Genomic DNA, 49,377 nt, shown 5'->3' with positions numbered 1-49,377 from the left:
GAAAATCACCCGTCACGCCCCTCTCCGCAGCCACCCCCTGCGCCGCCCCCTTCCGCAGCGCGTCCCTCTCGCCTGGTGGGGAGGGGGTGGGTGGGTGGGTGGGTGGGGAGGGGTGCTGGGGGTGGGTGCGGGTGGGGGGTTTGGGGGTGTTGTGGGCGCGCGGGCTTTCGCCCTGCGCGCCCGCGGGGTGGTGGTCTGGCGTGGGTTGGGGGTATGGGCCTCTGTATGGGTCTTGACGAGATGGGTGTGCCGGCCACGGGTGCCGGGCGGGATGGGTTGCGGGCGATCCTGGCGGCGCCGGGGGATGCGGTGGTGGCCTTGGACTTCGATGGGACGTTGGCGCCGATCGTGGCGGATCCCTCGCGGGCGCGGGCGCATCCGGGGGTGGTGGGGGCGTTGCGGGGGCTGGCGTCCCGGGTGGGGGCCGTGGTTGTGGTGACGGGGCGGCCGGCGGGGTTGGCGGCGGAGTACGGGGGGTTTGCCGAGGTGCCGGGGCTGGTGGTGCTGGGGCACTACGGGGCCGAGCGGTGGGAGGGGGGTGTGGTGACGGCGCCGGAGGTGCATCCGGGGGTGGCGGGGGTGCGGGCGGCGTTGCCGGGGGTGTTGGAGCGGGTGGGGGCGCCCGAGGGGACGTGGGTGGAGGACAAGGGGCGCTCGGTGGCGGTGCACACCCGGCGGACGGGGGATCCGGAGCGGGCGCTGGAGTCGTTGCGGGCGCCGGTGGGGGAGTTGGCGGCCGAGTACGGGCTGGTGGTGGAGCCCGGGCGGCTGGTGCTGGAGCTGCGGCCGCCGGGGGTGGACAAGGGGGCGGCGCTGACCGGGTTCCTGCGGGAGCGCGGTGCCCGTTCGGTGCTGTACGCGGGGGACGACCTGGGGGACGTGGCGGCCTTCGCGGCGGTGGAGAAGCTGCGGGGGGAGGGGTTGGCCGGGCTGTTGGTGTGCGCCGGGGCGGTGGGGGACGCGCCGGTGCGCGAGCTCGCCGACCGGGCGGATCTGGTGGTCGACGGGCCCGAGGGCGTGGTGGAGTTGTTGACGGCCCTGGGGGAGGCGCTCGGCGCGGCCTGAGTCAGAGGGCGTTGAGCTGGTCGAGGAACCACTGCTGCGGGGGGAGCGCGGTGGCCGCCGCGGCGAGGCGCTTGGTGCGGTCGGCGCGCTCCTCCGGGCTCATGGTGAGGCCGGTGTGCAGGGCCTCGGCGGTGGCGATGACGTCGTAGGGATTGACGGTGAGGGCGTCGTCCTTGAGTTCGGCGTGGGCGCCGGCCTCGCGGGAGAGGACGAGGGCGCAGCCGTGGTCGGAGACGACGGGGACTTCCTTGGCGACCAGGTTCATGCCGTCCCGGATCGGGTTGACCAGGGCCACGTCGGCGAGGCGGTAGGCGGCGAGGGAGCGCGGGAAGTCGTCGTTGACGTGCAGGATCAGGGGTTGCCAGGTGGGGGTGGCGAACTCGGTGTCGATCTCGTCGGCGAGCCGCTGGACCGCGGCGGTGTAGTCGCGGTACTCGGCGAGGTCGGTGCGGGACGGGTAGGCGAAGGCGATGTGCACCACCCGGTCGTGCCATTCGGGGCGGGTGCAGAGCAGGTGCCGGTAGGCCTGGAGGCCGCGGACGATGTTCTTGCTCAGCTCGGTGCGGTCGACCCGGACGATGGTGCGGCGGTCGCCGACGGCCGTACGGAGGGCGGTGAGGCGTTCGTCCACGTCGGGGCGGTGGGCGCGGTCGCGCAGGAAGTCGGCGTCGGCGCCGAGGGCGTGGACGCCGAGGTGGGTGGTGCGGCCCTCGTGGGTGACGGTGAGTGCCTCGTGGTCGACGGTGGCGCCGAGCAGGTCGGCGCAGCAGGCGGCGAAGGCGCGGGCCCAGCGTTCGGTGAGGAAGCCGGCCCGGTCGGCGCCGAGGATGCCGGTCAGGACGGCCCGGGCGACGTCGTCGGGGAGCAGCCGGTAGTACTCGGGCGGGGCCCAGGGGGTGTGGGAGAAGTGGCCGATCCGCAGGTCGGGGCGGGCCGCGCGGAGCAGGGCCGGGGTGAGGGACAGGTGGTAGTCCTGCACCAGGACCGCGGCGTTCGGGGCGGCTTCGGTGGCGAGGGCGTCGGCGAAGGCGGTGTTGTACGCCTGGTAGGCGGCCCATTCGGTGCGGAAGCCGGCGTCGAAGGAGGGCGCGGTGGGGGTCGCGTAGAGCAGGTGGTGGACGAACCAGAGGGTGGAGTTGGCGACGCCGTTGTAGGCGTGGGCGAAGGTCTGGGGGTCGATGTCGAGCATCCGGACGGCCTGGCCGCCGACCTCGTGCCCGGCGAGGTCGAGGCGGCCGTCGGGGGCTTCCCGGGCGGCTCTGCGGTCGGCGTCGTTGAGTGCGGCGCAGACCCAGACGGCGGTGGGGTCGTCGATCGCGGACAGGCCGGAGACCAGGCCTCCGCCGCCGCGGCGCAGGGTCAGCGTGCCGTCGTCGGCGGTGCTGAAGGACACCGGTCCCCGGTTGGAGGCCACCAGAACGGGGGCGGTGCCGGTCGCACTCGAACGTTCGGTCGTGAGATCGCCCATGGTTGGGATGTTGCCGGGGGGTCGGGGTGGCAAACCCGTCTGGGGCCCGTCTTCGCACTCCCGTCGTTCGCCCGGAGGGCGGGCGGGGCGGTGTTGGGGTGCGTGCATCGCAAGGCGGAGGAGGGAGGCGATGCGGAGCATCGGGCGACCGACGACAACGCGGCGAGGTGCGTGCACCGGCGTCGGCCCGCAGGCGGGAGTGCGAAGACGGGCCCCTAGTGGCGGGTGGCGTATTCGGGGAGGGTGTGCATCGGGGGGCGTTCCAGGGCCGTGACGGGGTGGGTGTGGGGGACGAAGATGGGGGTCCCGCCGGCCGAAGGCTGGGGGAGGGATTCCGGGGCGCGGCTGAACTGGGTGAGGTGGGGGTGGACGAGGTCGGCGGAGGCCTTGAGGCGGTGGGTGCGGTCGAGGCGTTCGAGGGCGGTGCGGTAGATGGTGGCGGCCATCCGGCCGAGGGCCTGGCCGTCCTGGTGGCGGTGGTGCCGGACGCCGACGTCGACCTGGGCCAGGGCGTCCAGTCCGACCAGTTCCAACGCGTCGACCAGCAGGCCGAGTTCGACGCCGTAGCCGGTGGGGAAGGGCAGCCGTTCGAGGAGTGAGCGGCGGGCCGCGTACTCGCCGCCGAGCGGCTGGACGAAGCCGGCGAGTTCCGGCCAGTGGAGGTTGAGGAGGGGCCGGGCGACGAGTTCGGTGACGCGGCCGCCGCCGGCCGGGACGATCGCGCCGCTGTCGGTCTCCAGCGGGCGGTCGTACATGGCCTTGACCAGGTGGATGGACTCGTCGGTCAGCAGCGGGCCGACGATGCCGGAGACGAAGGCCGGGTCGAACTCGCGCAGGTCGGCGTCGATGAAGCAGACGATGTCGCCGCGGGTGACCAGCAGGGAGCGCCAGAGCACCTCGCCCTTGCCGGGGACGGCGGGCAGCCGGGGGAGGATCCGGTCGCGCTGCTCCACCCGGGCGCCCGCCGCTTCGGCGACGGCGGCGGTGGCGTCGGTGGAGCCGGAGTCCACCACGACGAGTTCGTCGACCAGCGGGACCCGTTCCATCAGCTCGCGGCGGACGGTGCGGACGATGTCGCCGACGGTGGCCTCCTCGTCGAGCGCCGGGAGGACGACGCTGACGGTGCGGCCGGTGCGCTGCTTGGCCTCCAGCAGGGTGTGCACCGGCCGCTCGGCCGCGCTCCACGAGCGGCGGCGGAGCCAGGACGCCGCCTGCGGGAGGAGTGCGGGGGTCGGTTCGGCGGGCACGGTGACTCTCCTCGGCGGGATCGGGTGGAACGGCTCATCTCGCGTGGCGGACGGTCCCGTTCAGGGTTGACGCCTTCGGATACAGTCTTCGTACAGCGGTCGGACCTTCGCACGCCGGGGTCGCCGCTGAACCATAACTTCACAAGCTCATCCAGAGGGACTGAGGGAACGGCCCGTTGACGTCCCGGCAACCTTCTCGCGCGGCTGTCGTCGACAGGCCCCGGCGGGACAGGTGCCAATTCCGGCCTGTGGTGCGTCCGCGCCACGGGGAAGATGAGGAGAGAGGCCTCCGCCATCATGGCTATCGACACTGCCGCACCCTCCCCCGGCCTTCGGCCGCAGGGATCCCAGCCCGTCGACCTCGGCCCCGCCGCCGCCCTGTCGTGTCGGGAGTGCGGAACCCGCTTCCCGCTCGGCCCCAGCTTCGCCTGCCTGGAGTGCTTCGGGCCGCTGGAGATCGCGTACGAGTTCGGCGGCGAGCGCGCCGAGGAGCTGCGCAAGCGGATCGAAGCCGGCCCCGCGTCCATCTGGCGTTACGCGCCGCTGCTGCCGGTGCCGGCCGATGTGGCGTCGAAGCCCAATCTGAACCCCGGCTGGACTCCGCTGGTGAAGGCGGACAACCTGGGCCGGGAGCTCGGGTTCACGGCGCAGCTGCACATCAAGGACGACTCCGGCAACCCGACCCACTCGTTCAAGGACCGGGTGGTCGCGTGTGCGATCGAGGCGGCCCGGGCGTTCGGGTACACCACGCTGTCCTGCTCCTCGACCGGCAACCTGGCCGGCGCGGTGGGCGCGGCGGCGGCCCGGGCCGGGTTCCGTTCCTGCGTGTTCATCCCGCACGACCTGGAGCAGGGCAAGGTCGTGATGGCCGGGGTGTACGGCGGTGAGCTGGTGGGCATCGAGGGCACCTACGACGATGTGAACCGCTTCTGCTCGGAGCTGATCGGGGATCCGGCCGGCGAGGGCTGGGGCTTCGTGAACGTCAACCTGCGGCCGTACTACGGCGAGGGTTCCAAGACGCTGGCGTACGAGATCTGTGAGCAGCTCGGCTGGCGGCTGCCGGAGCAGATCGTCATCCCGATCGCCTCGGGCTCCCAGCTGACGAAGATCGACAAGGGGCTGCAGGAGCTGATCAAGCTGGGTCTGGTGGAGGACCGGCCGTACCGGATCTTCGGTGCCCAGGCGGAGGGCTGCTCGCCGGTGTCGGCGGCGTTCAAGGCCGGGCGAGACGTGATCAAGCCGGTGAAGCCGGACACCATCGCCAAGTCGCTGGCGATCGGCAACCCGGCGGACGGCCCGTACGTGCTGGACATCGCCCGTCGCACGGGCGGCGCGGTCGAGGACGTCACGGACGCGGAGGTCGTGGCGGCGATCCGGCTGCTGGCCCGCACCGAGGGGATCTTCGCCGAGACCGCGGGCGGGGTGACCGTCGGCGTGCTGAAGAAGCTGGTCGAGACCGGTCAGCTGGATCCGGCCAAGGAGACCGTCGCGATCAACACGGGCGACGGCCTGAAGACGCTGGACGCCGTCTCCGAGGCGGGCATGACCGCCGTCATCCGGCCGACCCTGGACGCCTTCCACTCCGCCGGCCTCGCGTCCGCCTGAACCGCCTCCCACCCCGCAAGGAGAGTCATGAGCGCCAACGTCCGCATCCCCACCATCCTGCGCACCTACACCGGCGGCGCGGCCGAGGTGACCGCCGAGGGGGCCACCCTGGCCGAGGTCATCGCCGACCTGGAGCGCAACCACGCCGGCATCTCGGCCCGGATCCTGGACGACACCGGCAAGCTGCGCCGCTTCGTCAACGTGTACGTGAACGACGACGACGTGCGGTTCGCCGAGGGCCTGGCGACCGAGATCAAGGACGGCGCCGGCGTCTCGATCATTCCGGCGGTGGCCGGCGGCTGCTGAGCCGCGCGCCATTTCCGCGCCGCCCGTACGTACGGAATTCGACTCTCCGTATGTGCGGGCGGCTGCGTGCATTTCGGCGGGAATATTTCGGGGTCAAGTCGGAGTAGAGTGTGGCTCTGCTGGGAACAGGGTTTCGCTCCCGGCGGACGGGGTGCGTCGCCGGAGGTCGTCCGGCCGCTGGGGCCGGTCGTGGGACCGGCTGGGGAGACCGGGCCGGGGTCGGACCGGGAAACATGTCAGGCAGATGTCAGAATTCCTGCAGGCATTTGAGTAATTCGTCCGCTATGTCCGGCGCGTAATGCCGATTTCCTCCCGGTTTGTTCGCTCTTGTCCCTTGGTAGGGCAGCGGAATTCCCGGCGGCTGACCCTGTTGCAGAGGGCGTCGGTCCGGATACATTCAGCGGCGGTCGACGTAATCACCCGCTCACGGAAGCCGTCCCGGCGCCCCGTGCGGAGGGTTGCGGCGTGCACGGCTGCGCTCAGGGGGGGTTCCCCGGGCCGGCCTTCAAAACCAGACCCGGGCCCGCGACCTGCGGGCCCGTGAAGGGCCAGCACAGCACTAGGGGAGTTCGGAATGGCTCAGGGCACCGTCAAGTGGTTCAACGCGGAGAAGGGCTACGGCTTCATCGCGGTCGACGGTGGTGCGGACGTCTTCGTCCACTACAGCGCGATCCAGATGGACGGCTACCGCACCCTCGAGGAGGGCCAGCGGGTCGAGTTCGAGATCTCCCAGGGACAGAAGGGCCCGCAGGCGGACATGGTCCGCGCGGCGGTCTGACCCCTTCCGACTCCAGGAGCTCGGCGCGGCCCACCGCTGGTGGACCTCCTGCTTCTCGACGGGCCCGTGCGACACGCGTCGTACGGGCCCGTTCGCGTTCCCGCGCGGGCCCGGACGGCGGCTCGCGGGTTGGCGATTGGGCTTGCACTCGACCACCTGGAGTGCTAATCATTGGCGTTAGCACTCACAGTGTGAGAGTGACAGCGGACCGGGTCGGTGAGGCCCCCGGGAGCGGCAGGGGAATGGACCCTCCGCACACCAGGGCCGTCCGTCGCGGGCACCCCTTGGTCCGAGCAGTCGACCGTGTCCCGGAGGACCACTTCTGATGGCCAAGATCATCGCCTTTGATGAGGAAGCTCGCCGCGGCCTTGAGCGTGGCATGAACCAGCTCGCCGACGCGGTGAAGGTCACGCTCGGCCCCAAGGGCCGCAACGTCGTGCTGGAGAAGAAGTGGGGCGCCCCCACGATCACCAACGACGGTGTCTCCATCGCCAAGGAGATCGAGCTCGAGGACCCGTACGAGAAGATCGGTGCGGAGCTCGTCAAGGAGGTCGCCAAGAAGACGGACGACGTCGCGGGCGACGGCACCACCACCGCCACCGTGCTCGCCCAGGCCCTGGTGCGCGAGGGTCTGCGCAACGTCGCCGCCGGCGCCAACCCGATGGCCCTGAAGCGCGGCATCGAGAAGGCCGTCGCCGCCGTCTCGGACCAGCTGCTGGCCCAGGCCAAGGACGTGGAGACCAAGGAGCAGATCGCCTCCACCGCCTCCATCTCCGCCGCTGACACCCAGATCGGCGAGCTCATCGCCGAGGCCATGGACAAGGTCGGCAAGGAAGGCGTCATCACCGTCGAGGAGAGCAACACCTTCGGTCTGGAGCTCGAGCTCACCGAGGGCATGCGCTTCGACAAGGGCTACATCTCCGCCTACTTCGCCACCGACCTGGAGCGGATGGAGGCGACCTTCGAGGACCCGTACATCCTCATCGCCAACTCCAAGATCGGCTCGGTCAAGGACCTCCTCCCGCTGCTGGAGAAGGTCATGCAGAGCGGCAAGCCGCTCGTCATCATCGCCGAGGACGTCGAGGGCGAGGCCCTGTCGACCCTGGTCGTGAACAAGATCCGCGGCACCTTCAAGTCCGTCGCCGTCAAGGCCCCGGGCTTCGGCGACCGCCGCAAGGCCATGCTCGGCGACATCGCCATCCTCACCGGTGGCACCGTGATCTCCGAGGAGGTCGGCCTCAAGCTGGAGAACGCCGGCATCGACCTGCTGGGCACCGCCCGCAAGGTGGTCATCACCAAGGACGAGACCACCATCGTCGACGGTGGCGGCGACAGCGAGCAGGTCGCGGGCCGGGTGAACCAGATCCGCGCCGAGATCGAGAACAGCGACTCGGACTACGACCGCGAGAAGCTCCAGGAGCGCCTCGCCAAGCTGGCCGGCGGCGTGGCCGTCATCAAGGCCGGCGCGGCCACCGAGGTGGAGCTCAAGGAGCGCAAGCACCGCATCGAGGACGCCGTCCGCAACGCCAAGGCCGCCGTCGAGGAGGGCATCGTCGCCGGTGGTGGCGTCGCGCTGCTGCAGGCCGGTGTCGCCTTCGACAAGCTGGAGCTGGAGGGCGACGAGGCCACCGGTGCCAACATCGTCAAGGTCGCGCTGGAGGCCCCGATCAAGCAGATCGCGACCAACGCCGGCCTGGAGGGTGGCGTCGTGGTGGAGAAGGTGCGCAACCTCCCCGCCGGTCACGGCCTGAACGCCGCCACCAACGAGTACGTCGACCTGGTCGCCGCGGGCATCATCGACCCGGCCAAGGTCACCCGCTCCGCGCTGCAGAACGCCGCCTCCATCGCGGCGCTGTTCCTCACCACCGAGGCCGTCATCGCCGACAAGCCGGAGAAGGCCGCCGCGGCCGCCGGCGGCGGCATGCCGGGCGGTGACATGGACTTCTGATCCTGATCGGGTTCCGATCGGATCGGCTGATCCTCGTCCGCGTGGGCGGTTCCCTTCGGGGGGCCGCCCACGCGGCGTTTCCGGGTTTTTGACCCTGCGGCCGGTCCACGGAGAATGGACGGATGGCTTCCGACGACATCGAGACCGCCCTGCACAACGCCCGGGCGCTGATCCTGGCCGACCTCACCGCGCGGGACGTGGCGGACGCCGCCGTCGTCTCGCTGGTGGAGCAGGCCGTCACCCACCGCCGGTGGTGGCTGGAGCAGTGGCCGGACGGCACCGAGTACGTGCTCGGGCTGGTCGCCCAGGACGTCCAGGACGCGCTGCTGGAGGCGTACGGGCGGTGGCCGCTGTGCACCGTCTGCGCGGCCGACGGGGACCCGCACGCGCTGGGCGTGGAGCCCGAGTTGGGACCGGAGCCGCACTGGGTGTGCGGCAAGCAGGGCGCGGTGGTGGCGCCGGTGGGGGAGCTGGCTTAGCTCTCGACGCTCTCGACGCTCTCGCCGTTCTCGTCGCTCTCGCCGAGCCGCTGGAGTTCGGCCGTCAGGTTGGTGCGGGCCGCCGCGGTGAGGCGGTGGTGGGCGGCGGGGGTGCGGTAGAGGGCGGGGAGCGCCAGGATGCGGTGCAGGACGGCGGCCCGGCCGGTGCGGAAGTCCGGCTCGGGGACGAAGCCGTACTCCTCGCGGACGGCGGCCGTGTAGGCCGCGTAGGCCTCCGGGGTGCCGCCGAGGACGGCGAGGTCCGCGTCGCAGAGCACCTCGCCGTTGTGGTCGCCGGGGGCCGGGGCGTGGGTGGCGGTGAGCAGGACGAGCCGTTCGACCTCGGCGACGCGGTCGGCGGGCAGGCCGGCGGCGGTCAGCGCGCGGACGGCGAGGGCGGCGCTGCGCTCCTCGTTCTCGGTGCGGTCGGGCCGGTGGACGGCGTCGTGGAACCAGGCGGCGAGCCGGACGGCGTCCGGGTCGGCGGCGTGCCCGGCGAGGTCGTCGACGTGGCGCAGGATCGCGCGCAGGTGCTCGGTGGTGTGGTAGCGGCGCCAGGGCTCGGACCAGCGGCGCAGCAGCTCCCGGCCGTACGGTTCGGGGTCGTCGGTGGTGCCGCAGCGGTGCAGCAGGGCGATCCAGTCGATGAGCAGGTCCTCGGTCGGCATGGGGCACATTGTGGCGGACGGGCCCGGTACTGGACCTATAGGTAGGTTGACGATATATGTAGTCGCATGACAGAACGCTCCATGCAGGAGCCCACGCTGCTGCTGCTCACCGCCCTGGCCGATGCGCCGAGACACGGCTACGCGCTCATCCAGGAGGTCGCCGCGATCTCGGACGGCCGGGTCAAGATGCGCACCGGCACCCTCTACGGCGCCCTCGACCGGCTGCTGACCCAGGGCCTGATCGAGGTCGCCGCCGAGGAGGTGGTGGACGGCCGGGCCCGGCGCAGCTACGCGCTGACCGATGCCGGACGGGACGCGCTGGCCGCCGAGGCCGGGCGCCTGCGGGCGGTCGCCACCGAGGCCGAGCGCCGGCTGACGAAGATCCGGTCGATGCTGCCGGGGAAGAGCGGGTCGCAGGGGCGGCCTGCCGCGGGAGGACTCTCATGACCATGCCGGTGATCGGTCCCGCGCCCTCGGCGGTGCTGCGGGCCGCGTTGCAGCTCTACCCGGCGCAGTACCGCCGTGAGCGCGGTGAGGAGCTGGCCGAGGTGTTCGCCGACACGACGGCCGCCGGCGGTCGCGCGGCGGTCGCCCGGGAGGTGCTCGGCCTGGCGGTGTACGGGCTGCGGGTGCGGCTCGGGCTGACCGGCGCCTCGGCGGCCGGACGGCTGCTCGCGCTGGTGGCGCCGATGATCGCCGGTGCGGTGGTCGGGGCCACCATGGTGCCCTGGCTGGCCACCCTGGAACGGACCACCAGGTGGCTGGCCTGGGACGACTCGTTCGGCAACCACGTCCGGGCCTTCGGCCCGCCGGCGGCGGCGCTGCTGCTCGGGGTGGCGGCCCTGCTGGGGCGCTGGACGGCCGTTCGGGTCACCGCGCTGCTGCTGGGCGCCGTCGGGCTGTACGACCTGGGCGACGCCGCCTGGCGGACGTCCGGTCTCGACGTCTGGTGGGTCGGCTACGTCGGGATGGCTACGCTGCCGTTCGTGGTGGCCGGGCTGCTGCTGATCGCGGCGCCGACCGACCTGCTGCCGCGGCCCGGCCTGCGGACGGGTGGGCTGGTGCTGGCCTCGATGGCCGCGGGCGGTCTGCTGGAGGCGGTCCAGAACTGGGACGACACGACCTTCCCGCTGGACCTCCAGTGGTTCGTGGTGATGCTGATCGCCCCGATGCTGCTGACCTTCGCCGGCTTGCGCGGGCGGATGGGGCCGGCGGCGGTGGGGCTGGCGGTGCTGGTGCTGACCGGGCCCGGCAGCCTGTTCAACATCTGGCGGGAGTCCGGCGGGATCTCGCACCTGCTGCCGGTGGCGGTGCCGGTGGTGGCGCTGCTGGTGCTGGTGGCGGTGGCGGAGCGCCGGTTCGGCCGGCGGCAGACCTTCGGGATGGTGCCGGGGCGGGTGTGACGGGACGGGTGACGGGCGCCCCCGGGCCGGTGCGACCGGAACGGGGGCGCGGTCTCGCCGGGGGTAGGGGGATGTGGCAGGCTGTCTGATATGTCTAGACCAATTTTCGAAGTCATCGCGCTGACGCCCCAGGACGCCCAGGCTGCCGAGTCGGGCGGCGCCGACCGGCTCGAACTGGTCACCGACATGGCCGCCGACGGACTCACCCCCTCCGTCGAGGACTTCGCCCGGATCCGGGCCGCCGTCGGCATCCCGCTGCGGGTCATGCTCCGGATCCGGGACGGCTTCGCCCCCGGCGACCTGGACGAGCTGTGCGCCCGGGCCGCTGCGCTGCGGGCCGAGGGCGCCGAGGAGTTCGTCCTCGGCTTCCTCGACGCCGAGGGCGCCGTCGACCTGGCCGCCACCACGGCCGTCGCCGGGGCGATCGCCGGCTGCCGCTGGACCTTCCACCGGGCGATCGACCACAGCGCCGACCGGGCCGCCCTGCGCGCCGCCGTCGGCGCGCTGCCCGGACTGGACACCTTCCTCACCTCCGGCGCGGCCGCCGGGGTGGACGCCGGCCGCGCGGTGCTGGCCGCCGAGCTGGCCCGCAGTGGCGAGCCCGGCTACACCCAGCGGATCCTGATCGGCGGCGGCCTGCGGGCCGAGCACCTCAAGGAGCTGCGGGCGGAGGGCTTCGACGCCTTCCACGTCGGCGGCGCGGTGCGGGCGGACGGCTGGCGGACGCCGGTCGACGCGGCCAGGGTCGCCGAGTGGCGGGCGCTGATCGACGCGTGAACCCCGGTGGGGGCCGGTCCCGTGGGTGGGGCCGGCCCCCACCGCGTCAGCCGAGCTGCGCGGGCAGCGGCTCGCGGTGCAGCACCGTCAGCCCGGAGACGGCGCGGGTGAGCGCCACGTAGAGGCGGCGCAGGCCGGTCCGCTCGTCCGGCTCGCCGGCGACCACCGCGGCCGGCTCGTCCAGCACCACGTAGTCGTACTCCAGACCCTTGGCCAGCGAGGCCGGGACGAGGGTCAGCCGGGCGTCGGCGCTGGTCTCGGCGCCGGGGGAGAGGTACGGCAGTCCGGCCGCGGTGAGCAGTTCGCCGAGCTGCGGGATCCGGGCGTCGGCGGCGATCAGGCCGGTCGAGCCCTCGTGCTCCAGGGCCTCCCGGCAGGCCGCCAGGACGGCCTCCTCCCACTCGGTGACCGGGCGGATCTCCAGCGAGCCGGGCGCGTCGCGGACCGAGGTCGCCGGGGCCAGGCCCGGGGCGATCGCGGGCAGCAGCCGGGAGGCGTAGGCGATGACCTCCTCGGGCACCCGGAAGCCCTTGGTCAGCTCCTCGATGTGCGCCTCCGGCTTGCCCAGGTGGCGCAGGGCGTCCGGCCAACTGGCCGTCGCCCACGGGGTGGTGCCCTGGGCGAGGTCGCCGAGGACGGTCGCGGAGCCGGTGGTGCAGCGGCGGCCGACGGCCCGGTACTGCATCGGGGAGAGGTCCTGGGCCTCGTCCAGCACCACGTGCCCGAGCGAGGGCGTGCGCTGCACCAGGTCCGTCGCCTCGTCCACCAGGACGGCGTCGGCGGGCGTCCAGCGGGCGGTCTTCACCGAGCGGCCGGGCTTGGGCCACAGCACCGCCCGCTGCTCCTCGGCGGTCAGCACGCCCTCGGCGCACTCGGCCAGGAACTGCGGGTCGGAGAGCAGCCGCAGCACCAGCTTGGCCGGGTCGACGGCCGGCCAGCACTCCTTGACCAGCGCCTTGACCGCGCTGTTGCGGGCCACCGCGTCCTGCACCCGGTCGTCCGGGGCCTCGCCGCCCTGCTCCATCTTCAGCAGCACGGTGTGCGCGATGCGCTGCGGCAGGGCGTCCCGGGCGGCGCCGTAGCGGACCTCGCGGGCCTTCAACTCCTCGATGATCTCGACCAGTTCGTGCACCGGGACGCGCCAGCGGCGGGAGCCGCGGACCACCACGCAGGGCTCGGTGGGCAGGGTGACGCCGGCCCGTACGGCCCGGCGCAGCACCTCGGCCATCCGGGCGTCGCCCTTCAGCCGGGCCGCCTCCGGGTCGTCCTCGCCCTTCACCTCGACGTGGGCGACCAGCTGCTGCACGGTGGCCTGGCCGACCTCCAGCTCGCCGAGGGCCGGGAGGACCTGCTCGATGTAGGACAGGAAGGCGTTGTTCGGCCCGATCACCAGGGTGCCGGTGCGGGCCAGCCGCTCGCGGTGGGCGTACAGCAGGTACGCGACGCGGTGCAGGCCGACGGCCGTCTTCCCGGTGCCGGGCGCCCCCTGGACGCAGATGGTGCCCGTGACGTCGGAGCGGACGATCTCGTCCTGCTCGGGCTGGATGGTGGCGACGATGTCGCGCATCGGGCCGACGCGGGGCTTCTCGATCTCGGCGGCGAGCAGGGCGGAGGTGGTGGAGCCCCCGGCGGAGCCGGAAAATGTCTCTGTGGCCGGGTCGGTGAGGTGTTCGTCCTCGTAGGCGGTGAGTTCGCCGCCGGTGTAGCCGAAGCGGCGGCGGCGCTCGACGTCCATCGGGTCGGTGCGGCTGGCCCGGTAGAACGGCTGGGAGACCGGCGCGCGCCAGTCGATCACCATCGGGTCGCCGTCGGCGTCGTGGACGTGGCGGCGGCCGATGTAGAAGTTCTCTCCCCCGCCGCCCTCGGAGAGTTCCTCGCTGACCGCGTGCAGGTAGTCGAGCCGGCCGAAGAACAGCGGGGTGTCGGCGAGGTCGGCCAGGGCGGCGATCCTGGCCTCGATCTGGTTCTGGAGGATGACGGCGGTGACCCAGGAGCCGGTCACGTCGCGGATGTCGAGGGACTGGACGTCCTCGCGCATCGCCCGCAGTGCGGACCGGGACGCGGACAGGTGGTCGCGTTCGCGCTGGAGGGGGTCGGTGGTGGGGGTGGCGGGCACAGCGAACCTTCCCGGCTGCCCCGGTGGCGGGCGCAGCGGATCGATGGAGCTCACGGTGGGGTACAGCCGGCCGGTTGCCGTGCGGTCGGCGCCTCCCCCGGCTGCCTGCGGACGTCAGCAGGTACCACGGTGCGGGAGGGGGCAGGCGGACGATCTTAGACCCGTCCGCCTCGGGGTTCCAGCCCCGCAGGTCTCAGGGGGTGCCGGGGGGTGCCGTACACCCGGAGGACGAGGGGCGCCGAGGCGGGTACGGCCTTTGGAGTGATGCCCTGGGCCGGTCGGGTGCCTACCGTTGAAGCATGAGCACCGAAACCCCCACCCCCCGTACGGGCCCGGCCGGCGCGACCGCCGTCCAGGGCCGCCACCGCAACCCGCTGAGCACCGCGGTGCGCAACGTCGGCATCGTCCTGGACACCGCCGCGCGCGTGATCTTCCTCGGGCGCGACGGTGTCCGGTACTGAAGCCGGTGTCCGGTACTGAACCCGGCTAGAGCACGTCGTCCGCGTCGATGATGCGGTACGCGTAGCCCTGCTCGGCCAGGAAGCGCTGCCGGTGGGCGGCGAAGTCCTGGTCCACGGTGTCCCGGGCGACCACCGAGTAGAAGTGCGCCGAGTGGCCGTCCGCCTTGGGGCGCAGCACGCGGCCGAGGCGCTGGGCCTCCTCCTGGCGGGAGCCGAAGGTCCCGGAGACCTGGATGGCCACCGTCGCCTCGGGCAGGTCGATCGAGAAGTTCGCGACCTTGGAGACCACCAGGACGCCGATCTCCTTGTTGCGGAAGGCGTCGAAGAGCTTCTCCCGCTGGGCGTTGCTGGTCTCGCCCTTGATCACGGGCGCGTCCAGGACCTCCCCGAGCTCGTCCAGCTGGTCGATGTACTGGCCGATGATCAGCGTCTGGTCCTTCTCGTGCTTCTTGACCAGCGCCTCCACCACCCGCCGCTTGGTCGCGGTGGTCGCGCAGAAGCGGTAGCGCTCCTCCGGCTCGGCGGTCGCGTAGGAGAGCCGCTCGGAGTCGGTCAGGGTGACCCGCACCTCACAGCAGTCGGCGGGCGCGATGTAGCCCTGCGCCTCGATCTCCTTCCAGGGCGCGTCGAAGCGCTTGGGGCCGATCAGGCTGAACACGTCGCCCTCGCGGCCGTCCTCGCGGACCAGGGTGGCGGTCAGGCCGAGCCGGCGGCGGGCCTGGAGGTCGGCGGTGAACTTGAACACCGGCGCGGGCAGCAGGTGCACCTCGTCGTAGACCACCAGGCCCCAGTTGCGGGCGTCGAACAGTTCCAGGTGCGCGTACACGCCCTTCCGCTTGGTCGTCATCACCTGGTAGGTGGCGATGGTGACGGGGCGGATCTCCTTGCGCGTCCCGCTGTACTCGCCGATCTCGTCCTCGGTCAGCGAGGTGCGCTTGACCAGCTCGTGCTTCCACTGGCGGGCCGAGACGGTGTTGGTGACCAGGATCAGCGTGGTCGACTTGGCGTGCGCCATCGCGGCCGCGCCGACCAGCGTCTTGCCGGCGCCGCAGGGCAGCACGACCACGCCGGAACCGCCGTGCCAGAAGCCCTCGACGGCCTGCGCCTGGTACGGGCGCAGCTGCCAGCCGTCCTCGTGCAGGTCGATCGGGTGCGCCTCGCCGTCCACGTACCCGGCGAAGTCCTCGGCGGGCCAGCCGAGTTTGAGCAGCACCTGCTTGATCTGGCCGCGCTCGGAGGGGTGCACCACGACGGTGTCCGGGTCGATCCGGTCGCCGACCAGCGGCACGATCTTCTTGGAGCGCAGCACCTCCTCCAGCACCGGGCGGTCGGTGGTGGCCAGCACCAGCCCGTGGGTGGGGTGCTTGAGCAGCTGGAGCCGCCCGTAGCGGCCCATGGTGTCGGCCACGTCCACCAGCAGGGCGTGCGGCACCGGGTAGCGGGAGTACGTCACCAGGGCGTCGACCACCTGCTCGGCGTCGTGCCCGGCGGCCCGGGCGTTCCACAGCCCGAGCGGGGTCACCCGGTACGTGTGCACGTGCTCGGGCGCCCGCTCCAACTCGGCGAACGGGGCGATGGCGCGCCGGCAGTCGGCGGCCTTGGGATGGTCGATCTCCAGGAGGAGAGTCTTGTCGCTCTGGACGATGAGCGGTCCGTCGTTCACGCGGGGGAGCCCTCCACTGGCTGACAGGTCGGATTGACCCTGACTGACTGGGTCTGACGCAGACCCTCCAGTGTCGCTCATTCCGCGCGGAACGTGTCGGGCTGTTTCCGCGGGCTACCGGGCTACTCCCCCGCGTAGAACTTGCCACTGGACTTGCCGCCCGCGTCGGTGCCGAACCCGAGGACGCCGACGATGCCGTCGAGCTTGTCCTGGCCCTGCACTTCGCCGATCAGGTCGCCGAGCATGATGGGTGCCGTCGGGAACCCCCTGTTCCCGGAGTGCGCCCGGTGCGGCCGCTCGTCGATTCCTTCGAGTGACCACGGTCCGTACTCACTCGTTGAACCGGCCATGAAGAACTCGAAGCGCGTTCTCACCGCCCTCGCCCTGATGGGCACGGCCTTCGCCGCCACCGCCTCCTCGGCGGGCTCCGCCCACGCCCTCGCGGGCATCGGCGAGGGCCCCGGCGGCCTGCTGGCCGCCCCCGGTTTCCTGATCGCCGACCAGGTCGGCGGCGGTTCGCTGCCGGTCGGCCAGGGCGAGATCGGCAGCCTGGCGGACCAGGCCGTCAAGCAGAAGATGAAGGAGTCGCAGGGGCACTGACGCCCCGTCACTCGCTGTTATTCGTCCAGCTCCGCGACGCCGGTGATGCGGTGGAGGGCGAAGGTGCGCAGTTCGTCGGCGTGGTGGTCGAAGGCGGTGACGTAGCCGCCTTCGACCTTGACCGGGTCGATGATGCGCTGGCTGGCGATGCCCTCGGCGTTGAGGTAGCCGATCCACATGCGTTCGCCGAGGAGGACGGCGGTCTGGAGGGCGGCGAGGGTCTCGGCGGCGGCGGTGCGGGGGAGTTGGCGCGGGTCGGGGGTGGGTTCGCGGCGGGTGGCGGTGGCGGCGCGGTCGCCGGCCCGGATCACCTTGATGGCGGCGGCGAGGAGGGTGTCGTCGGGGGCGGGCGGGCCGTCGGGGACGGGGGTGGGGGCGGTGCGGGGCGGGGTGCGGTGGCTGTCCGGGCGGGTGATCAGGACGTCGCCCTCGGCGGACTCGGCGGCCGGGGCGTAGCCCATGGTGCGCAGGGCGGCGAGCAGGACGTCGGGGGCGGCCTGGGAGGCGAGGACGGTGGGGGCGAGCCGGCGCAGCCGCAGGTCGGCGGCGCGGCGGTCGGCGAGCACCTCGTTGAGCAGCGCGGGGTCGTCGCAGCGCAGGTAGGAGGAGGCGGCGCCGACCCGCAGGATGCCGTGCCGGCGGGCGACGTCGTCGATCAGGTACGCGAGCGGCTGGGGGACGGGCGTGCGGCTGTGCTGGGCCAGGAAGGCCTGCAGGTCGGCGGCGGTGCGGCCGGCGTCCAGGGCCCGGCGGACCGAGGTCGGGGTGAAGCGGTAGACGGTGGCGCCGCCCTTGGACTCGATGTCGGCGCACAGGGCGAGCGCCTGGGCGAGCGGGGTGAGCAGCGGGCCGGGGGCGATCGCGGTGAGGTCCGGCTGGAGGATGACGTGGTCCAGCGGCTGGGGCAGCAGCGGGGCGAGCACCTCGGCCGGGTCGGACTCGGCGGTGAGCAGGGCGCGGGCGGGGGCGGCGAGGGCGCCGCGGCCGGTGATGCCGAGCAGTTCGGCCTCGGCGAGGGTCCAGGTGGTGAGGTCGTCGCGCAGCTCGTGGCCGTCCGGGCCGGTGGGGCCGCCGCGCAGCGGGCGCTGCCAGCGCAGGGTGGGCAGCAGTTCGGCGGCGGTGGCGGGGGTGCCGGGCGGGAGTTCGGCGAGCAGCGCGAGGGCGGCGCGGCGTACGGACGGGGCGAGGGTGCGGTCGAGTTCGGGGCCGAGGGCGGCGCGCGGCTTGCCCTTGCCGTCGGGGGTGCCGGTGAGGGCGGGGACGCGGGTGGCGGCGAGCCAGGCGCGGGCCAGGACGGACCAGCGTTCGGCGGTGTCCAGTTGCAGCCAGCTGTCGTACCCGGGGGTCGGCGCCCAGCATTCGTCGGCTTCGCCGTCGGGGGCCAGCAGGCCTGACGTGTAGGCGAGTTCGAGCCAGAAGGCGGCCTGCTGCTCGGTGGTCTCCAGGGTCTGGGCGGCGCGCTTGAGGTCCCGTACGCCGAGGCCGCCGGCCCGCAGAGTGGGCGGCGGGGTGAGGCCCCAGGCCTCCAGGAGTTCTTCGACGGTCTTGACGGCGGTGTGCGCCTGGCCGGCCGCGGCGTTGTCCACAGCCTGTGGATCGCGCGGCGCGGCGGCGGGCGCGGGTTCGGGCTGGAGCGGTTCGACGGTGCGGTGGGTGCGGCCGCCGCGCAGGTGCAGGGCCAGCTCGCGGGGCAGGACGACGCTGCCGGGGCTGGTGGGCAGCAGCAGGCCGCGGGCGAGCAGCCATTCGACCGGGCTCTGGGCGTCCTCGGCGGTGACCGGGCGGGTGGCGTCCGGGACGGTGCCGGTGGGCGGCCCCCAGACCAGCCGGTCCAGCAGTCGCAGCGCGGCCTCGGGCGCGGTGTCGAGCAGGGCGGCGCAGCGGGTGCGGTCGGTGAGCTGGGCGGTCAGGGCGGCGACGGCGGTGACCGGGTCCGGGGTGGCGGGCTGTCCGGCGGAGGCGAGCAGTTGCTGGAGCCGGGCCGGGGACATGCCGGTGGTGGCCTCGGCGAGGGTCGGGCCGAGGCCGGTGCGGCCGGGGTTGGCGGCGGTCGGGGCGAGTGCTTCGCGGATGGCGAGCACCAGCCGCAGGGCGTTGTCGGGGCCCCAGAGCAGTGCCCGGTCGCGCAGGGCGGCGATGGCGCGGGGGAGGGCGGCGGCGACGGCGGAGCGGTCGGCCGGGGTGAGCGGGGTGGCGCCGGGGTGCGGCTTGACCTTGGCCGGGCCGGTCAGCAGGGTGCGGACGGTGGTCAGGGAGGTGCCGTCCGGGGCGGTCGCCAGGGCCTCGGCGACCTGCAGGGTGAACCGGTCGAGCCGTTCCAGGGCGCGCAGCGCGGAGGCGCGCGAGGACAGGCGGGCGGACAGCTGGGTGAGGTCGCCGGGGACGGGGTTCAGCAGGTCGGGGCGGGCGCGGAGCAGGGCGGCGAGGGCATCGTCGGGGCGGGCGCGCAGCTCCTCGGCGAGGGTGCGGGGGCCGACGGGCGTCCTGCTCTGGCGTTGAGGGCCCTGCTGTGTGGTCATTCGACCTAGGTTAGTCGGGAGCGCGGACGGCGGGTGCGCTCGTGGGGCGGGCCGCGGGCTGCGTACGCCGTCGGTTCGCCGGTGGTCGTGTTCGCCGGTGGTCGTGTTCGCTGGTGGTCGTGGCGGACTCGCGCGGGCGGGGCACGGTGGGTACCGTCACGGCCGAGGGCGGTTCGGTGGGCGGTCGCCGCGGTGCGGCGGGCGGCGTGGGCGAGGCGGGGTGTCGGTGATGACGGACGGCGAGTGGTGGCGCAAGAGCGGGCCGTGGAGCGAGCGGGCGCGGGCGGCGGCGCCGTCCGCGCCGTCCGCACCGCCTCCTCCGGCTGCTCCGCCGGCCGCCGGGCCGGCGGAGGACAGCGTGTACGGCCCGCCGGCGGGTGCCGCCGGGGCCGCGCTGACGGGTGGCATCCCGAACGTGTCGCTGGACCTGCCGGGCGTGACCTCGCCCGGGGGCGGCGGGGAGGTGATCCCGCCGCCGACGGTGCAGAGTTCGAGCCCGTGGACGATGACGATGCTGGACTTCTCGGACACGCCGCAGCCCGCGCCCAAGCCGGTCCCCGAGCAGCGCACGGCTGAGGAGGAGGCGGCGCGGCAGCAGGTGGACCAGGCCGGGGCGAAGCCGTCGAAGCGGCAGCGGAGGGCGAAGGCCGCGCCCGTCGCCACTGCGGGCAAAGGTGCGGGCAAGGGCGCGCGCAAGCCGTCCCCGCTGATCCTGCTGTCCTGCGGGCTGCTGGTCGGCGGCGCGGTGTCCGGGTTCTTCCCGGCCATGCTGGCGGGTTGGGGGCTGGGCTATCTGTCCCGTCAACTCTCGGATCTGACGCGCAAGTTCGTGATCCTGGGGATTCCGCTGGTGACGATGAGCGCGAGCACCCTGTTCGCGATGCAGCACGCCAAGCAGGCGGGTGCCGGCGGTGCCGGCGGGGGCGCCGGGGTGCAGGCCGGCTCCCCGCTGGGTCAGTTCAGCTGGTCGATGGCCCCGGGGGTGCTGCGCACCTCGGCGGTGTTGACGGCGGTGGTCCTGCTGTTGCTGAGTCTGCGCCGCCGTCCGCCGCAGCAGGGCTGAGTGCGGTGACCGGCCCGCCGCATCCGCGTGGGGGACGGTCGCGTCGGCGGCGGTTCGGCTAGGAGAGCGCCGTGAAGCCCGTGCAGAGCAGGTCGAGGCTCCGGGCGAACTTCTCGTCCTGCCCCAGGCGCGGGATCAACTCGCCCATGACCAGCGGGAACCGCTCGCAGAGTTCGGCGTAGAACTCGGCGCTGACGGTCGGCTGGGTGGCGGGCTGGTTCTGTTCCTGGAGCGCGAATCCGGTGACGTGGCTGAGCAGGATGTCGGCGGCGATGCCGCAGTGCTCGGCGGGCAGGCCGGCGTCGAGGAGGGTGCGCAGCAGGCGTTCCATCAGCGAGAGGGCGCCGGTGCTGAGCATGCCGGGGCTCTCGGCGAGGAGTTGGGCGCCGCCGGGGTGCTGCTTGATGCTCCGGCGCAGGGCGGTGGCCTGGGCCTCGACGCGGTCCTGCCAGGGCGCGTCGGCGGGGAGGGCGGCCAGGGCTTCGGTGCCGGCGTCGTAGGCCTGGCGGCACACCCGGTCGGCCATCAGGGCGAGCAGTTCGTCCTTGCCGCGCACGTGGTAGTAGAGGCTGCCCGCATGGGCGTCGAGGCGGTCGGCGACCTGGCGCATCGACAGGTTCTGGTAGCCGACCTCGGCGAAGACGGCCATGCCCGCGTCGACGATGCGGTCCTTGGTGAGCTTCATGCGATCCACCGTACAACATTTTCCAACACCGTTCGAAAACTGTGCTAGCTTTGCTCCATCAGGTTTTCGAACGGCGTTGGAAAGCGCCGGATCCGGGGAGGGGCAAGACCATGGGGGCGATCCTTTTCAACGTGACCACGGCCGCGCTGATGGTCATGATGGTCAACTGCGGGCTGGGCGTGGTCGGTCGCGACACCCTGCGCTCGCGGCCGCTGCCGTGGGCGGCGATCGCCCTGACCGCCGTCGCCGTCGGCGGCGTGCTGCTCCAGCTGGTGTGGTCCGGCGCCATGGACGCGCTGGACGCGGACCCGGCCAAGTCCGGCTGGTGGCGCGAGTTCACCTCGGTGTTCATGCAGAACGGCGGCCTCTTCGGCGACCTGTGGAACCTCGTCACCCTCGCCGCCGTCGCCGCGCTCGCCCAGTGGTACTGGGGCGGCCCGCTGACCCTCGGCTTCTTCCTGGCCGGCATCGTGCTGCCCGGCCGCATCGACGACCTGCTCGGCTTCGGCGACGGCCCCAGCACCGACCCCCGCAACTTCGCCGGCAGCTCCGGCGCCACCTACTTCCTCGGCGCCACCCTCGCCCTCGCCTTCCTCACCCGCACCCGCCTCCCCAAGGAGATCGCCCTGGCGGCCGGCGTCCCGGTGCTCGGCCTCGCGATGTGGCTCGCCCAGGACAACGGCCACGGGCTGGTCTCCGTCTACGGGTTCATCCTCGGCGGGGCGGCCTGGGCGGTCCGCCGCCAGGTGGCGCAGCGCCGGGAGGCGCGGGGCCAGGCGGCCCGACGGTAGCGTGGGCCCGCGGCCCGTCGTCCAACTCCCTTGTGGGAGGCGGCCGGCGGGCCCGTTCCCGTTCCGCGACCCGGAGGTTCCCCGTGGCCCGTCTGTACGTCCGTGCCGGCCTCGACCCGAGTGACCCGGACGCCCAGGTCGCCGTCCTCGTCGTCGACCCCGAGGGCACCCCCGGCGAACGGGCGCTGGACCGGCTCGGCTCGTACTGCTACGAGGGCGACGGCGCCTTCTTCCTGCTGCCGACCGACGGCTGGGCCGAGCGCACCCGGGTGGGCGACCGGCTGGCGGTGTCGATCGCCGTCTACCCGTACGCGCTGGAGCAGGTGGAGGCCGATCCGGCCGACTTCCCGGTCCGCTCGGCCGTCGATCCGGATGCCGCCGTCGTCCTGTCCGCCGAGGTGACCGTCCCGGTCCGGCTCGGCCGGTTCTCCGAGGCCACCGCCGTGTTCACCGGCCCGCCCGGCACCCCGCTGGACGTCCTGCTGGCCGCCGAGGACGACTGGCCGATGGTCCTCGCGGACGGGCCCGTCGCGGACGAGCTGGTCAACTGACCTGGGGCGATACCGTGGTGAGGATCCAGCCGAGGAGGGGCTGGTCAACTGGCCTGGGACGAGGCCATGGTGAGGATCCCGTCGAGGACGGCCGCCGGGTCGTCGGTGGTCAGCGAGTGCCCGGCGCCGGGGACGATCCCGACCCGGGCCGCCGGAACGAGCCGGTGCAGCCGCTCGGCGACGGCCCGGGCGTCGTGCAGGGCGCTGCGCTCGCCGAGCAGGAAGAGCGCGGGGGCGCTGAGCCGGGCCAGCTCCGGGTCGTCGAGGGGGGCGGCGAGCGGCAGGCGGCGGCGGAAGCCGGTCGAGGCGCGCATCAGGGTCATCAGTTCGGCCTCCAGGATGGCGCTGTTGCCGACCGCCCGGGCCAGCCGGGGGCGGAGCGCGCGCGGGGCCAGGGCGGCGAGGCCGCCGAGGATGATCCAGGTGTAGAAGCGCCGGCCGACGTCGGCGAGGCCCGCCGGGTCGACCAGGGTGAGGGTGGCGGTCCGGCCGGGGTGGCGGAGCTGGTGGTGGAGGGCGATCCAGCCGCCGTAGGAGCAGCCGACCAGGTGGGCGGTGGGGACGTCGAGGGCGGTGAGGAGTTCTTCCAGCCAGTCGGCGGCGTCCTGGCCGTCCTTGATGGGGGCGGTCTGCACGCTGGCGCCGGGTTCGCCGATGGTGTCCACGGCGATGACGGGGTGGTGGGCGGCGAGCCGCTCGATGTACGCGTGCCACATCAGGGCGTTGCCGCCGGAGCCGGGGAGCAGCACGATCGGCCGGCCGGGGGCGGGGCCGGTGCGCTGGACGCGGGTGGTCCCGAAGCCGGTGGGGACGTCGAGCGCGGTGCGCGGGCCGGGCCAGAGCTGGGTCAGGGCGCGCTCGTACGCGGTGCGGAAGCGGGCTTCGGCCTTGGCGTTCGTGAACTCGCTGATTCGCATGGTACATGTGTATCACAGGCATGATACGGGTGTACCAAGCGTGCGAGGGCGAACCATGGAGGCCACGTCATGACCGAGAAACCAGGAGCTGGGAAGGTGGACCACGAGGAGCGCCGCCGGCAGATCGCCGAGGCCCTGCTGCGGATCGCCGACACCCAGGGCCTCCAGTCGGCCAGCATGCGGGCGGTCGCGACCGAGGCCGGTGTCTCACTGCGCCTCGTCCAGTACTACTTCACGACCAAGCAGGGCCTGCTGCTGGACGCCCTCGCCCGGCTCGGCACCCAGCTCCAGGCCCGGATGGAACGCTGGATCGGCGAGGCCCGCGCCCCCCGCGAGGTGGTGACCGCGATCCTCTCCTGCATCCTGCCGACGGACGCCGAGAGCCGTCGGATCACCCGGACGTACGCGGCGTACTACACGCTGGTGCTCGGCGACCCCGAGGTGCTGGAGCAGCGGGCGGCGCAGCCGCCGGTCGTGCTGGAGGGCTTCCTGGTCAAGCAGTTGCGCGCCGCCCAGCAGGCGGGCGGGATCGCGCCGGAGCGGGACGTCGAGATGGCCGCCGCCGGGCTGCTGGCGATGGTCAACGGGCTGGGGTCGAGCGTGCTCGGTGGCCAGCGCACCGGTGAGCAGGCGCTGGCCGTGCTCACCCACCACCTGGACGAGCTGTTCCGGACACCGTGCGGTCAGTGACGGCCGGTGACGGTCAGTGGGGCAGGCTCTGGTACAACCCGTTCGCCCACTGCTCGGCGTACTCGCAGAGGTGGCTGCTGTCGTCGGCGTTGCTGGCCTGCACCACGGCGGACGCGAAGCCGCCGTTGGCGGTGGACCATTCGACGCGGCAGAGGGTCATGTGGGGGTCGTTGAACTTGTCGATGTACTCCTGCGCGGTGACGGCGTCCGCGACCCGCACCGGGTGCGAGCCCGGATGGGCGCTGTATCCGGTCCGGTAGGTCTGCGCGCTGGCGAAGTTGTACGGGAGTTGGGCGGACCCGTCCGTCCACCAGTCGCACCGGCGGCGCTCGGGTTTGACGTCCTCCTTGCCGTGGTTGGTGAGCCGGAGCTTGTCGACGGTGGCGGAGGGGATGTCGCAGGGCGTCGGGAGGTCCGGGAGGCCGGCTGACGGGCTCGGCGACGGGCCCCGCCAGGGGCTGCCCGACGGCGGCGCGGGGAAGGCGGCCCCGGCCCCGGTCGCGGGCTGCTTGGCCTTGCCGTCCCCGGGCCGCGAGGCCGCCAGCAGCCAGATCGCTCCGGTCAGGACGGCGACGACGGCGACCGCGACCGCGATCGTCAGGTAGGGCCGTGACGCCGGGGTCTCCGACGCCGACGTCACCCCAAGCTGATCCGCCCGGTCCTCGTCCTCGGCGGGCGCGGCCGGGAACGGGTGGTCGAGGGCGGTGGCCGGCGCCGGCAGCGGCTGGTCCAGGGCGGTGGGCCGGTCCGGCACGGACTGGTCGAGCATCGCCAACGCCTGCGCGGTGCCGGGCCGTTGCTCCGGGTCCTTGGCCAGCAGGGCGAGGATCAGCGGGGCCAGCCGGCCGGCGTTGCGGGGCGGCTCGGGCGGGTCGAACAGGACGGCGGTGAGCGAGGCGGTCGCCGACTCCCGGCGGAACGGCGAGACGCCCTCGACGGCCTGGTACAGGGTGACGCCGAGGGAGAACAGGTCGGAGGCGGCCTGCCCGTCCACGCCGCGCGCCCGCTCGGGGGCGATGTACTCGATCGAGCCGACGAACGCCCCGGTCACGGTGAGCGTCGAGTCGGCCTCGTGGACGGCGATCCCGAAGTCGGCGAGCAGGACGTCGCCGTCGTCGGCCAGCATGACGTTGGCGGGCTTGACGTCCCGGTGCACCACCCCGGCCGCGTGGGCGGCGCCGAGGGCCGTCAGCAGGGCGCGGGCGACCACGGCCGTCCGTTCGACCGGCAGCGGCCCGTGCGTGGCCAGCCGGTCGCCGAGCGAGCCGCCCGACACCAGCTGCATCACCATCCACGGCATGCCGTCCTCGACCAGCACGTCGTGGACGGCCACGATGTGCGGCCGGTCGCGCAGCCGGGCGGCGTTGCGCGCCTCGCGTTCGGCCCGGGCCAGCCGTTCGGCCCGCTCGCCTTCGGAGGTCGCGGGCGGCAGCCACAGCTGCTTGACGGCCACGTCGATGCCCAGGGTCTCGTCGTGGGCCTGCCAGACCCGCCCGAAGCCGCCCGCGCCCAGCTGCCGGAGGAGCCGGTAGCGCCGGCCGACCAGCCGTCCGGGTATCGCCTCTTCGGTCACGGCCCCGCCCCGCTCTCGATCGCCCCCGATGTCACCGCGTGCCGACAGTACGGGTACGGCTTCGGGTGGATCAACCGGAGGCCGCTCGCCCGGGGCCGGCAGTCCACATGCCGGACGACCTGCGGGCGCCATGGTGGTGCGGGGGTTAACACCCGTACGGGAGGGGTGCCTTCCCCGTTCTGCCGGCCCGCCCGGCGCAGCAGACTCGGGGCATGCCCACACAGCCCGTGACGATGAGCAAGGCCGCGCCGGCCCCCGCGGCCCCCACCGCCCTCGCGCCGCCCGCTCCGCAGCCGGAGGGCGGCGGCAGCGACTTCGCCCAGCTGAGCCGCCGGATCGCCGCCGAGGGCCTGCTCGACCGCCGCCCCGGCTACTACGCCGTGCGCATCGGACTGGTGCTCTTCGCCTTCCTCGACGGCTGGTGGGCGCTGTTCGAGATCGGCGACACCTGGTGGCAGCTCGTCCTGGCCGCCGTGATGGACGTGGTGTTCGCCCAGGTCGCCCTGCTCTCGCACGACCTCGCGCACCGCCAGGTGTTCAGCCGTCGCGGGCCGAGCGAGATCGGCGGGCGGATCGCCGCCAACCTGCTGATGGGCATGAGCTACGGCTGGTGGATGAACAAGCACACCCGCCACCACGCCAACCCCAACCACGAGGAGCGCGACCCGGACGTCTCGCCGGACCTCGTGGTGTGGTCGCAGCGGCAGGCCCGGCAGGCGAGCGGCCTCGCCCGGTTCATCGGCCGCCGACAGGCGTTCCTGTTCTTCCCGCTGCTGTTGCTGGAGGGCCTCAACCTGAGCTTCAACAGCTTCCGCGCGCTGCGCAGCCCCGCCGTGAAGCGTCCGGTGCTGGAGGGTGTGCTGCTGGTCGTGCACTTCGTGGCCTACTTCGGCCTGGTGTTCGCCGCGCTGCCGGCCGGCAAGGCGGTGGCCTTCATCGCCGTGCACCAGGCGCTGTTCGGCGTGTACCTGGGCTGCGTCTTCGCCCCGAACCACAAGGGCATGCTGATGGTGACCCCGGAGATGCGGCTGGACTTCCTGCGCCGCCAGGTGCTCACCTCGCGCAACGTCCGTGGCGGCCCGGTGCTGGACTCGGTGATGGGCGGCCTCAACTACCAGGTGGAGCACCACCTGTTCCCCAGCATGCCGACCCCCGCGCTCGGGCGGGCCGCCCGGATCACCCGGGAGTTCTGCGCGGAGAAGGACATCCCGTACTACGAGACCGGCCTACTGCGCTCGTACCGCGAGATCCTCGGCCACCTGCACCGGACGGGCGAGCCGATCCGCTCCGGCGGCTGAGGCGGGGCGGGCCCGGAGGTGCCGGTGTCCCCTCAAGGGCGCCGGTTGGAGCAGGAAGTCGGGCGGGCCGACGTCCTGCTCCGGACCCGCTAGGGGATGTCGGCGAGGGCGACGGTGGTGGTGCGGTCGTCGGCCTCGGCGAGGAGGGTGCCGTCCGGGGCCCAGAGGGCGGCGCCGCCGCAGCCGGTCCAGGGGCCGGAGGGGCCGACGTGGTTGGCCAGCACGACGTGCATGCCGGTGGACTCGGCGATGCCCGGGTAGATCGTGGCCCGCTCGTGGATGCCGTTGCCGGTGCCGTAGAGGGAGCTGGCGAGGTGGACGTCGCAACCGTCGGCCGCACCCCGGGCGGTGAGGTCGGGGAAGTGGTTGTCGAAGCAGGTGGCGAGGGCGAAGCGGAGGCCGCCGAGCTCGAAGCGGCCGTCCTGGTCGCCGGGGGTGAAGACGCCCTGCTCGTGCTCGTAGAGGTGCTGCTTGAGATAGCTCGTGATCAGCGCGCCGTCGGGCCCGTAGACGTACGTGCCGATGGCGGGCCGGGGGCCGTCGGTGGGGACGGCGCAGTTGACGACGGTGGCGATGCCGGTGGCCCGGAGGGCGTCGAGGCGGGAGTCGTCGGGGGCGGTCCAGAGGTGGGGGGCGGCGGCCAGGGCTTCGAGTTCGTAGCCGGTGAGCGCGAACTCGGGGAAGACGATCAGCTCGGCGCCCTGGGAGCGGGCCTGCTCGGCGAGGGCGGTGAGGTGCCGGACGTTGGCCGGGATGTCGGCGGGGGTGCAGGACAGCTGAGCTGCGGCGATCTTCATGGTGTCCAGCATCGCGCGTGGCCGGTGTGCGGCGCCGAAAAATCTTTCGGGCCGCGGCAACCTTTCCGGGACCGGCGACAACCAGGTGTCGTCCGGCCAGGCGGTCGGGTCAGAGGCAGCGGCTGAAAGAGAGCATCGACATGTCCCCTCGCCCCTCCATGTCGTCGGAGGCGTCTCCCGCCGGGGGCCGTGGCCGTCGGCGTCGCCCGTCGTCCGGTTCGGCCCTTGCCGAGGGACGGCAGTCGCACCGCCGCCGTCGGCTGTACCAGCGCCGGGGTTTCTGGGCGGCCGTCGGTCTCGCGGTCGTGGGCGGCTCGGTGGTCGTGGTCAACACGGCCTCGGCCGGAACCGTGGACGTGGACACGAAGCCCTGGTACATGCTGGTCAACCGCAACAGCGGCGAGGCGCTGGACGGCCTCAACTACGCCACCAATGACGGCGCGCCGGCGGTTCAGTGGGCCCGTCACGACGGAACCAACCAGCAGTGGCGGTTCATCGACGCGGGTGACGGCAACTACCGGCTGCAGAACCGCAACTCCGGCAAGGTCCTGGACGACTACGGCTGGTCGAAGACCGCCGGCTCCACCATGGTCCAGTGGCACGACCTGAACGGCGCCAACCAGCAGTTCCACCTGGAGAAGTCCTCGGACGGCTACGTGCGGCTGATCAACCGCCACAGCGGCATGGCCGTCGAGGTCCAGGACGGATCCAAGGCCGATGGCGGCCGCATCGCCCAGTACTGGGACTGGGGCGGCGCCAACCAGCAGTGGCAGCTCGTCCCGGTCGGCAGCGCCGGCGGCACCGGGGACGCGGGCGACCCCGGCGCCGGGACCGTGCCCACCGTTCCCGCCGTGCCCACCAGCCCCGCCAAGCCCACCACTGCGGGCCACCCCGTTCCCACCGGCCAGGCCCCGGGCGGCACCCACCCGTCATCGGCTCCGTCGTCGGCACCGTCGTCGGCACCTTCGTCGGTACCGGCACCGGCCGGCGGCGGCGGTGGCGGTGGCGGCAACGTGGCGACCCGCTTCATGGGCAGCAGCACGGTGCTCATCGGCGGCTCGATGAACGACGCTGCGGCGACCGCCGCGCCCTTCGACGTTCGGTACAACTACGTGCACAGCCAGCCCGCCCCCTCCTCCGACTACTACACGGCCTCGCGCTGCAAGGCCGAATGGTCGAGCTGGTGGGGCTGCTGGACCGGCGAGACCACCGCGCCCGGCTTCTACGTGACCTGGGGCGACCAACACGTGGCCCAGGCCACCTACCAGGGCAAGCCGCGCCCGCAGAAGTACTTCTGGACCTGGTACTCGCTGCGCGACCTGGGGGACATGGCGGGCCAGGGCGACGGCCCGGGCGAGGTCGTCGCCATCAACCGGGCCGACCTGCTCACCCGCTACCTGAACGACTACCGCTTCTTCCTCCAGAAGATCGGCACGTCGCAGGACATGATCGACATCGAGCCCGACTTCTGGGGCTACGTCCGTTCGCTCGGTGACCCGCACAAGGTCGGCGCGCAGGTCACGGCCTCGAACCCGGCGGACTGCGGATCGCAGGAGAACAGCGCCGCCGGCCTGGCCCAGTGCATGATCGCGATGGCCCACAAGTACGCGCCGAACGTGGGCGCCGGGTTCCACCTGACCTGCTGGGACTGGACGACCAACACGCAGGGATGCGTCAAGGACTACGCGGCACTGGGCGCGAAGAACGCCGACTTCCTGGTCTCCGACGTGGTGGACCGCGACGCGGGCTGGTACGCGAAGCCGGAGAACGGTGGCCGTGACACCTTCTGGAACGACCAGAAGGCCACTGCCGCGCTGACGTTCTACAAGACGATGGCCGAGTCGGTGGGCAAGCCGGTGGTCCTGTGGCAGATCCCGGTGGGGAACATGGCGCAGAACAACACCCTCAACCACTACAAGGACGACAAGGTCGACTGGCTCATGTCGCACCTGGACCAGGTGGCGAACGCGCACGTCGCAGCGCTGCTGTTCGGTGCGGGACAGCAGGAGCAGACCGCGGTCGAGACCGACGGCAACAACCTGATCAACAAGACCATCGCGTACCGCAACGCGGGCGGCACGCCGCTGAAGTAGGTACAGGTAGCCGGTCGGTACCGGCATGACGGCGGCGGCCGGGCCACGGCAATGTGGCCCGGCCGCCGTGGTGTCAGGCCGAGTGGTGGTCGAACTCGCCGGCCTTGATGCCGTGGAGGAGGGCGGAGAGGGCGGCGGGGGTGGTGCGGAGGATGAGGTGGCCTTCGTCGGACTCGCGGAGTTCCAGAGCACCGTCGGCCGCGCGGACCTCCACGCAGTTTTCAGTCGATCCGCTGAATGTGGACTTCTGCCACTTGGTGCCGGTCACAATGAGCCTTTCACAGGTTTCGTGCGATCTTGCGAATCAAGTCGCGGGAGCCACTTTCATTCAGTGCGAGTGCTTCAGTCTGTTCGAAGATGGCTCGATAGCTGGCAAGCTCGCTGGTCGCATCAAGGTGTTCGGAGTCGCGCGAAGACTCTCGCTCGACCGTATCGAGCTGTGGCACGGCGCCGAACGCGTAGGTCAGATTCTCGACGGCGCCAGGGAAGGTCTCGATGTCGAAGGGCACGACTCGAATGGACATCCATGGCAACTCGGAGTCTTCAAGTAGGGAGTCGAGTTGCTCCTTGAGGATCTGGGTTCCGCCGAACCGGGTCCACAGTACTGATTCGTAGATGAAGGCTGTCAGCGGCTTCGGATTGCGACGCAAGTCGGCCTTGCGTTGCATTCTGAATGCGGTTCGTGTCTCCATCTCGTGCCGAGGGAGTGGGGGGAAGATCCTCCCGAACACGGCCGAAGCGTAGTTGATGGTCTGGCAGGGGCCGGGCATGTGCGTCAGAACCCACAGCATGAGTTCTCGGGAGGTCTTCTCCAGCTCGGCGTTCTCAAGGAAGCCGTCCGGCACGGTGCCGCGGTGATCCTCCCACCAGCCCTTGGAGCGGTCCTGGACCATGGACTCAAGAGCATCGATCAAGGGCTCGTTCATGCACTTGCAGGCAGCGGCGAACGAGCGGAGACGTTCCGGGCTTACACCGACCTTGGCCGCTTCTATCTGGCTGACCTGAGTCCTGTCGATGCCGAGGTCTCTGCTGAGGGCGCCGGTCGACAGCCCGGCGGCCTCGCGCATCTTCCGAAGCTCGGTCCCGATACGGCGCTGGCGGAGCGTCGGGTTGAGTCGCGGCGGCATTGGTTCCTTCCTTGCCGAAGTGGCCCAAGTCTGCCGCGCTGCCGGGTGCAGGGTCCACTTGAGGGTGAACCTATCCGAATTTGGGATCACATGTGAGGTGACTGCTGTATGGTCGTTCTCACCTCGATCCGACGGATCGTCAGTAACGCTTGCTGGCAAGCGCCGCAGAGCAACCGTGCCCATCTGCACGGCCTGGCTCACGGCGACGTTTCCGCCGGTTCTCCACCCCACCTCACGCCGGGAGATCTCCCATGCGTCAGTGCAACACGCCCTCCCTCACCCTCGCCCGGCAGTCCCTCCAGGACGCCATGCTCCGCCTGGGCTGGCCGCCCTCGGGCACCTTCGACGCCGAACTCGCCCTCGGTGAGCTGATCGTGAACGCCTGGAACCACGCGAACACCCCCGCACCGGTCGTCCAGATCCTCTCCGTGACCACCCGCACCCTCCGGGTCGGTGTCTCCGACGAGAGCCCGGTCCTCCCCGAACTCCCGCCGCTCGACCTCCTCGCCGAGTCCGGCCGGGGCCTTCAGTTGGTCGCGGCCCTCACCAGTCGCTGGGGTGTCGACCCCCAGAAGCGCGGCAAGACCATCTGGTTCGAGTGCGAGCTGGACGGTGCCGCGTGAACCGCTACCCCATGCAGCCCACCGATCCCCGGATCCGGGCCTACACCGAGGACCACATCCTCACCCTCCTCGCCGAACTCCACGAGCGCGGCCGCAAGTTCGGCCTGATCTTCCCCTCCGCGACCACGGACCGGACCCTCGACGGCCGCATGCTCGTCTGCTTCAACACGGCCCCGGCCTCGACCTTGTTGAACCTCCTCACCCTGCTCCTCGACGCCGACCGCGACCGAGACCGCGAGCGCCCGTGCGGTTCCTGATCGCCGCCGCCTTCGCGACGCTCCTCGCCCTCGCGATCGCCACGGTCGCCCTGGGTGTGGTCACCGCCCTCCGGGCGACCCCGCCCCAGCCCGACGAGGACGCCTGAGCGCGAACAGCCCCCGCTGTTCTGCCCGCCCCCTCAGTGCTCCTCAGCCTTCTTCTCGAAGCCCGCCAGCAGTCCGCGCGGGTCGAAGGTCACCCGGATCCGGGCGATCTTCCCGTTCTCCACGTGCATCCAGTTCGCCGTCGGCGCCGGCGGCGCAATGCTGGTGTTCAGCTCGAACCAGGTGATGACCTCATCCCCCTCCGCCACCCGCACCTTCACGTCGATCTTCTCCAGCACCTGCCCGAGGCCCCGCAGCCCGCCGAGGGCCGCCTCGATCCCGGATGCCGTGCCCAGTGCTCCGACGAAGTCGACGTCCTCGGCCAGCAGGCCCCGGATGGTGTCGAAGTCGCCCGCCTCCCAGGCGGTGAAGTAGGTCTCGGCCAGCTCGCGTGCACTCTTCGTCGTCGTCATGCCTCCATCCTTTCGCCCCTCCATCCATCCGTCCAACAGATAGATCCGATGCCAGCTATCATCATCAGTTATGGAGATGCACCAGCTGCGCTACTTCGCCGCCGTCGTCGACGAGGGTTCCTTCACGGCGGCCGCTGCCCGCCTGCATGTCAGCCAGTCCGGCGTCAGCTCTCAAGTGGCGAAGCTGGAGCGCGAGTTGGGCCAGCAGCTGCTCGACCGCTCCGGTCGCAGGGTGTGCCTCACCCCGGTCGGGGAGGCGATCCTCCCGCTCGCCAAGAACGCCCTGGCCACGCTGGACGCCATTCAGCACACCGCCGCCGAGTTCGCCGACGCCGTCCGGGGCCGGGTCCGGCTCGGGATGATCATGGGCTGTTCGATCCCGCCGTTCCTGGACACCATCGCCGACCTCGGCCGTACTCACCCCGGCATCGAACTGAGCCTGCACGAGGGGCACTCCGACCTGCTCCAGTCCCAGGTCCTGGCCGGCGCCCTCGATCTCGCCCTGATCGGCTACGCGGGGGAGGTCCCGCAGGGGCTGGAGGTCGGGGTGGTCCTGGACGATCCGATCGCCGCCGTCGTCCCCGTCGGGCACTCCCTGGACCGGACCGGGCTGACCATCGCCGACCTGCGCGGCGAGAAGATCCTCTGCCTCTCCCCGGGCACCGGGCTCCGCGCCGCCTACGACCGCTCCTGCGCCCAGCTGGGCCTGGACCCCCGCGTGGACATCGAGGCCAGCTCCCCGGCGGCCCTGCTCCGGCTGGCCGAGCGCGGCGCCGGGGTCGCGGTGCTCAGCGCCTCCTCCCTGGAGGGCGCCGGCCTGCGGGCCGTCCCGCTGACCGACGCCCGTACGACTGCCCGCCTCGGGCTGGTGGCCCGCCGCGATCAGCACTCCCCGGCGGTCCGCCTGCTCCGGGCCAAGCTCACGGCGGCCATGCGGCCCGCCTGATCGTCATACGACTCACTCCCCAACCAGAAGTGGATCGTCCAGCGCGGCTACCTCAAGCTCGCGGACACCCTCGCTGACGCGACGCGACGCGATCCGACCCGCCCCGACGCACCAGCTCCTGAGCCTGCCCGCCGACGACGACGGCGGGCAGGCTCAGGCCTTCCAGCGCAGGTCCCGCCCCGAGGCGGCCAACGCGCACTCCCACGCCGAGGCGTCCTCCGGCTCCGCGACCGGCTCCGCGAACCCCCCGTACTGGCGGAACAGTTCGGCGTTCTCCGCCACGATCTCGCCCACCAGCAGCGCGAGTTCCCCGTCCACCGCGATCTCCCGGCCGACCGCCCGCGCCACGTCCCAGCCGTGCAGCAGCAGTTCCAGGATCAGCATCCGGGCGATCCCCACCGCCGGGAACGGCGAACCGCCCAGGTCGACGTCCCCCTCCCAGGCGGCCGGCGCGCCCCAGGCCGCGACCGCCCGCTCCAACTGCGCCGCGTACGCCGGGCGCCAGTCGGCCTCGGCCGTGAAGTCCCGCGCGACCAGCGCGGCGGGCAGTTCGAGGCGACGGGCCCGGTGCTCCAGGCCGTGCGAGGTGTAGAGCACCCAGTGGTTGATCAGCGCCCGGGTGTCGAACTCCCCGCAGGGCGTCGGCGCGGCCAAGTCCACCTCCGCGGGGACGGCGGCGGCGACCTCGGCGGCGGCAGCGGCGGCACGGGCCAGCAGGGGGTGCAGGGGGTGAGCGTTCATGCCGCCATCCTGCGCCGGGCCGCACCGCCCGGTCTTGAAGAAACGCGACGACTACCCTGGCCGCCATGGACGACCCCGGCCCCGCCCCCGGCAGCGACTCCGCCCCCGGCACCGACCTCTGCCGCGGCGTGCTCCACCCAGCCCGGGCGGCCGAGCGGATCAGCGTGGAGCGGCTCGCGCCCGCGCCCGCCGTGGCGCGCTTCGTGGAGTTCTACTGGCTGGTCCGCTGGGACCTCACCGGCCGCCCGCCGTACGAGCAGAAGGTGCTCGCCCACCCGAACGTCCACCTGGTGTTCGAGGCCCCGCGGGCCCGGGTCTACGGGGTGGACCGCTCGCTCTTCGTCCGCCGCCTGGAAGGGGCCGGGCACGTGCTGGGCGTGAAGTTCCGCCCCGGCGCCTTCCGCCCCCTCACCGGGCACCCGGTGAGCGCCCTGGCCGACCGCTCCGTGCCCGCCGCCGACTACTTCGGCCCCGAGGCGGACCGGTGCAACGCCCTGCTCCTGGCCGAGCCGGGCGCCGGGCCCGCCGACGCCTTCCTCCTGTCGCGGCTGCCCGCGCCCGACCCGGTCGCCGAGGAGGTCGCCGCGATGGTCGAGCGGATCACCGGCTCCCCGGACCTGTGCCGGGTGGACGACCTGGCCCGCGAGCTGGGCCTGACCGTCCGCCGCCTCCAGCGGCTGTTCGCCGAGTACGTCGGCGCCTCCCCGAAGTGGGTGCTGCGCCGCGCCCGGCTCCACGAGGCCGCCGAACGCGCCGCGGCGGGCGGGGGATTGGACCTCGCCGCGCTCGCCGTCGAACTCGGCTACGCCGACCAAGCCCACCTCACCCGGGACTTCACCGCCACGGTCGGCATCCCCCCGGCCCGCTACGCGAGTTCGACCTGAACCAGGCCGCAGCCGTAGCCGTAGCCGTAGTCGTAGCCGCGACCGATGCCGTTCGACCACGCCCCTCCGGACGGCTACGCGCCGAGGAAGCGCTGTAGCTGGTCCAGCATGAAGTTGGCGCCGGTGTACCCGATCCCCTGGAACCACAGCTGGTCGTCCACCGGGAACGCCCGGTGCGCCTTGACCGCACCGAGCGCCTGCCACCCCGGGCTCGCCAGCGTCGCACCGACGCCCGCCGTGACCGGATCGCCGTACGTCGCGTACAGCAGCAGGTCGCCGTCCGCCTTGCCGAGCTGGTCCGGGGGGATCTCGAAGTCCGACTGGTCGACGTTCTGCGCGTCCGGCCGCCCCACCCCGGCGTCGGCGACCACGATCCCGGGGAAGCTCTGCCGCCCGAACAGCCGGATCCCGCCGCCCGCCACGAAGCGCACCAGGCTCACCCTGCTGCCCGACAGCTTCGCCGCCGACAGCGCCCCCGCCACCTGCCCGGCGTGCTTCTGGTACGCGGTGACGAAGGCCGCCGCGGGCGCCACCCGGCTCAACGCCTGGGCGTGCAGCTGGAAGTCCGCCTTCCACGGCGCCCCGGTGGTCTGGGTGAGCACGGTCGGGGCGATCTCCCGCAGCTGCTCGTACCGGTCGCCGTCGCGGGCCTGGTTGGAGAGGATCAGGTCCGGCCGCAGCGCGCGGACGGAGCCGAGGTCGGGCGCGCCGGCCGGGCCGACCAGCCGGATGCCCGCTGTGCGGGAGGCCGGCCAGTACCCGGGGAAGCGGGTGTCGGAGGCCGGGAGCGCGGCGCCGACCGGGGTGACGCCCAGCGTCAGCGCGGAGTCCAGCACGTCGGTGTCCAGCACGACCACCCGCAGCGGCGCGCCCGGCACCTGCACCGGCCCGGTCGCGGCGTTCACCGTCACCGGCGGCAGCGGGGTGGGGGAGGGCGAGCCGCTCGCCTCGAAGCCGTCCGTGGTCGGCGGCCGAGCGGTGTTCGACCCCGAGCCGGTGCACGCCGTGAGCGCGGCCCCGCCGAGGCCGGCGAGGAACGTACGGCGGGCGATCCGGGGCATCGGCGGGTCCTCGGGCGGTGGGGCTGCGGGGGCCCGTCGATTATGTCCGAAATAGCGTTGGAAAGGCCGTTACGCGTCCACGGCCGCCGCGGTTTCCGCCGTCGCCGCCCACGGAGCCCCCGGCACGACCAGCGGAGTGCCCGTCACCGGGTCCGGCACCACCACCGAGTCCAGCCCGAAAACCTCCCGCACCAGCTCCGCCGTCACCACCTCGCCGGGCGGGCCCTCGGCGACCACCCGGCCGTCCCGCATCGCCACCAGGTGGTCCGCGTACCGGGCGGCCTGGTTGAGGTCGTGCAGCACCGCGACGACCGTCCGGCCGCGCTCGACGTTCAGCCGCCGGACCAGGTCCAGCACCTCCACCTGGTGCGCGATGTCCAGGTAGGTGGTCGGCTCGTCCAACAGCAGGATGTCCGTGCCCTGGGCGAGCGCCATCGCGATCCAGGCCCGCTGGCGCTGACCGCCCGACAGCTCGTCCACACTGCGCTCGGCCAGCTCCGCCGTGGAGGTGCGCTCCAGCGCCTCGGCCACGGCCGCCTCGTCCTCCGCCGACCACTGCTGCCACCAGCTCTGGTGCGGCTGACGGCCGCGCGCGACCAGGTCCGCCACCGAGATGCCCTCCGGCGCGGTCGGCGACTGCGGCAGCAGGCCGAGCCGCTGGGCGATCCGCTTGGTCGGGATCCGCGCCAGCTCCTCGCCGTCCAGCAGCACCGCGCCGCGCACCGGCTTCAGCAGCCGGCCCAGGGCCCGCAGCAGCGTCGACTTGCCGCAGGCGTTCGGGCCGACGATCACCGTCACCCGCCCGTCCGGGATGCCCACGTCCAGGCCCTCGACGACCGTGCGCGCCTCGTAGGCCAGGGTGAGGCCCCGGGCCTCCAAGCGGTGAGCGGTCATCGGGAGCCTCCACGGCGGGATCGGATCAACAGCCACATCAGGTACGGCGCGCCGACCATGCCGGTCACCACGCCCACCGGCAGCTCGGTCGGGGCGAGCAGACGCCGGGCGATCAGGTCGGCCAGGACGACCACCAGCGCGCCGGTCAGCGCCGAGCACAGCAGCGGCACCTGCGCCGAGCGGGCCAGCCGCAGCGCGATCTGCGGGGCCATCAGCGCCACGAAGTCCACCGGCCCGGCGGCGCCCGCCGCACAGGAGGCCAGCACGATGCCCAGCAGCGCCATGCCCAGCCGGATCCGGTCCAGCCGCAGCCCGAGGCCGACGGCCGTCGCGTCGTCGAAGGAGATCGACCGCTGAGCGCGCGCCGCCCACAGCGCCACCGGCAGGGCCGCCAGCAGCACCCACGCCAGCCGGTCGGCCTGGTCGAAGCCGGCGCCGTTCAGACTGCCGGTCATCCACACCTTCGCGGCCTGCGCCTGGAAGCCGTCCCCCTTGGTGAGGAACACCGAGGTCAGCGAGGACAGCGCCACGCTGACCCCGATCCCGATCAGCACGAAGCGCTGGGCGTGCAGCCCCCGCCGCCAGGCCAGCGCGTACACCAGCAGCCCGGCCGCCAGCCCGCCGCCGACCGCCGCGTACGGCGCCTGCCCGGTCGAGCCGACCACCCCGTACGCCATCAGCCCGACCACGGTCACGGTCGCGCCCCAGGTCACACCCACCACGTCGGGGCTGGCCAGCGGATTGCGGGCCACCGTCTGGACCAGCGCCCCGGCCAGCCCGAGCGCCGCCCCGACCATCAGCCCGACCACCACGCGCGGCAGCCGGAACTCCCCGACCACCAGCTCGTCCGGACTCGGCTGCCCCAGCACCACCTTGACGACCTCACCCGGCGAGACGGTCGACTCGCCCAGGCACAGCGAGGCCACTACCGTCGCCGCCAGCACCGCCACCAGCCCCAGGGCGGCGAGCGCCGAGCGCCGGTGCAGCAGGAACGAGGCCCGCCCGGCCCGCACCACGGAGTACCCCCGCAGGGACACCGAACTCATGCGCCCACCTCGCTACGCTCGGCGGGGGCATTCGCCCACGCGCACCTCTCGACGGTTCGCTCGCTGCGCTCGCTCACGCGCCCACCTCGCCGCGCTCGGCGGGGCCACTCGCCCACGCGCACCCCTCGACGGTTCGCTCGCTGCGCTCGCTCACGCGCCCACCTCGCTACGCTCGGCGGGGGCATTCGCCCACACGCACCCCTCGACGGTTCGCTCGCCGCGCTCGCTCACGCCGCGACCACCTTCCGCCGGCGCACCAGCACCACCAGCACCGGCACCCCCACCAGCGCCGTCATCACACCCGCCGGGACCTCCGACGGCGGGAACAGCACCCGCCCCAGGGTGTCGGCGAGCAGCAGCAGGGCCGGGCCGAGGACGGCCGAGAAGGCGAGCACCCAGCGGTGGTCGGCGCCGGCCACCGCGCGGGCGGCGTGCGGCACGGCGAGGCCGATGAAGGCGATCGGACCGGCCGCCGCGACCGCCGAGCCGGTCAGCACGGTGGCGCCGAGCGCGCCGACCGCCCGGACCAGGCCGGTCTTCGCGCCCAGCCCCTTCGCGGTGTCCTCGCCCAGCGCCAGCGCGTCCAGCCCGCGCGCCACCGCCACCACCAGCACGGTGCCGACGGCCAGGAACGGCAGCAGCTGCCAGGCCACGTCCGCCGTCCGGCCGGACAGCGAGCCGACGTGCCAGAACCGGAACTGGTCCATGGTGGCCGCGTCGGTGGTCAGCACCAGGGTGTTCAGCGAGGCGATGAACGCGGACATCGCCGAGCCGGCCAGCGCCAGCTTGATCGGCGTGGCCCCGCCCCGGCCGCGCCCGGCCAGGCCGTACACCAGCACGGTGGCGATCACGGCGCCCGCGAAGCCGAACCAGACGTACCCGGTGAGGGTGGAGACCCCGAAGCCGGAGAGGGCGACCACCACGCCCGCCGCCGCGCCCTGCGAGACGCCGAGGATGCCCGGGTCCGCGATCGGATTGCGGGTCAGGCCCTGCATGACGGCCCCGGCCAGCCCGAGCGCCGCGCCGACGGCCAGCCCGACGACCGTCCGCGGCAGCCGCAGCTCGCGGATCACCACCGCGTCGGCGGAGCCGCCGCCGTGCAGCAGCGCGTCGACCGTCGCGGACAGCGGCACGGTACGGCTGCCGACCGCGAGGCTCAGCAGCACCGCGACGGCCAGCACGGCCAGCGCGACGGCGAGCCACAGTGTTCGGTGACGGGGTGTCCGCCGCTTGCCCGGTGGTGCGGTGGTGTCGGTCATGAGCCCTCTCCGCGGAAAACTCAGGTAAACCTAAGTTCCGTCTCGGAGGCGGGGCAAATCGCCTCGTCCGCCCCGGGGCCCGTTGGGTAGCCTGGCGGCATGCCCGCCACCTCACCCGCCCCGCTCACCGTCGGCTTCGACCTCGACATGACGCTGCTGGACACCAGGCCCGGCATCCGGGCCACCTACCAGGCACTCTCCGCCGAGACCGGCACCTACGTCGACGCCGACCTGGTGGTCACCCGGCTCGGCCCGCCGCTGCTGGACGAGATCCGCAACTGGTTCCCGGCGGACGAGACGGAGCGGGCCGCCGACCGCTACCGCGAGCTCTACCGCGACCACGCCTTCGCCCCGACCGTGGCACTGCCCGGCGCCCGCGCCGCCGTCGAGGCGGTCCGCGCCCACGGCGGCCGGGTCGCCGTGATCACCGGCAAGTACGAGCCCAACGCCCGCCTCCACCTGGAGCACGCCGGGCTGACCGTGGACGTCCTCGTCGGCGACCTCTGGGCGGAGACCAAGGGCGAGGCGCTGCGCGCGCACGGCGCGAGCATCTACGTCGGCGACCACCTCGGCGACATCGTGGGCGCCCGGCACGCGGAGGCCGTCGCGGTCGCCGTGGCCACCGGCCCGTACGGCGCGGACGAGCTGAGCGCCGCCGGGGCGGACGTGGTGCTGCCCGACCTCACCGGCTTCCCGGAGTGGCTCGACCGGCACCTCGGCTCGCGCTAGGACCGCTGGGGCTCCGCCCGGTCGCGCTGGGCCCGGGCGTTCAGGAACAGCCCGGTCAGCGCGGCCAGGAACCCGGCCGGCATCAGCATGCTCAGCCAGTACATGGCCGTCGGCAGCGGCGTCAGGTGCAGGAACAGCGGCACGAAGGTGACCAGGGTGGCGAGCGCGCCGATGCCGAAGACCACCGTCCCGGCCTTGACGTACACGTCGCCGGGGTCGGCGCTCTGGCTGCTCACGTCCGCTCACTCCCTGGGGTCGCGCCGGGCCGCCCAGGTCGGGGCCCGGTCCGCGGCCCCCAGTCTGGCAGAACGCCCGCCACGGCGGCCCACCGGAGCGACTCGGTCACGTTGCGCAGTTTCCCGGCAGCGATGCGTTTTGATCCCTGCTGGGCGGGGGTATGCACGGGGTGCCGAGGGGCGCTACCAGTGCGTCCCGTGTCCTCAGACCCGGGGGTGTGAGCCGATGGACCGCGCAGAACCGCGCCCCGGCCGTGCCAGTACCGGGTCGTCCGTGACCGTGAGATCCCCGCGCTCCCGCCGGCCCGCCCGGGCCTCGGAGCGCGGATCCATCGCGGAACGCTGATGAGGCAGTGACGGACCGTTAGTCTGCTCCTGGCAACGCGCTGACCGTGAGCGCCCACGGGCGCCGAGCCGAGGTCGGCCGTCTGATGTCCCACCCCACCCAGTGATCTCCGGCCAGAGCCGGGATCCCTCACACCCATTCGAGGACTGTTCGAGATGCCCACCGGCCAGGTCAAGTGGTTCAACGAGACGAAGGGCTTCGGCTTCCTGTCGCGCGACGACGGTGGCGACGTCTTCGTCCACACCAAGGCGCTGCCCGCCGGTGTCACCGTGCTGAAGCCGGGCCAGCGGGTCGAGTTCGGCGTGGTCGCCGGCCATCGCGGGGATCAGGCGATGTCCGTGCAACTGCTGGAGGCGCTGCCGTCGGTGGCCGCCGCCCAGCGCCGGAGCGCCGACGACATGGCGCCGATCGTCCAGGACCTGATCACCACCCTGGACGCGGTGCTGCCCGGCCTCCAGCGCGGGCGCTACCCGGCCAAGCCGACCGGCCAGAAGCTGGCCGGCCTGCTGCGCGCGGTGGCCGACCAGTTCGACGTCTGATCCCCCGGACGGCTCCTAGAACGCGAGCGCACCCGGGTCGAGCGGGGGCACCAGCCCCTCCGCGGCGGCCCGGGTGAGCAGCGCGCGGACGGCTTCGTAGCCCTCCTCGCCGAGGTCGGCGGTGAACTCGTTGACGTACAGCCCGATGTGCTGGTCGGCGACGGCCGGGTCCATCTCCTGGGCGTGCGCCAGCACGTACTCCCGGCTGGCCGCCGGATCCGCCCAGGCCTGCCGGACGGAGGCACGGATCGCCTCGGCGAGCTCGCGCAGCCGCTCGGCGCCCAGCGAGCGCCTGGCGACGATCGCGCCCAGCGGGATCGGCAGGCCGGTCTCCCGCTCCCAGGCCTCGCCCATGTCGGCCAGGCTGTGCAGGCCGTACCGCTGGTAGGTGAAGCGGGCCTCGTGGATGACCAGACCGGCGTCCACCCGGCCGTCCCGGACGGCGGGCATGATCTCGTGGAACGGCAGGACGACGATCTCGCCGAAGCCGCCCGGCACCGCCCGCGCCGCCCAGAGCCGGAACAGCAGGTAGGCGGTGGAGCGCTCGGACGGCACCGCGACGGTCTTCCCGGCGAGGTCCGCGGGGGAGTCCACGCCCGGCAGGGTGAGCACCAGCGGGCCGCAGCCGCGCCCGAGCGCGCCGCCGCAGGGCAGCAGGGCGTACTCCTCCAGGACCCAGGGCAGCGCGCCGTAGCTGATCTTCAGCACGTCCAGCTCGCCGCGCTCGGCCAGGCCGTTGGTCACGTCGATGTCGGCGAAGGTCACCTCGGGGGCGTCCGCCCCGGGGACGTCACCGTGCGCCCAGGCGTGGAACACGAAGGTGTCGTTCGGGCAGGGCGAGTACGCGATGCTCAGCCGTTCAGCCACGGCCGGCCTCCTCGATCAGTTCTCGGACGGGCAGTGCGGCGAAGGCCCGCTCCAGGGCGGCCAGCGCCTCGCCGATCCGCCAGGCGGCCCGGTCGCGCGGGCCCACCGGGTTGGACACGGTCCGCAGCTCGAAGGCCGGCACGCCGAAGCGGGCGGCGGCCTCGGCGACGCCGAAGCCCTCCATCGCCTCGGCCGCGGCGCCCGGGTGACGGGCGGCCAGGACGGCGGCCCGCTCGGCGCTGCCGGTGACGGTGGAGACGGTCAGCACCGGGCCGGTCACGGCCTGGACGGCACGGGCCGCCAGGGCCCGTGCGGCCAGCGCGACGACGGCCGGGGGAGGGGTGTGCCGGGCGGTGCCGAAGCCCAGCTCGGTGACGTCGGCGAAGCCCTCCGGGGTCTCGGCGCCGAGGTCGGCGGCCACGATCGCCCCGGCCAGCACGGTGGCGCCGACCGCCGCCCGCGGGGCGAAGCCGCCGGCGATCCCGGCCGAGGCCACCAGGCCGTACGGGTGGGCCGCCAGGGCGGTGGCGGTGGCGGCCGCGGCGGCGGCCGGGCCGACCCCGGCGGCCAGCACGTCCACCGGCAGGCCCGCCGACCGGTGCAGCACCCCGCCGGGCAGCGGCAGGTCGGCGGCGCCGCCGGGCAGGCCGCGCAGCACCGCCTCGGCCTCGGCGGGCACCGCGACGACGACGAGCAGCCGGGCCCGTTCGGGGCCCGGCTGCCCGGGGTGCGCGTCGGCGACGTGCGCGCTCATCGCGGGAGCGTCAGCTGCCCTGGGTGTTCATCCGGAAGTACCAGACGGCGATCGGGCTCTCCGACTTCTTGTCGATCTCGACCACGGTGACCACGGTCTTGCCGCTGGAGTTCAGCACCGTGCTGGCCGGCTGGGAGCCGGAGAAGGTCGGGCCCTGGGCGTACGAGAACAGGCTGGTCTGCCCGCCCTGGGCGCTCGCGCCGCCGTTGGTGGAGGCCCACCAGCCGGTCTTGGCCACGTTCGGGCTGACGCCGACGCCGACCCGGTCGCTCGTCCGCACGTCGGACTGCGGCAGGTTGCCGTTGGCCAGGGCCTCGTTGGCCTTGGTCCGGCACTGGTCCTGCTGGTCGTCGGTGAGCGGGCTGCCGCCGTTCCAGCACAGCGGGTCCGCGGCGATCGACGTGGTGCCGACCTGCAGGGTGGCCCGGTGGGAGTTGTGCTCGGTCTGTCCGGCGGCGATGGCCACGGAGGTGCCCACCGTGGCGGCGCCGACCACGACGACGGCCCCGAGGGCGGCGATGACACGGGTATTGAGGCTCATGCGTCAGAATCTACCGAACCCGGCCGATCACGCTACGCGGGGGTCGGCCGCCGCGTGTTGCCGCGGCACCCGGACCGGGCCGGTTCGGGACGGTTCCAGCGGGTTCGGGCCGGTTCAGGCCACCCGGGGCGCGGCCGGGTGACGCCGTAGACCCAGCCGCAGCAGCGAGTGGACCGTCCACAGCAGCACCAGGCCGACCACCGCGGCCGCGATCGACAGGCCCAGCACCCCGTTCAGCGGCAGCACGATGCCGACCCCGCCGCCCGCCACCCAGGCCAGCTGCATCAGCGTCTCCGAACGGGCGAACGCCGACGTCCGCACCGCCTCCGGGACGTCCCGCTGGATCAGCGCGTCCAGCGCCAGCTTGCCCAGCGAGGCCGCCATCCCGGACACCCCGGCGACCAGAATCACCGTCACCACGCCGTACCAGAGCGCGGCCGCCGCCGTCGCACCCGTCGCCAGCAGCAGCATCGCGGTGACCGTCGCCTCCGGGCCGCGGGTGCGCAGCCAGGAGCCCAGCACCGAACCCAGCGCGTTGCCCGTCCCGGCCGCCAGCGCCACCAGGCCCAGCGCCAGGGTCGGCCGCAGGCCGCCGATCGGGTCGGTGCGCAGCAGGAACGCCAGGAAGAACACCAGGAAACCGACCAGCCAGCGCATCCCCGCCATCGCCCGCAACGCCAGCACCACCGAGGGGCCGACGGTGCGCAGCGAGGCCTTGACCTTCGGCGGCTTGTGGTGGATCAGGTGGGAACCCCCGCCCTCGCCGGCCAGCTCGGCGTGCAGCACGGCCCGCTGCTCGCCCTTCGCCGAGTCGACCGTGTGCGGCAGGTGGAAGGCCATCAGGGTGCCGATCACGAACACCAGGAAGGCGCCGCGCAGCGGCCAGCCCGGCCCGATCAGGTGCAGCAGCCCGCCCACCGCGGCCGCCACCCCGGTGGCCAGCAGCCCGGCCAGGGTGACCCGGGAGTTCGCCTTCACCAGGGACAGCCGGCTCGGCAGCAGCCGGGGCACCACCACACTGCGCACCACCCCGTACGCCTTGGACGCCACCAGCACGCCCAGCGCCTCCGGGTAGAGCGCGATCCCGCCGCCGGCGATCACCCCGGCCATCGTCCAGGCCAGCACGGCCCGGGCCAGCATCGACATCGCCATGGCCGCCCGGCGGCCGTGCGGCAGCCGGTCCAGCAGCGGGCCGATCACCGGGGCGAGCAGGGCGAACGGGGCCATCGTGATCAGCAGGTAGAGGGCGACCCGGCCGCGGGCCTCGCCGGTGGGGACGGAGAAGAAGATGGTGGAGGCCAGCGCGATGGTGATCAGCATGTCGCCGAAGGAGTTCAGCGCGTGCAGCTCGATCAGCTTCGCCAGGCCCGACTCGCCCGCGCCCTCGGCCGAGGTGGCGCGGCGGATCCGGCGGCCGGTGCCGTGCACCAGTTTGCCGGTGCGCAGGCCGGCCGCGGAGGCGGTGCGGACCAGGATGTTGCGGTGCGGCTCGGGGGCCTCGTCCGCGGGGGCCGGGTCCTCCGGCAGGTCGTTCTCGGGCAGGTCGTCGGGCAGGTCGTCCGGCGGGGCGTCCAGCGGGTCGTCCTCGGGCGGAACGGGCTTCTCCAGGCTGACCGGGGCGGTTGCGGACGCCCCGCCGTCGTCCGCCGGCTGCGGTTCGCCCGCAGCGGGGACAGGAGGCTGCTGTCGCGGCACGGCGTCCGCCTCGTCGGGGTTGCCGGCCTGCGAGGGGCGCAGTGCGTGATGCGACGGGTCGTCGTCCGCCACATGCTCATCCTGCCCCAGATTCGCCCGGGGTGACCCGGGAATCGGCAGGGCCCGGCGCGGCCTCGGAACGGTCGGCTCCGCCCCGGACTGTGCCGGGGCGCCGACCGGCGGGTAGCCTGCCCCAAGGTCCGTCCGCCGTGGCGCCGGGGCGCCGGCAGGCCGGACGAGCGGCGCGGCCGGTACCCGACGCGGCCCCGGGTCGCGCAGAATGGACGAGGGACTACCGAGCCGCGACGAGAAGGCAACACGCCGTGGGCGACAGAAGAACTGGGAGAGAATCGACGCCGTGAGTGCTGCGATGCGAAGCCGTACCCCCGACCGGCTCTGTGCCGAGGCCGTCGAACTCGCCCGCCAGGCAGCCGAGGAGGCCGTCGGGCCCGAGGCCGTCGGGCCGCACCTGGGTGTGCAGGCGGACGCCGACCGCGTCGTCACCCACAGTTTCGAGTGCCTGGATGCGGCCTACCGCGGCTGGCACTGGGCGATCACCGTCGCCCGCGCCCCGCGGGCGAAGAACGTGACGCTGGACGAGGTCGTGCTGCTGCCCGGCGAGGACGCCGTGCTGGCGCCCGAGTGGGTGCCGTGGAGCGAGCGGCTGCGCCCGGGCGACATGGGCCCCGGCGACCTGCTGCCCACCGGGGCCGACGACGAGCGGCTGGAGCCCGGCTGGAGCGGCGATGACGAGCCCGCGCCGAACTCCGCGGTCGCCCTGGCCGCCGAGGAGGACGTGGTCGTCACCGACCCGCACGTCCAGCCCGCCCCGGCCCGCGCCCAGATCAACGCGGTCGCCGACGAGCTGGGCCTGGGCCGCAGCCGGGTGCTCTCCCGGCTCGGTCTGCACCTGGCCGCCGACCGCTGGGAGAAGGCGCACGGCCCGCAGACCCCGATGGCGCAGGCCGCGCCCGCCGCGTGCGGCAGCTGCGGTTTCCTGATCCCGATCGGCGGCTCGCTCGGACAGGCCTTCGGCGTGTGCGGCAACGAGTTCGGCCCGGCCGACGGCCAGATCGTCTCCTTCGCGTACGGCTGCGGCGGGCACTCCGAGGCGGCCGTCATCCCGGCCCCGCCGGCGCCGTCCGAGCTGATCCTGGACGAGCTGGTGGTCGAGCCGCTGCAGCTCCACCCGGACCGCGCCTCCGGCTCGGTCGAGCCGGACGCCCCGGCGGAGGAGCTCGGCCACTCCTGAGCCGGCGTCGCCCGCGGCCCGTCCCATCTGAACCGGTGGGGCGGGCCGCGGCGTTCCTCCTGGTAGGGGCGCCCGTTCGCCGTGGTGCCCCGGCTGGCCTGCCGTCCGCGGGGACCCCCAAGCTCGCGGAGGGCGGCAGGGCGGGCCGTCGGCCCGGCAGTGGGGTGCCGGGTCGGCGGGCCCGTCACCCCGTCAGCCCCCCGCCGCCGCCCGTCGCCTCCCCGCCGTCGCCTCCGCCCGCCGCCGCAGGTGCCGCTGGTGCCCCTGGGGCCTTCGGGGCCTGAGTGCCGGACCGGGCGCTCCGCGGAACCGGCCGCTGACGGGCCTTCGCCTGCGGATTCCCCGGCCGGGGACGGTCCGTCGATGCCCACCGGAGCGGTCCGTGGTCGGGAGCAGTCGGTGGGGCAGGGAAGAATGCCCCTACGACGTACAGGGCGGCGGAAGGCGGCAGGTCCCGTGGAACCTCGGATCATCGGCAGTGGCACGGACGAGCACCTCGCGGACCCGTTCGGGAGCGCCGCGCTGCGCCGACGGGTGCTGGACGCCTGGGCCGCCTCGCCCGCCCGGTTCCGGGAGGACGCCAACGCCGAGGAGGAACTGGCCCTCGGCGGCTACCGCGACCGCCTGGTGGTCGAGTTGGCGCAGAACGCGGCCGACGCGGCCCTCCGGGCCGGGCACGGCCCCGGACGGCTGCGGCTGACCCTCGCCGACGGCGTCCTCGCCGCCGCCAACACCGGCGCCCCGCTGGACGCGGTGGGCGTCGAGTCGCTGTCCACCCTGCGCGCCTCCTCCAAGCGCGGAGAGCAGCCCGCCGTCGGCCGGTTCGGCGTCGGCTTCGCCGCCGTCCTCGCCGTCACCGACGAGCCCGCCGTGCTCGGCGCCGCCGGCGGGGTCCGCTGGTCGCTGGGCGAGGCCCGCTCGCTCGCCGAGGCGCAGCCCGCGCTCGTCGACGAACTGCGCCGCCGGGACGGCCACGTGCCGCTGCTGCGGCTGCCGTTCGCGGCCGAGGGCCCGGCCCCCGTGGGCTACGACACCGTGGTGGTGCTGCCGCTGCGGGACGCCGCCGCCGAGGACCTGACCAGGCGTCTGCTGGCCGGGATCGACGACGCCCTGCTGCTCACCCTGCCGGGCCTGGCCGAGGTCGTGGTGGAGACCCCGGAGGGCACCCGGACGCTCACCCGCGGCGCCGCCGAGCCGCGCCCGGACGGCGTCACCGAGGTCACCGTCACCGACGACGAGGGCGGGCGGCTGCGGCGCACCCTCTGGCAGACCGCCGGCGCCTCCGGCCGCCTGGACGCCGAACTGCTCGCCGACCGGCCCACCGAGGAGCGCGCCCGCCCGTACTGGACGGTCACCTGGGCCGTCCCGGTGGAGGAGGACGGCACCCCGCAGCGGCCCGCCATCGCGCCGGTGCTGCACGCCCCCACCCCCAGCGACGAGCCGATCGGACTGCCCGCGCTGCTGATCGCCTCCTACCCGCTGGACTCCACCCGCCGGCACATCGCCCCCGGCGCGCTCACCGACTTCCTCACCGAACGCGCCGCCGACAGCTACACCGACCTGCTGCGCGCCCGCGGCGCGGACCTCGGCTCGCTGGGCCTCGTCCCCGGGCCGCTCGGGCAGGGCGCGCTGGACAACGCGCTGCGCGCCGCGGTGCTCTCCCGGCTCCCCGGCACGCCGTTCCTGCCGCACCCCGGCGGCACCGAGGAGGGCACGCCCGCGCTGCGGCCCCGGGACGCGACCCTGCTGGAGGGCGCGGACGGCTCGGTGGTCGAGGCGCTCGCGCCGATCTTCCCCGGGCTGCTGCCGGCCGGCCTGGAGCGCCGCACCGAGCTGCGGGTGCTCAACGTGCGCCGGGTGCCGCTGGCCGAGGTGGTGGACCAACTCGGCGGTCTGGACCGGGACCCGGCCTGGTGGCGCAACCTGTACGCGGCGCTCGGCGCGGCCGACCCGGAGGCCCTCGGCGCGCTGCCCGTGCCGCTCGCCGACGGGCGGACCGTCACCGGGCCCCGGCGGGTCCTGCTGCCCTCCGAGGACGCCGACTGGGCGGCCTTCCCCGGCTACCCCGAGTCGCTCGCCGGGGCCCTGGCCGCGCTCGACCTGCGGCTCGCCCACCCCGAGGCCGCCCACCCGCTGCTGGCCAAGCTGGGCGCCGGCACCGCCACCCCGGCCGGGGTGCTGGACACCCCCGAGGTGCGAGCCGCCGTCGCCCGCTCCTACGAGCTGGCCGACGACGACCTGGACGCCGCGCTGGAGCTGGCCGACGCCGTCCTGGCCCTGGTGAAGGCCGCCGAACCGGGCGTCGGCGAACACCCCTGGCTGGCCCGGCTGGCGCTGCTGGACGACGAGGGCGAGCCCGCCCGCGCCGGCGAACTGGTGCTGCCCGGCAGCCCGTTCGCCGCGCTCGCGCGCGAGGAGGACGCCGGCTGGGTGGACGACGAGCTGCTGGAGCGCTGGGGCCCCGAGGTGCTCGCGGCCGTCGGCGTGCTCGCCGACTTCGTGCTGGTGCGCGCCGAGGACGTGGTGCTCGACCCGGACGACCTGGAGCGGCTCGACCCCACCGCCCCCGCCGACCGGGCGGCCGGCGGCCACCCCACCGGGCTGCTGGACGAGGCGCCCGACGGGCTCGCCGAATGGGCCGAGGACGCCCTGGAGGCACTGAACGCCGACGAGGTCATCGGCGTGCCGCCGGTGGCCGCCGAACTGCTGGCCGTCCGGGACCTCGACCTGGTCGACGACGACGCCTGGCCCCAGGCGCTCGCCGCGCTCGCCCGCCCGCCGTACCGGGACGCCGTGGTCACCCCGGTGCGCACCCTGCTGCCGGACGGCACGTACACCGACCTGCCGCCGTACACCGCCTGGTGGCTGCGCGACCACCCGGTGCTGGGCGGCCGCGAGCCCGCCGGGCTGCGCGCCGCCGGGGCCGACCCGCTGCTGCGCGGCCTGTACGACGAGGCGCGCACCACCCTGGACGAGCAGTTCCTGCACGCGCTCGGGGTGCGCACCACGCTGTCCGCGCTGCTCGCCGAGGTGCACGGCCCGGACGAGGTGCTGGACCGGCTCACCGACCCGGCCGCCGAGGTCGGGCACCGCCAACTGCACGGCATCCACAGCGCGTTGGCCCGGGTCGACCGGGAGCGGATCGAACCGCTCGACGTGGTGCGGGCGCTGCCGCCGCTGGACCCGGCCACCGGCCGCCGCCCGGACCACACGGTGATCGTGGACGCCACCGAGGCGGTCGTCGCCGACGCCCCCGACCTGGTCCAACTGCTGCACCCGTACCCGCTGTTGCCGGTCGCCCCGGCGCTCGCCGCGGACCTCGCCGAGCGGCTGCACGTGTCGCTGGCCAGCGAGGTGGCCGGCGGGCGGGTGCTCTCCGAGGGCGTGCTGCACCGCGTCCCGGCGGTGGTGCGGGAGCTGCTGCCCGGCTGCCCGGTCGCCTACGAGGAGCACGAGGAGCTGCTGGTGGTCGGCCCGGACGGCGGCGAGGCCGCCGTCGAC

At 73.7% G+C, this 49,377-nt stretch carries 49 protein-coding genes and 1 riboswitch (1 of these 50 cut by a window edge); of the genes, 25 read left to right on the top strand and 24 right to left on the bottom strand.

Translation table 11 applies throughout. The features are described from left to right. Nucleotides 1-213 precede the first annotated feature (213 nt). The gene (gene otsB / locus ACZ3YL_RS14075; protein ID WP_188308232.1) at nucleotides 214-1,065 is read left to right on the top strand and encodes a trehalose-phosphatase; all 852 of its coding nucleotides are present in this window, start codon (nucleotides 214-216) and stop codon (nucleotides 1,063-1,065) included. A 1-nt stretch (nucleotide 1,066) separates the two neighbouring features. On the opposite strand, the gene ACZ3YL_RS14070 is transcribed toward otsB, so the two are convergent. Continuing rightward, the gene (locus ACZ3YL_RS14070) at nucleotides 1,067-2,533 is read right to left on the bottom strand and encodes an alpha,alpha-trehalose-phosphate synthase (UDP-forming) (protein WP_465657324.1); all 1,467 of its coding nucleotides are present in this window, start codon (nucleotides 2,531-2,533) and stop codon (nucleotides 1,067-1,069) included. A 215-nt stretch (nucleotides 2,534-2,748) separates the two neighbouring features. Beyond that, entirely contained in the window at nucleotides 2,749-3,780 is a 1,032-nt protein-coding gene (locus tag ACZ3YL_RS14065; RefSeq protein ID WP_465657322.1) for a glucosyl-3-phosphoglycerate synthase, read from the bottom strand. A 144-nt stretch (nucleotides 3,781-3,924) separates the two neighbouring features. Further along, a riboswitch (SAM riboswitch) is annotated at nucleotides 3,925-4,060 on the top strand. Nucleotides 4,061-4,077: 17 nt separating this feature from the next. On the opposite strand from ACZ3YL_RS14065, the gene thrC reads away from it, so the two are divergent. The 5 genes from thrC (at nucleotide 4,078) to ACZ3YL_RS14040 (ending at nucleotide 8,896) form a co-directional block, all read left to right on the top strand. Beyond that, nucleotides 4,078-5,385 (top strand): threonine synthase, encoded by a 1,308-nt coding sequence (gene thrC, locus ACZ3YL_RS14060; protein WP_188308229.1) that lies wholly within the window; start codon nucleotides 4,078-4,080, stop codon nucleotides 5,383-5,385. 27 nt (nucleotides 5,386-5,412) lie between these two features. Beyond that, complete coding sequence (locus ACZ3YL_RS14055; RefSeq protein ID WP_188308228.1) at nucleotides 5,413-5,691, top strand: MoaD/ThiS family protein; 279 nt, start codon at nucleotides 5,413-5,415, stop codon at nucleotides 5,689-5,691. Nucleotides 5,692-6,265: 574 nt separating this feature from the next. Next, nucleotides 6,266-6,469 carry a cold-shock protein gene (locus tag ACZ3YL_RS14050; protein ID WP_030289665.1) on the top strand — a complete coding sequence of 68 codons (204 nt, stop codon included), beginning with the start codon at nucleotides 6,266-6,268 and terminating at the stop codon, nucleotides 6,467-6,469. A 325-nt stretch (nucleotides 6,470-6,794) separates the two neighbouring features. Beyond that, a complete protein-coding gene (groL, locus tag ACZ3YL_RS14045) occupies nucleotides 6,795-8,417 on the top strand; it encodes a chaperonin GroEL (protein WP_188308227.1) in 1,623 nt (540 codons plus the stop codon). A 122-nt stretch (nucleotides 8,418-8,539) separates the two neighbouring features. Beyond that, entirely contained in the window at nucleotides 8,540-8,896 is a 357-nt protein-coding gene (locus ACZ3YL_RS14040) for a hypothetical protein (RefSeq protein WP_188308226.1), read from the top strand. On the opposite strand, the gene ACZ3YL_RS14035 is transcribed toward ACZ3YL_RS14040, so the two are convergent. Continuing rightward, a complete protein-coding gene (locus ACZ3YL_RS14035; RefSeq protein ID WP_465657319.1) occupies nucleotides 8,893-9,564 on the bottom strand; it encodes an HD domain-containing protein in 672 nt (223 codons plus the stop codon). The genes ACZ3YL_RS14040 and ACZ3YL_RS14035 overlap by 4 nt on opposite strands. A gap of 66 nt (nucleotides 9,565-9,630) precedes the next feature. Here ACZ3YL_RS14035 and ACZ3YL_RS14030 point away from each other — a divergent pair, with 66 nt between their 5' ends. From ACZ3YL_RS14030 to ACZ3YL_RS14020, 3 genes are all read left to right on the top strand, one after another. Beyond that, nucleotides 9,631-10,011 carry a PadR family transcriptional regulator gene (locus ACZ3YL_RS14030; protein ID WP_188308224.1) on the top strand — a complete coding sequence of 127 codons (381 nt, stop codon included), beginning with the start codon at nucleotides 9,631-9,633 and terminating at the stop codon, nucleotides 10,009-10,011. Beyond that, entirely contained in the window at nucleotides 10,008-10,967 is a 960-nt protein-coding gene (locus ACZ3YL_RS14025) for a hypothetical protein (RefSeq protein ID WP_465657317.1), read from the top strand. The genes ACZ3YL_RS14030 and ACZ3YL_RS14025 overlap by 4 nt, the downstream gene beginning before the upstream one ends. 90 nt (nucleotides 10,968-11,057) lie before the next feature. Beyond that, nucleotides 11,058-11,744, top strand: coding sequence for a copper homeostasis protein CutC (locus ACZ3YL_RS14020; RefSeq protein WP_188308222.1), 687 nt, complete (start codon nucleotides 11,058-11,060; stop codon nucleotides 11,742-11,744). A 46-nt stretch (nucleotides 11,745-11,790) separates the two neighbouring features. On the opposite strand, the gene ACZ3YL_RS14015 is transcribed toward ACZ3YL_RS14020, so the two are convergent. Then, the gene (locus ACZ3YL_RS14015) at nucleotides 11,791-13,782 is read right to left on the bottom strand and encodes a HelD family protein (protein ID WP_465657334.1); all 1,992 of its coding nucleotides are present in this window, start codon (nucleotides 13,780-13,782) and stop codon (nucleotides 11,791-11,793) included. Between the two features lie 377 nt (nucleotides 13,783-14,159). Between ACZ3YL_RS14015 and ACZ3YL_RS14010 the strand changes: the two genes are divergently transcribed. Continuing rightward, nucleotides 14,160-14,321: a hypothetical protein gene (locus ACZ3YL_RS14010; RefSeq protein WP_188308221.1), complete on the top strand. Its 162-nt coding sequence runs from the start codon at nucleotides 14,160-14,162 to the stop codon at nucleotides 14,319-14,321. 25 nt (nucleotides 14,322-14,346) lie between these two features. Here the strand turns inward: ACZ3YL_RS14010 and ACZ3YL_RS14005 are convergent, their stop codons facing one another. Beyond that, nucleotides 14,347-15,984 (bottom strand): DNA repair helicase XPB, encoded by a 1,638-nt coding sequence (locus ACZ3YL_RS14005; protein ID WP_188308220.1) that lies wholly within the window; start codon nucleotides 15,982-15,984, stop codon nucleotides 14,347-14,349. A gap of 122 nt (nucleotides 15,985-16,106) precedes the next feature. After that, on the bottom strand, nucleotides 16,107-16,229 hold the full coding sequence (locus ACZ3YL_RS14000) for a hypothetical protein (protein WP_262986089.1): 123 nt from the start codon (nucleotides 16,227-16,229) through the stop codon (nucleotides 16,107-16,109). A 103-nt stretch (nucleotides 16,230-16,332) separates the two neighbouring features. Between ACZ3YL_RS14000 and ACZ3YL_RS13995 the strand changes: the two genes are divergently transcribed. Next, the gene (locus ACZ3YL_RS13995; protein WP_360245024.1) at nucleotides 16,333-16,584 is read left to right on the top strand and encodes a hypothetical protein; all 252 of its coding nucleotides are present in this window, start codon (nucleotides 16,333-16,335) and stop codon (nucleotides 16,582-16,584) included. 17 nt (nucleotides 16,585-16,601) lie between these two features. On the opposite strand, the gene ACZ3YL_RS13990 is transcribed toward ACZ3YL_RS13995, so the two are convergent. Beyond that, complete coding sequence (locus ACZ3YL_RS13990) at nucleotides 16,602-19,103, bottom strand: helicase-associated domain-containing protein (protein ID WP_465657313.1); 2,502 nt, start codon at nucleotides 19,101-19,103, stop codon at nucleotides 16,602-16,604. Nucleotides 19,104-19,332: 229 nt separating this feature from the next. Here ACZ3YL_RS13990 and ACZ3YL_RS13985 point away from each other — a divergent pair, with 229 nt between their 5' ends. Next, nucleotides 19,333-20,166: a hypothetical protein gene (locus ACZ3YL_RS13985; RefSeq protein WP_465657311.1), complete on the top strand. Its 834-nt coding sequence runs from the start codon at nucleotides 19,333-19,335 to the stop codon at nucleotides 20,164-20,166. 58 nt (nucleotides 20,167-20,224) lie between these two features. Here the strand turns inward: ACZ3YL_RS13985 and ACZ3YL_RS13980 are convergent, their stop codons facing one another. Next, nucleotides 20,225-20,851: a TetR/AcrR family transcriptional regulator gene (locus ACZ3YL_RS13980; RefSeq protein ID WP_188308216.1), complete on the bottom strand. Its 627-nt coding sequence runs from the start codon at nucleotides 20,849-20,851 to the stop codon at nucleotides 20,225-20,227. 110 nt (nucleotides 20,852-20,961) lie between these two features. Here ACZ3YL_RS13980 and ACZ3YL_RS13975 point away from each other — a divergent pair, with 110 nt between their 5' ends. Then, nucleotides 20,962-21,642 (top strand): hypothetical protein, encoded by a 681-nt coding sequence (locus ACZ3YL_RS13975; RefSeq protein ID WP_188308215.1) that lies wholly within the window; start codon nucleotides 20,962-20,964, stop codon nucleotides 21,640-21,642. 83 nt (nucleotides 21,643-21,725) lie between these two features. Then, nucleotides 21,726-22,193 carry a hypothetical protein gene (locus ACZ3YL_RS13970; protein ID WP_465657308.1) on the top strand — a complete coding sequence of 156 codons (468 nt, stop codon included), beginning with the start codon at nucleotides 21,726-21,728 and terminating at the stop codon, nucleotides 22,191-22,193. 44 nt (nucleotides 22,194-22,237) lie between these two features. Here ACZ3YL_RS13970 and ACZ3YL_RS13965 read toward each other — a convergent pair whose 3' ends face one another. Then, nucleotides 22,238-23,110, bottom strand: coding sequence for an alpha/beta fold hydrolase (locus tag ACZ3YL_RS13965; protein WP_188308213.1), 873 nt, complete (start codon nucleotides 23,108-23,110; stop codon nucleotides 22,238-22,240). 69 nt (nucleotides 23,111-23,179) lie between these two features. On the opposite strand from ACZ3YL_RS13965, the gene ACZ3YL_RS13960 reads away from it, so the two are divergent. After that, nucleotides 23,180-23,800 carry a TetR/AcrR family transcriptional regulator gene (locus tag ACZ3YL_RS13960; protein WP_188308212.1) on the top strand — a complete coding sequence of 207 codons (621 nt, stop codon included), beginning with the start codon at nucleotides 23,180-23,182 and terminating at the stop codon, nucleotides 23,798-23,800. A gap of 13 nt (nucleotides 23,801-23,813) precedes the next feature. On the opposite strand, the gene ACZ3YL_RS13955 is transcribed toward ACZ3YL_RS13960, so the two are convergent. Beyond that, nucleotides 23,814-25,373, bottom strand: coding sequence for a serine/threonine-protein kinase (locus tag ACZ3YL_RS13955; protein ID WP_465657306.1), 1,560 nt, complete (start codon nucleotides 25,371-25,373; stop codon nucleotides 23,814-23,816). A gap of 212 nt (nucleotides 25,374-25,585) precedes the next feature. Here ACZ3YL_RS13955 and ACZ3YL_RS13950 point away from each other — a divergent pair, with 212 nt between their 5' ends. After that, entirely contained in the window at nucleotides 25,586-26,671 is a 1,086-nt protein-coding gene (locus ACZ3YL_RS13950) for a fatty acid desaturase family protein (protein WP_465657304.1), read from the top strand. An 89-nt stretch (nucleotides 26,672-26,760) separates the two neighbouring features. Here ACZ3YL_RS13950 and ACZ3YL_RS13945 read toward each other — a convergent pair whose 3' ends face one another. Next, the gene (locus ACZ3YL_RS13945; RefSeq protein ID WP_188308210.1) at nucleotides 26,761-27,468 is read right to left on the bottom strand and encodes a carbon-nitrogen hydrolase family protein; all 708 of its coding nucleotides are present in this window, start codon (nucleotides 27,466-27,468) and stop codon (nucleotides 26,761-26,763) included. A 377-nt stretch (nucleotides 27,469-27,845) separates the two neighbouring features. On the opposite strand from ACZ3YL_RS13945, the gene ACZ3YL_RS13940 reads away from it, so the two are divergent. After that, entirely contained in the window at nucleotides 27,846-29,561 is a 1,716-nt protein-coding gene (locus tag ACZ3YL_RS13940; protein ID WP_465657332.1) for an RICIN domain-containing protein, read from the top strand. 73 nt (nucleotides 29,562-29,634) lie between these two features. Here ACZ3YL_RS13940 and ACZ3YL_RS13935 read toward each other — a convergent pair whose 3' ends face one another. Both ACZ3YL_RS13935 and ACZ3YL_RS13930 read right to left on the bottom strand, forming a co-directional pair. Continuing rightward, nucleotides 29,635-29,829, bottom strand: a complete 195-nt coding sequence (locus ACZ3YL_RS13935) for a DUF397 domain-containing protein (protein WP_465657301.1) — start codon at nucleotides 29,827-29,829, stop codon at nucleotides 29,635-29,637. A gap of 10 nt (nucleotides 29,830-29,839) precedes the next feature. After that, nucleotides 29,840-30,889 (bottom strand): helix-turn-helix domain-containing protein, encoded by a 1,050-nt coding sequence (locus tag ACZ3YL_RS13930; protein ID WP_465657297.1) that lies wholly within the window; start codon nucleotides 30,887-30,889, stop codon nucleotides 29,840-29,842. 50 nt (nucleotides 30,890-30,939) lie between these two features. Here ACZ3YL_RS13930 and ACZ3YL_RS13925 point away from each other — a divergent pair, with 50 nt between their 5' ends. Continuing rightward, complete coding sequence (locus ACZ3YL_RS13925; RefSeq protein ID WP_188308207.1) at nucleotides 30,940-31,311, top strand: ATP-binding protein; 372 nt, start codon at nucleotides 30,940-30,942, stop codon at nucleotides 31,309-31,311. Then, complete coding sequence (locus ACZ3YL_RS13920; RefSeq protein WP_465657294.1) at nucleotides 31,308-31,568, top strand: hypothetical protein; 261 nt, start codon at nucleotides 31,308-31,310, stop codon at nucleotides 31,566-31,568. The genes ACZ3YL_RS13925 and ACZ3YL_RS13920 overlap by 4 nt, the downstream gene beginning before the upstream one ends. A 140-nt stretch (nucleotides 31,569-31,708) precedes the next feature. Here the strand turns inward: ACZ3YL_RS13920 and ACZ3YL_RS13915 are convergent, their stop codons facing one another. After that, nucleotides 31,709-32,086 carry a nuclear transport factor 2 family protein gene (locus ACZ3YL_RS13915; RefSeq protein WP_188308205.1) on the bottom strand — a complete coding sequence of 126 codons (378 nt, stop codon included), beginning with the start codon at nucleotides 32,084-32,086 and terminating at the stop codon, nucleotides 31,709-31,711. A 70-nt stretch (nucleotides 32,087-32,156) separates the two neighbouring features. Here ACZ3YL_RS13915 and ACZ3YL_RS13910 point away from each other — a divergent pair, with 70 nt between their 5' ends. Then, a complete protein-coding gene (locus ACZ3YL_RS13910) occupies nucleotides 32,157-33,032 on the top strand; it encodes a LysR family transcriptional regulator (protein ID WP_188308204.1) in 876 nt (291 codons plus the stop codon). Between the two features lie 153 nt (nucleotides 33,033-33,185). On the opposite strand, the gene ACZ3YL_RS13905 is transcribed toward ACZ3YL_RS13910, so the two are convergent. After that, the gene (locus ACZ3YL_RS13905; protein WP_465657290.1) at nucleotides 33,186-33,773 is read right to left on the bottom strand and encodes a TIGR03086 family metal-binding protein; all 588 of its coding nucleotides are present in this window, start codon (nucleotides 33,771-33,773) and stop codon (nucleotides 33,186-33,188) included. Nucleotides 33,774-33,838: 65 nt separating this feature from the next. Here ACZ3YL_RS13905 and ACZ3YL_RS13900 point away from each other — a divergent pair, with 65 nt between their 5' ends. Then, nucleotides 33,839-34,657 carry an AraC family transcriptional regulator gene (locus ACZ3YL_RS13900; RefSeq protein ID WP_465657288.1) on the top strand — a complete coding sequence of 273 codons (819 nt, stop codon included), beginning with the start codon at nucleotides 33,839-33,841 and terminating at the stop codon, nucleotides 34,655-34,657. A 74-nt stretch (nucleotides 34,658-34,731) separates the two neighbouring features. Here the strand turns inward: ACZ3YL_RS13900 and ACZ3YL_RS13895 are convergent, their stop codons facing one another. From ACZ3YL_RS13895 to ACZ3YL_RS13880, 4 genes are all read right to left on the bottom strand, one after another. Then, entirely contained in the window at nucleotides 34,732-35,718 is a 987-nt protein-coding gene (locus tag ACZ3YL_RS13895) for an ABC transporter substrate-binding protein (protein WP_188308201.1), read from the bottom strand. Nucleotides 35,719-35,787: 69 nt separating this feature from the next. Continuing rightward, nucleotides 35,788-36,612 carry an ABC transporter ATP-binding protein gene (locus ACZ3YL_RS13890; protein ID WP_188308200.1) on the bottom strand — a complete coding sequence of 275 codons (825 nt, stop codon included), beginning with the start codon at nucleotides 36,610-36,612 and terminating at the stop codon, nucleotides 35,788-35,790. Beyond that, nucleotides 36,609-37,658: a FecCD family ABC transporter permease gene (locus ACZ3YL_RS13885; protein WP_188308199.1), complete on the bottom strand. Its 1,050-nt coding sequence runs from the start codon at nucleotides 37,656-37,658 to the stop codon at nucleotides 36,609-36,611. Before ACZ3YL_RS13885 ends, ACZ3YL_RS13890 begins: the two co-directional genes overlap by 4 nt. A gap of 227 nt (nucleotides 37,659-37,885) precedes the next feature. Next, nucleotides 37,886-38,917 (bottom strand): FecCD family ABC transporter permease, encoded by a 1,032-nt coding sequence (locus ACZ3YL_RS13880; RefSeq protein WP_188308198.1) that lies wholly within the window; start codon nucleotides 38,915-38,917, stop codon nucleotides 37,886-37,888. A gap of 99 nt (nucleotides 38,918-39,016) precedes the next feature. On the opposite strand from ACZ3YL_RS13880, the gene ACZ3YL_RS13875 reads away from it, so the two are divergent. Next, nucleotides 39,017-39,646 (top strand): HAD family hydrolase, encoded by a 630-nt coding sequence (locus ACZ3YL_RS13875; protein ID WP_465657285.1) that lies wholly within the window; start codon nucleotides 39,017-39,019, stop codon nucleotides 39,644-39,646. Here the strand turns inward: ACZ3YL_RS13875 and ACZ3YL_RS13870 are convergent. Continuing rightward, nucleotides 39,643-39,882, bottom strand: a complete 240-nt coding sequence (locus ACZ3YL_RS13870) for a hypothetical protein (protein ID WP_188308196.1) — start codon at nucleotides 39,880-39,882, stop codon at nucleotides 39,643-39,645. The genes ACZ3YL_RS13875 and ACZ3YL_RS13870 overlap by 4 nt on opposite strands. Nucleotides 39,883-40,383: 501 nt before the next feature. Here ACZ3YL_RS13870 and ACZ3YL_RS13865 point away from each other — a divergent pair. After that, nucleotides 40,384-40,767, top strand: a complete 384-nt coding sequence (locus tag ACZ3YL_RS13865) for a cold-shock protein (RefSeq protein ID WP_188308195.1) — start codon at nucleotides 40,384-40,386, stop codon at nucleotides 40,765-40,767. 15 nt (nucleotides 40,768-40,782) lie between these two features. Here the strand turns inward: ACZ3YL_RS13865 and ACZ3YL_RS13860 are convergent, their stop codons facing one another. From ACZ3YL_RS13860 to ACZ3YL_RS13845, 4 genes are all read right to left on the bottom strand, one after another. Further along, nucleotides 40,783-41,634: a 1,4-dihydroxy-6-naphthoate synthase gene (locus tag ACZ3YL_RS13860; protein WP_188308194.1), complete on the bottom strand. Its 852-nt coding sequence runs from the start codon at nucleotides 41,632-41,634 to the stop codon at nucleotides 40,783-40,785. Next, nucleotides 41,627-42,388 carry a futalosine hydrolase gene (locus ACZ3YL_RS13855; protein ID WP_465657282.1) on the bottom strand — a complete coding sequence of 254 codons (762 nt, stop codon included), beginning with the start codon at nucleotides 42,386-42,388 and terminating at the stop codon, nucleotides 41,627-41,629. The genes ACZ3YL_RS13860 and ACZ3YL_RS13855 overlap by 8 nt, the downstream gene beginning before the upstream one ends. A gap of 10 nt (nucleotides 42,389-42,398) precedes the next feature. Further along, nucleotides 42,399-42,929 (bottom strand): hypothetical protein, encoded by a 531-nt coding sequence (locus ACZ3YL_RS13850; RefSeq protein ID WP_188304691.1) that lies wholly within the window; start codon nucleotides 42,927-42,929, stop codon nucleotides 42,399-42,401. Nucleotides 42,930-43,043: 114 nt separating this feature from the next. Beyond that, a complete protein-coding gene (locus tag ACZ3YL_RS13845; protein WP_411292948.1) occupies nucleotides 43,044-44,405 on the bottom strand; it encodes an MFS transporter in 1,362 nt (453 codons plus the stop codon). Nucleotides 44,406-44,994: 589 nt separating this feature from the next. Between ACZ3YL_RS13845 and ACZ3YL_RS13840 the strand changes: the two genes are divergently transcribed. Next, complete coding sequence (locus ACZ3YL_RS13840) at nucleotides 44,995-45,876, top strand: DUF3027 domain-containing protein (RefSeq protein ID WP_465657330.1); 882 nt, start codon at nucleotides 44,995-44,997, stop codon at nucleotides 45,874-45,876. Nucleotides 45,877-46,332: 456 nt separating this feature from the next. Continuing rightward, nucleotides 46,333-49,377 carry the 5' portion of a sacsin N-terminal ATP-binding-like domain-containing protein gene (locus ACZ3YL_RS13835; protein WP_317621039.1) on the top strand. Its footprint extends 252 nt past the window's final position, so the window shows 3,045 of its 3,297 coding nt (coding positions 1-3,045); it begins with the start codon at nucleotides 46,333-46,335; its stop codon lies beyond the right edge, outside the window.

The sequence above is a fragment of the Kitasatospora sp. NPDC023176 genome (assembly GCF_055560495.1).
The sequence above is the reverse complement of the archived record's forward strand: the minus strand, read 5'-3'. Positions and strand labels throughout refer to the sequence as shown.

Bases quoted from the DNA above. Each gene is read 5' to 3' on its own strand.
- ACZ3YL_RS13865 (WP_188308195.1), top strand. From the start codon at position 40,384: ATGCCCACCGGCCAGGTCAAGTGGTTCAACGAGACGAAGGGCTTCGGC.
- ACZ3YL_RS13980 (WP_188308216.1), bottom strand. From the start codon at position 20,851: ATGAAGCTCACCAAGGACCGCATCGTCGACGCGGGCATGGCCGTCTTC.
- ACZ3YL_RS13960 (WP_188308212.1), top strand. From the start codon at position 23,180: ATGACCGAGAAACCAGGAGCTGGGAAGGTGGACCACGAGGAGCGCCGC.
- ACZ3YL_RS13840 (WP_465657330.1), top strand. From the start codon at position 44,995: ATGCGAAGCCGTACCCCCGACCGGCTCTGTGCCGAGGCCGTCGAACTC.
- ACZ3YL_RS13875 (WP_465657285.1), top strand. From the start codon at position 39,017: ATGCCCGCCACCTCACCCGCCCCGCTCACCGTCGGCTTCGACCTCGAC.
- ACZ3YL_RS13985 (WP_465657311.1), top strand. From the start codon at position 19,333: ATGACGGACGGCGAGTGGTGGCGCAAGAGCGGGCCGTGGAGCGAGCGG.
- ACZ3YL_RS13910 (WP_188308204.1), top strand. From the start codon at position 32,157: ATGGAGATGCACCAGCTGCGCTACTTCGCCGCCGTCGTCGACGAGGGT.
- ACZ3YL_RS13855 (WP_465657282.1), bottom strand. From the start codon at position 42,388: ATGAGCGCGCACGTCGCCGACGCGCACCCCGGGCAGCCGGGCCCCGAA.
- ACZ3YL_RS14070 (WP_465657324.1), bottom strand. From the start codon at position 2,533: ATGGGCGATCTCACGACCGAACGTTCGAGTGCGACCGGCACCGCCCCC.
- ACZ3YL_RS13990 (WP_465657313.1), bottom strand. From the start codon at position 19,103: ATGACCACACAGCAGGGCCCTCAACGCCAGAGCAGGACGCCCGTCGGC.
- ACZ3YL_RS13950 (WP_465657304.1), top strand. From the start codon at position 25,586: ATGCCCACACAGCCCGTGACGATGAGCAAGGCCGCGCCGGCCCCCGCG.
- ACZ3YL_RS13940 (WP_465657332.1), top strand. From the start codon at position 27,846: ATGCTGGTCAACCGCAACAGCGGCGAGGCGCTGGACGGCCTCAACTAC.
- ACZ3YL_RS13965 (WP_188308213.1), bottom strand. From the start codon at position 23,110: ATGCGAATCAGCGAGTTCACGAACGCCAAGGCCGAAGCCCGCTTCCGC.
- ACZ3YL_RS13895 (WP_188308201.1), bottom strand. From the start codon at position 35,718: ATGCCCCGGATCGCCCGCCGTACGTTCCTCGCCGGCCTCGGCGGGGCC.
- ACZ3YL_RS13975 (WP_188308215.1), top strand. From the start codon at position 20,962: ATGGGGGCGATCCTTTTCAACGTGACCACGGCCGCGCTGATGGTCATG.
- ACZ3YL_RS13915 (WP_188308205.1), bottom strand. From the start codon at position 32,086: ATGACGACGACGAAGAGTGCACGCGAGCTGGCCGAGACCTACTTCACC.
- ACZ3YL_RS14035 (WP_465657319.1), bottom strand. From the start codon at position 9,564: ATGCCGACCGAGGACCTGCTCATCGACTGGATCGCCCTGCTGCACCGC.
- ACZ3YL_RS13925 (WP_188308207.1), top strand. From the start codon at position 30,940: ATGCGTCAGTGCAACACGCCCTCCCTCACCCTCGCCCGGCAGTCCCTC.
- ACZ3YL_RS13880 (WP_188308198.1), bottom strand. From the start codon at position 38,917: ATGACCGACACCACCGCACCACCGGGCAAGCGGCGGACACCCCGTCAC.
- ACZ3YL_RS14050 (WP_030289665.1), top strand. From the start codon at position 6,266: ATGGCTCAGGGCACCGTCAAGTGGTTCAACGCGGAGAAGGGCTACGGC.
- ACZ3YL_RS13900 (WP_465657288.1), top strand. From the start codon at position 33,839: ATGGACGACCCCGGCCCCGCCCCCGGCAGCGACTCCGCCCCCGGCACC.
- ACZ3YL_RS14020 (WP_188308222.1), top strand. From the start codon at position 11,058: ATGTCTAGACCAATTTTCGAAGTCATCGCGCTGACGCCCCAGGACGCC.
- otsB (WP_188308232.1), top strand. From the start codon at position 214: ATGGGCCTCTGTATGGGTCTTGACGAGATGGGTGTGCCGGCCACGGGT.
- groL (WP_188308227.1), top strand. From the start codon at position 6,795: ATGGCCAAGATCATCGCCTTTGATGAGGAAGCTCGCCGCGGCCTTGAG.
- ACZ3YL_RS14040 (WP_188308226.1), top strand. From the start codon at position 8,540: ATGGCTTCCGACGACATCGAGACCGCCCTGCACAACGCCCGGGCGCTG.
- ACZ3YL_RS14010 (WP_188308221.1), top strand. From the start codon at position 14,160: ATGAGCACCGAAACCCCCACCCCCCGTACGGGCCCGGCCGGCGCGACC.
- ACZ3YL_RS13995 (WP_360245024.1), top strand. From the start codon at position 16,333: ATGAAGAACTCGAAGCGCGTTCTCACCGCCCTCGCCCTGATGGGCACG.
- ACZ3YL_RS13945 (WP_188308210.1), bottom strand. From the start codon at position 27,468: ATGAAGATCGCCGCAGCTCAGCTGTCCTGCACCCCCGCCGACATCCCG.
- ACZ3YL_RS13850 (WP_188304691.1), bottom strand. From the start codon at position 42,929: ATGAGCCTCAATACCCGTGTCATCGCCGCCCTCGGGGCCGTCGTCGTG.
- ACZ3YL_RS14015 (WP_465657334.1), bottom strand. From the start codon at position 13,782: ATGCGCGAGGACGTCCAGTCCCTCGACATCCGCGACGTGACCGGCTCC.
- ACZ3YL_RS14030 (WP_188308224.1), top strand. From the start codon at position 9,631: ATGACAGAACGCTCCATGCAGGAGCCCACGCTGCTGCTGCTCACCGCC.
- ACZ3YL_RS13890 (WP_188308200.1), bottom strand. From the start codon at position 36,612: ATGACCGCTCACCGCTTGGAGGCCCGGGGCCTCACCCTGGCCTACGAG.
- ACZ3YL_RS14000 (WP_262986089.1), bottom strand. From the start codon at position 16,229: ATGCTCGGCGACCTGATCGGCGAAGTGCAGGGCCAGGACAAGCTCGAC.
- ACZ3YL_RS13885 (WP_188308199.1), bottom strand. From the start codon at position 37,658: ATGAGTTCGGTGTCCCTGCGGGGGTACTCCGTGGTGCGGGCCGGGCGG.
- ACZ3YL_RS13905 (WP_465657290.1), bottom strand. From the start codon at position 33,773: ATGAACGCTCACCCCCTGCACCCCCTGCTGGCCCGTGCCGCCGCTGCC.
- ACZ3YL_RS14025 (WP_465657317.1), top strand. From the start codon at position 10,008: ATGACCATGCCGGTGATCGGTCCCGCGCCCTCGGCGGTGCTGCGGGCC.
- thrC (WP_188308229.1), top strand. From the start codon at position 4,078: ATGGCTATCGACACTGCCGCACCCTCCCCCGGCCTTCGGCCGCAGGGA.
- ACZ3YL_RS14055 (WP_188308228.1), top strand. From the start codon at position 5,413: ATGAGCGCCAACGTCCGCATCCCCACCATCCTGCGCACCTACACCGGC.